Annotated in this window: 53 protein-coding genes, 4 tRNA genes and 1 rRNA gene (1 of these 58 cut by a window edge); 19 read left to right on the top strand and 39 right to left on the bottom strand. The window is 63.4% G+C overall.

Annotated features, from left to right (window positions below; genetic code table 11):
• A protein-coding gene (locus tag ABEA23_RS05960) for a 1,4-dihydroxy-2-naphthoate polyprenyltransferase (RefSeq protein ID WP_345477156.1) crosses the window boundary here: on the top strand, nt 1-401 show its 3' portion. Its footprint begins 598 nt before the window's first position; only the last 401 of its 999 coding nucleotides appear in the window; the start codon falls outside the window, past its left edge; the stop codon is at nt 399-401.
• A 48-nt stretch (nt 402-449) separates the two neighbouring features.
• On the opposite strand, the gene ABEA23_RS05955 is transcribed toward ABEA23_RS05960, so the two are convergent.
• The 7 genes from ABEA23_RS05955 to ABEA23_RS05925 all read right to left on the bottom strand — a co-directional run bounded on the left by ABEA23_RS05955 (nt 450) and on the right by ABEA23_RS05925 (nt 6,693).
• The gene (locus ABEA23_RS05955) at nt 450-869 is read right to left on the bottom strand and encodes a PLDc N-terminal domain-containing protein (RefSeq protein ID WP_345477154.1); all 420 of its coding nucleotides are present in this window, start codon (nt 867-869) and stop codon (nt 450-452) included.
• 157 nt (nt 870-1,026) lie between these two features.
• A complete protein-coding gene (locus ABEA23_RS05950) occupies nt 1,027-1,362 on the bottom strand; it encodes a DUF4229 domain-containing protein (protein ID WP_345477153.1) in 336 nt (111 codons plus the stop codon).
• Between the two features lie 6 nt (nt 1,363-1,368).
• On the bottom strand, nt 1,369-2,538 hold the full coding sequence (gene ccsB, locus ABEA23_RS05945) for a c-type cytochrome biogenesis protein CcsB (protein ID WP_345477152.1): 1,170 nt from the start codon (nt 2,536-2,538) through the stop codon (nt 1,369-1,371).
• 42 nt (nt 2,539-2,580) lie between these two features.
• Nucleotides 2,581-4,266 carry a cytochrome c biogenesis protein ResB gene (gene resB, locus ABEA23_RS05940; protein WP_345477151.1) on the bottom strand — a complete coding sequence of 562 codons (1,686 nt, stop codon included), beginning with the start codon at nt 4,264-4,266 and terminating at the stop codon, nt 2,581-2,583.
• A complete protein-coding gene (locus ABEA23_RS05935) occupies nt 4,266-5,024 on the bottom strand; it encodes a cytochrome c biogenesis CcdA family protein (protein ID WP_345477150.1) in 759 nt (252 codons plus the stop codon). Before ABEA23_RS05935 ends, resB begins: the two co-directional genes overlap by 1 nt.
• Entirely contained in the window at nt 5,021-5,632 is a 612-nt protein-coding gene (locus tag ABEA23_RS05930) for a TlpA family protein disulfide reductase (protein ID WP_345477149.1), read from the bottom strand. Before ABEA23_RS05930 ends, ABEA23_RS05935 begins: the two co-directional genes overlap by 4 nt.
• Before the next feature lie 86 nt (nt 5,633-5,718).
• The gene (locus ABEA23_RS05925; RefSeq protein ID WP_345477148.1) at nt 5,719-6,693 is read right to left on the bottom strand and encodes a chromosomal replication initiator protein DnaA; all 975 of its coding nucleotides are present in this window, start codon (nt 6,691-6,693) and stop codon (nt 5,719-5,721) included.
• Between the two features lie 19 nt (nt 6,694-6,712).
• On the opposite strand from ABEA23_RS05925, the gene ABEA23_RS05920 reads away from it, so the two are divergent.
• Nucleotides 6,713-7,378, top strand: a complete 666-nt coding sequence (locus tag ABEA23_RS05920; protein WP_345477147.1) for a histidine phosphatase family protein — start codon at nt 6,713-6,715, stop codon at nt 7,376-7,378.
• Between the two features lie 31 nt (nt 7,379-7,409).
• On the opposite strand, the gene purN is transcribed toward ABEA23_RS05920, so the two are convergent.
• Nucleotides 7,410-7,997, bottom strand: coding sequence for a phosphoribosylglycinamide formyltransferase (gene purN, locus ABEA23_RS05915; RefSeq protein WP_345477146.1), 588 nt, complete (start codon nt 7,995-7,997; stop codon nt 7,410-7,412).
• 26 nt (nt 7,998-8,023) lie between these two features.
• Between purN and ABEA23_RS05910 the strand changes: the two genes are divergently transcribed.
• The gene (locus tag ABEA23_RS05910; RefSeq protein ID WP_345477145.1) at nt 8,024-8,470 is read left to right on the top strand and encodes a hypothetical protein; all 447 of its coding nucleotides are present in this window, start codon (nt 8,024-8,026) and stop codon (nt 8,468-8,470) included.
• Nucleotides 8,471-8,503: 33 nt separating this feature from the next.
• On the opposite strand, the gene ABEA23_RS05905 is transcribed toward ABEA23_RS05910, so the two are convergent.
• Nucleotides 8,504-9,901, bottom strand: a complete 1,398-nt coding sequence (locus ABEA23_RS05905; protein ID WP_345477144.1) for a cell division protein PerM — start codon at nt 9,899-9,901, stop codon at nt 8,504-8,506.
• Nucleotides 9,902-10,083: 182 nt separating this feature from the next.
• Between ABEA23_RS05905 and ABEA23_RS05900 the strand changes: the two genes are divergently transcribed.
• A complete protein-coding gene (locus ABEA23_RS05900) occupies nt 10,084-11,307 on the top strand; it encodes a glycosyltransferase family 4 protein (RefSeq protein ID WP_345477143.1) in 1,224 nt (407 codons plus the stop codon).
• Between the two features lie 540 nt (nt 11,308-11,847).
• Here the strand turns inward: ABEA23_RS05900 and ABEA23_RS05895 are convergent.
• Together ABEA23_RS05895 and ABEA23_RS05890 are read right to left on the bottom strand one after the other, a co-directional pair.
• Nucleotides 11,848-13,053 carry an App1 family protein phosphatidate phosphatase gene (locus ABEA23_RS05895; protein WP_345477142.1) on the bottom strand — a complete coding sequence of 402 codons (1,206 nt, stop codon included), beginning with the start codon at nt 13,051-13,053 and terminating at the stop codon, nt 11,848-11,850.
• A 55-nt stretch (nt 13,054-13,108) separates the two neighbouring features.
• Complete coding sequence (locus ABEA23_RS05890) at nt 13,109-14,524, bottom strand: MFS transporter (protein WP_345477141.1); 1,416 nt, start codon at nt 14,522-14,524, stop codon at nt 13,109-13,111.
• Between the two features lie 211 nt (nt 14,525-14,735).
• On the opposite strand from ABEA23_RS05890, the gene ABEA23_RS05885 reads away from it, so the two are divergent.
• Both ABEA23_RS05885 and ABEA23_RS05880 read left to right on the top strand, forming a co-directional pair.
• Nucleotides 14,736-15,698 (top strand): inositol monophosphatase family protein, encoded by a 963-nt coding sequence (locus tag ABEA23_RS05885; protein WP_345477139.1) that lies wholly within the window; start codon nt 14,736-14,738, stop codon nt 15,696-15,698.
• Between the two features lie 101 nt (nt 15,699-15,799).
• Nucleotides 15,800-16,900, top strand: a complete 1,101-nt coding sequence (locus ABEA23_RS05880; protein WP_345477138.1) for a VIT1/CCC1 transporter family protein — start codon at nt 15,800-15,802, stop codon at nt 16,898-16,900.
• 275 nt (nt 16,901-17,175) lie between these two features.
• Here the strand turns inward: ABEA23_RS05880 and sucD are convergent, their stop codons facing one another.
• From sucD to pcrA, 3 genes are all read right to left on the bottom strand, one after another.
• Entirely contained in the window at nt 17,176-18,090 is a 915-nt protein-coding gene (sucD, locus tag ABEA23_RS05875; protein ID WP_345477137.1) for a succinate--CoA ligase subunit alpha, read from the bottom strand.
• A 17-nt stretch (nt 18,091-18,107) separates the two neighbouring features.
• The gene (gene sucC / locus ABEA23_RS05870; RefSeq protein WP_345477136.1) at nt 18,108-19,271 is read right to left on the bottom strand and encodes an ADP-forming succinate--CoA ligase subunit beta; all 1,164 of its coding nucleotides are present in this window, start codon (nt 19,269-19,271) and stop codon (nt 18,108-18,110) included.
• 64 nt (nt 19,272-19,335) lie between these two features.
• Entirely contained in the window at nt 19,336-21,798 is a 2,463-nt protein-coding gene (gene pcrA / locus ABEA23_RS05865; protein WP_345477135.1) for a DNA helicase PcrA, read from the bottom strand.
• 140 nt (nt 21,799-21,938) lie between these two features.
• Between pcrA and ABEA23_RS05860 the strand changes: the two genes are divergently transcribed.
• Both ABEA23_RS05860 and ABEA23_RS05855 read left to right on the top strand, forming a co-directional pair.
• The gene (locus ABEA23_RS05860; protein WP_345477134.1) at nt 21,939-22,679 is read left to right on the top strand and encodes a hypothetical protein; all 741 of its coding nucleotides are present in this window, start codon (nt 21,939-21,941) and stop codon (nt 22,677-22,679) included.
• Nucleotides 22,680-22,726: 47 nt separating this feature from the next.
• Nucleotides 22,727-22,802: transfer RNA gene (locus ABEA23_RS05855), tRNA-Arg, on the top strand.
• Between the two features lie 177 nt (nt 22,803-22,979).
• Here the strand turns inward: ABEA23_RS05855 and ABEA23_RS05850 are convergent.
• From ABEA23_RS05850 to ABEA23_RS05825, 6 genes are all read right to left on the bottom strand, one after another.
• Complete coding sequence (locus ABEA23_RS05850) at nt 22,980-23,633, bottom strand: M23 family metallopeptidase (RefSeq protein ID WP_345477133.1); 654 nt, start codon at nt 23,631-23,633, stop codon at nt 22,980-22,982.
• Nucleotides 23,634-23,660: 27 nt separating this feature from the next.
• On the bottom strand, nt 23,661-24,113 hold the full coding sequence (locus ABEA23_RS05845; RefSeq protein WP_345477132.1) for a pyridoxamine 5'-phosphate oxidase family protein: 453 nt from the start codon (nt 24,111-24,113) through the stop codon (nt 23,661-23,663).
• Between the two features lie 101 nt (nt 24,114-24,214).
• Nucleotides 24,215-25,417 (bottom strand): ABC transporter permease, encoded by a 1,203-nt coding sequence (locus ABEA23_RS05840; RefSeq protein ID WP_345477130.1) that lies wholly within the window; start codon nt 25,415-25,417, stop codon nt 24,215-24,217.
• Nucleotides 25,418-25,467: 50 nt separating this feature from the next.
• Nucleotides 25,468-26,133 carry an ABC transporter ATP-binding protein gene (locus tag ABEA23_RS05835; protein WP_345478629.1) on the bottom strand — a complete coding sequence of 222 codons (666 nt, stop codon included), beginning with the start codon at nt 26,131-26,133 and terminating at the stop codon, nt 25,468-25,470.
• A 119-nt stretch (nt 26,134-26,252) separates the two neighbouring features.
• Complete coding sequence (locus ABEA23_RS05830) at nt 26,253-27,797, bottom strand: efflux RND transporter periplasmic adaptor subunit (protein ID WP_345477129.1); 1,545 nt, start codon at nt 27,795-27,797, stop codon at nt 26,253-26,255.
• Nucleotides 27,794-28,852 carry a hypothetical protein gene (locus ABEA23_RS05825; RefSeq protein WP_345477128.1) on the bottom strand — a complete coding sequence of 353 codons (1,059 nt, stop codon included), beginning with the start codon at nt 28,850-28,852 and terminating at the stop codon, nt 27,794-27,796. The genes ABEA23_RS05830 and ABEA23_RS05825 overlap by 4 nt, the downstream gene beginning before the upstream one ends.
• Before the next feature lie 253 nt (nt 28,853-29,105).
• Between ABEA23_RS05825 and ABEA23_RS05820 the strand changes: the two genes are divergently transcribed.
• Complete coding sequence (locus tag ABEA23_RS05820; protein WP_345477127.1) at nt 29,106-30,209, top strand: alkene reductase; 1,104 nt, start codon at nt 29,106-29,108, stop codon at nt 30,207-30,209.
• 81 nt (nt 30,210-30,290) lie between these two features.
• Here ABEA23_RS05820 and ABEA23_RS05815 read toward each other — a convergent pair whose 3' ends face one another.
• The 6 genes from ABEA23_RS05815 to ABEA23_RS05790 form a co-directional block, all read right to left on the bottom strand.
• A complete protein-coding gene (locus ABEA23_RS05815) occupies nt 30,291-30,869 on the bottom strand; it encodes a hypothetical protein (protein ID WP_345477126.1) in 579 nt (192 codons plus the stop codon).
• A 170-nt stretch (nt 30,870-31,039) separates the two neighbouring features.
• Nucleotides 31,040-31,243: a cold-shock protein gene (locus ABEA23_RS05810; RefSeq protein ID WP_044495052.1), complete on the bottom strand. Its 204-nt coding sequence runs from the start codon at nt 31,241-31,243 to the stop codon at nt 31,040-31,042.
• Nucleotides 31,244-31,416: 173 nt separating this feature from the next.
• Entirely contained in the window at nt 31,417-31,734 is a 318-nt protein-coding gene (locus tag ABEA23_RS05805; protein WP_260073525.1) for a DUF6457 domain-containing protein, read from the bottom strand.
• 30 nt (nt 31,735-31,764) lie between these two features.
• Nucleotides 31,765-32,262 (bottom strand): HNH endonuclease, encoded by a 498-nt coding sequence (locus tag ABEA23_RS05800; RefSeq protein ID WP_345477124.1) that lies wholly within the window; start codon nt 32,260-32,262, stop codon nt 31,765-31,767.
• 163 nt (nt 32,263-32,425) lie between these two features.
• Complete coding sequence (locus ABEA23_RS05795) at nt 32,426-33,343, bottom strand: C40 family peptidase (RefSeq protein ID WP_345477122.1); 918 nt, start codon at nt 33,341-33,343, stop codon at nt 32,426-32,428.
• Nucleotides 33,344-33,792: 449 nt separating this feature from the next.
• Nucleotides 33,793-34,518 carry an iron-dependent transcriptional repressor DtxR gene (locus ABEA23_RS05790; RefSeq protein WP_345477121.1) on the bottom strand — a complete coding sequence of 242 codons (726 nt, stop codon included), beginning with the start codon at nt 34,516-34,518 and terminating at the stop codon, nt 33,793-33,795.
• A gap of 73 nt (nt 34,519-34,591) precedes the next feature.
• Here ABEA23_RS05790 and serC point away from each other — a divergent pair, with 73 nt between their 5' ends.
• Nucleotides 34,592-35,710, top strand: coding sequence for a phosphoserine transaminase (serC, locus tag ABEA23_RS05785; protein ID WP_345477120.1), 1,119 nt, complete (start codon nt 34,592-34,594; stop codon nt 35,708-35,710).
• 94 nt (nt 35,711-35,804) lie between these two features.
• On the opposite strand, the gene ABEA23_RS05780 is transcribed toward serC, so the two are convergent.
• The gene (locus ABEA23_RS05780; RefSeq protein WP_345477119.1) at nt 35,805-36,146 is read right to left on the bottom strand and encodes a DUF3027 domain-containing protein; all 342 of its coding nucleotides are present in this window, start codon (nt 36,144-36,146) and stop codon (nt 35,805-35,807) included.
• Between the two features lie 8 nt (nt 36,147-36,154).
• Nucleotides 36,155-36,538 carry a cold-shock protein gene (locus ABEA23_RS05775; RefSeq protein ID WP_345477118.1) on the bottom strand — a complete coding sequence of 128 codons (384 nt, stop codon included), beginning with the start codon at nt 36,536-36,538 and terminating at the stop codon, nt 36,155-36,157.
• Nucleotides 36,539-36,698: 160 nt separating this feature from the next.
• Here ABEA23_RS05775 and ABEA23_RS05770 point away from each other — a divergent pair, with 160 nt between their 5' ends.
• From ABEA23_RS05770 to ABEA23_RS05755, 4 genes are all read left to right on the top strand, one after another.
• Nucleotides 36,699-36,938, top strand: coding sequence for a hypothetical protein (locus ABEA23_RS05770; RefSeq protein WP_345477117.1), 240 nt, complete (start codon nt 36,699-36,701; stop codon nt 36,936-36,938).
• 92 nt (nt 36,939-37,030) lie between these two features.
• On the top strand, nt 37,031-37,759 hold the full coding sequence (locus ABEA23_RS05765; protein ID WP_044495043.1) for a response regulator transcription factor: 729 nt from the start codon (nt 37,031-37,033) through the stop codon (nt 37,757-37,759).
• 43 nt (nt 37,760-37,802) lie between these two features.
• On the top strand, nt 37,803-39,359 hold the full coding sequence (locus ABEA23_RS05760; protein ID WP_345477116.1) for a sensor histidine kinase: 1,557 nt from the start codon (nt 37,803-37,805) through the stop codon (nt 39,357-39,359).
• Between the two features lie 193 nt (nt 39,360-39,552).
• The gene (locus ABEA23_RS05755) at nt 39,553-39,843 is read left to right on the top strand and encodes a WXG100 family type VII secretion target (RefSeq protein ID WP_044495041.1); all 291 of its coding nucleotides are present in this window, start codon (nt 39,553-39,555) and stop codon (nt 39,841-39,843) included.
• Nucleotides 39,844-39,921: 78 nt separating this feature from the next.
• Here the strand turns inward: ABEA23_RS05755 and groL are convergent, their stop codons facing one another.
• Nucleotides 39,922-41,556, bottom strand: coding sequence for a chaperonin GroEL (groL, locus tag ABEA23_RS05750; RefSeq protein ID WP_044495040.1), 1,635 nt, complete (start codon nt 41,554-41,556; stop codon nt 39,922-39,924).
• A gap of 302 nt (nt 41,557-41,858) precedes the next feature.
• Nucleotides 41,859-42,476, bottom strand: coding sequence for a LytR C-terminal domain-containing protein (locus ABEA23_RS05745; protein ID WP_345477114.1), 618 nt, complete (start codon nt 42,474-42,476; stop codon nt 41,859-41,861).
• Nucleotides 42,477-42,560: 84 nt separating this feature from the next.
• On the opposite strand from ABEA23_RS05745, the gene ABEA23_RS05740 reads away from it, so the two are divergent.
• The gene (locus tag ABEA23_RS05740) at nt 42,561-43,262 is read left to right on the top strand and encodes a uracil-DNA glycosylase (protein WP_345477113.1); all 702 of its coding nucleotides are present in this window, start codon (nt 42,561-42,563) and stop codon (nt 43,260-43,262) included.
• On the opposite strand, the gene ABEA23_RS05735 is transcribed toward ABEA23_RS05740, so the two are convergent.
• The 6 genes from ABEA23_RS05735 to ABEA23_RS05710 all read right to left on the bottom strand — a co-directional run bounded on the left by ABEA23_RS05735 (nt 43,242) and on the right by ABEA23_RS05710 (nt 49,588).
• Nucleotides 43,242-45,242 (bottom strand): threonine/serine exporter family protein, encoded by a 2,001-nt coding sequence (locus tag ABEA23_RS05735; RefSeq protein ID WP_345477112.1) that lies wholly within the window; start codon nt 45,240-45,242, stop codon nt 43,242-43,244. The two genes, ABEA23_RS05740 and ABEA23_RS05735, sit on opposite strands and share 21 nt — an antisense overlap.
• A gap of 117 nt (nt 45,243-45,359) precedes the next feature.
• Nucleotides 45,360-45,433 (bottom strand) — tRNA-Val (locus tag ABEA23_RS05730).
• Between the two features lie 419 nt (nt 45,434-45,852).
• Complete coding sequence (locus tag ABEA23_RS05725) at nt 45,853-46,551, bottom strand: SDR family oxidoreductase (protein WP_044495346.1); 699 nt, start codon at nt 46,549-46,551, stop codon at nt 45,853-45,855.
• A 317-nt stretch (nt 46,552-46,868) separates the two neighbouring features.
• On the bottom strand, nt 46,869-48,299 hold the full coding sequence (locus tag ABEA23_RS05720; protein ID WP_345477111.1) for an MDR family MFS transporter: 1,431 nt from the start codon (nt 48,297-48,299) through the stop codon (nt 46,869-46,871).
• A 163-nt stretch (nt 48,300-48,462) separates the two neighbouring features.
• Nucleotides 48,463-48,535: transfer RNA gene (locus ABEA23_RS05715), tRNA-Thr, on the bottom strand.
• A 102-nt stretch (nt 48,536-48,637) separates the two neighbouring features.
• Entirely contained in the window at nt 48,638-49,588 is a 951-nt protein-coding gene (locus ABEA23_RS05710) for a DsbA family protein (RefSeq protein WP_345477110.1), read from the bottom strand.
• Nucleotides 49,589-49,788: 200 nt separating this feature from the next.
• Between ABEA23_RS05710 and ABEA23_RS05705 the strand changes: the two genes are divergently transcribed.
• The 4 genes from ABEA23_RS05705 to aceB all read left to right on the top strand — a co-directional run bounded on the left by ABEA23_RS05705 (nt 49,789) and on the right by aceB (nt 55,239).
• A complete protein-coding gene (locus tag ABEA23_RS05705) occupies nt 49,789-51,333 on the top strand; it encodes an alpha,alpha-trehalose-phosphate synthase (UDP-forming) (RefSeq protein WP_345477109.1) in 1,545 nt (514 codons plus the stop codon).
• 43 nt (nt 51,334-51,376) lie between these two features.
• Nucleotides 51,377-52,189 (top strand): trehalose-phosphatase, encoded by an 813-nt coding sequence (gene otsB / locus ABEA23_RS05700; RefSeq protein WP_345477108.1) that lies wholly within the window; start codon nt 51,377-51,379, stop codon nt 52,187-52,189.
• 9 nt (nt 52,190-52,198) lie between these two features.
• Complete coding sequence (locus ABEA23_RS05695; RefSeq protein ID WP_345477107.1) at nt 52,199-53,527, top strand: DUF4032 domain-containing protein; 1,329 nt, start codon at nt 52,199-52,201, stop codon at nt 53,525-53,527.
• Between the two features lie 110 nt (nt 53,528-53,637).
• Nucleotides 53,638-55,239, top strand: a complete 1,602-nt coding sequence (gene aceB / locus ABEA23_RS05690; protein ID WP_345477106.1) for a malate synthase A — start codon at nt 53,638-53,640, stop codon at nt 55,237-55,239.
• 9 nt (nt 55,240-55,248) lie between these two features.
• Here aceB and ABEA23_RS05685 read toward each other — a convergent pair whose 3' ends face one another.
• The 3 genes from ABEA23_RS05685 to rrf form a co-directional block, all read right to left on the bottom strand.
• A complete protein-coding gene (locus tag ABEA23_RS05685) occupies nt 55,249-55,896 on the bottom strand; it encodes a hypothetical protein (RefSeq protein ID WP_345477105.1) in 648 nt (215 codons plus the stop codon).
• A gap of 227 nt (nt 55,897-56,123) precedes the next feature.
• Nucleotides 56,124-56,200, bottom strand: a tRNA-Pro gene (locus ABEA23_RS05680).
• Between the two features lie 186 nt (nt 56,201-56,386).
• Nucleotides 56,387-56,482 (bottom strand): 5S ribosomal RNA (gene rrf / locus ABEA23_RS05675); the annotation flags it as partial.

Below are 56,482 nucleotides of genomic sequence, written 5' to 3'. Positions count from 1 at the left end.
CACTGACTACTGCACTGGTGGGGGCGGTCAGTCATGGGCTTATTGCCAGCGCACTGCTGATGGCCAATAACGTCCGGGACATCCCCACTGATCGTGAGGCCGGGAAGCTGACGCTGGCGGCCCGGGTTGGGCAGCGTCCGGCTCGCTGGGGGTATTGCCTGATGCTGGTGATCGCCGTGGTGATCCCGCTGGCCTTCCCGCTGACCGGTGACAGCCTGTGGTTCCTGGTGGTGATGCTGTCCTGGCTGGTGGTGCTTCGTCCGGTGCGCATCATGTGGCCCTACCGCAAGACTCTGCCCAAGGGGCCGGCACTCATTCCGGTGCTGCAGCAGACCTCGGTGGTGGGACTGGTATTCGCAGCCACCTACACCGCCGCGCTCCTGCTTCAGGCCAACGTCTAGCAGTTCAGGGCTGGGCGGTTCAGGACTGGGCAGTCACGGTCTAGCAGTTCAGGGCTGGGGCCTGCCGCCCTCGTCTGTCTCACCGGGGCCCTCAGCACCGGGGGCGCCGTCGTCGGAGTTCTTCTGCTGATTCTGCTGACGCTTCTTGCGCTCAGCTTCGGCGCGCTTGCGGGCCTCCTCCTCGCGGCGGGCGGCCTGGCGGCGCTGGAACTCGATGTTGCGCAGGAACTCGGGATCGTCATCAGGAGCTGTGGGGCCCTTCCGGGGGGCGTTGCCGCCGGTGCTCTTACGCCGGCCGAAGGCCATCCACAGGCCCGGGCCCAGCAGCGGAACCAGCAGGATGATGGCCAGCCACGCTGCCTTGGGCATCACCCGCACCCGATGGCGCGGGGTCTGGATGCACTCAATGAGGCAGTAGATGAGCAGGCCAAGTGCCACAATCCCGAGCCCGATGAAGAGTCTTACCATGTCAATAAGCCTAATTCACGCAGCTGAACACCGCGGCTGAGCGGGCTGAAACCTGCTGAATGGAGCCGATTCGGGCTCATTACGCAGGGAAGAGCCCTGTCAGACGCGGAGGCAGCAGCCGCTGCGGCGAAGGCAGCGCCGTTGTCGCCAGTTCGGCTCAACGCTGGGAGCCCCCGGTCGCGCCGTCGTCGGAAGCAGGGTTCTGACCGGTTTCCTGAGTGCGGTGGAACTCTTCAGCCAGCTCATCTTCGGCAGCATTGTCATCGGCCTCGTGATGGCCCTGTTTTCGGTCCCCGCCGAACCGGCGCGCCAGCTGCTCACCGGCTTCAAGGCGCAGCCTGTTGAAGAACAGGTACCCCACGGCCCAGGAGATCAGCAGCCCGCAGATCAGCGCGAAGACCATGGTGAACTGCCCCAGATCCAGGAAGAGGCAGGCGTAGAAGACGACGACGAAGACGCCCAGTCGCAGCAGCGAGTACTTCAGAATAGCCATGCCGGACTACTCCGGGAGTCCTGCGTAGGAGTGCAGGCCAGGGAAGTACACGTTGACCACCGCGTAGTTGAAGATGATGCAGGCGAAGCCGATGATGGACAGCCAGGCTGCACGGTTGCCTGTCCAGCCGCGGGTGGCGCGAGCGTGCAGGTAGCCGGCGTAGACGACCCAGATCACGAAGGTCCAGACTTCCTTGGTATCCCAGCCCCAGTAGCGGCCCCAGGATTCGCGGGCCCAGATAGCTCCGGTGACCATTGGGCCGAGGGTCCAGAACACGAAGGCCACGGCGTTGATCCGGTAGGACCAGTTCTCCAAAGCGAATGCACTCGGCACCAGGCGCAGGAACGAGGCACGGGCCAGCACCCGCTGAGCCCTCGTCTCGGCCCCGGCAAGCAGCGCTGCTTCACGCCGAGCCTGGACCAGCTGCAGCAGGCTCATCGCGAAGGTCAGCACGAACAGACCGATAGACGTTGCGGCAAGGGTCACGTGGATGGCGATCCAGGGGCTCTGCAGAGCCGGCTGCACATGCCCCACCGGAGTCGGGAAGCCGATGGTGGCAGCCACCATCATGGTCACCACAAGGCCCAGCACGAACACGCCGAGGAAGCGGACATCGCGGCGGATCAGCACCACCAGGTACACCAGCGTCACCACCAGGGCGGCACCTGTGAGGAACTCAAACATATTGCCCAGCGGCCAGCGCGAGGCTGCCAGGCCACGGGCGATCACGGCGAACGCATGGGCCAGGGCAGCGACGGCGGTGAAAGCGATGGCCACATTGGCGATCGGGCGCCGGGTGCCCACATAGGCCATGTCCTCATCCACCAGCTCCGCGCCGCTGTCGGAGTCGCTGCCCCCGGCGGAGTCACTGTCCCCGGTGGAGTCACCGGCACCGACAACGCCACCTGTCGAGGCAGTAGCTGCGGAGGCGGCGTCGGACCCGGCGGGCTCACCAGCAGTGGAATCAGCGGACCCCGCGGCCACCAACTTCTTCTCCCGCAGCGCCGCGCGCTCAGCCTCGGTCTCCTGCGCAAGCTCTGCCTCTACCCGGCGGATAGTCGCCGAGCTGCGGGCGATATCGATGGAGAACAGGATGAACGCCAGGGTGTAGATGAATGCAGCGATCAGCATGAACAGTTCGCTGTACTCAGCCAGCTGCACATTGATAGTGGGCATGACTACCTCTCAACCTCTCGGGCAGGGTCAGCGGGATTGGTCTTAAGCATCGGTGGCGGTCTCCTCATCAGGCTGCGGGGGACGCACCGTCCACGTCTTCTCAAACTGTTCGCGCAAGGCGATGTTCTCTTCGCGCAGGCGGAAATCCTCGCCGCGGGAGAGCAGGCCGTAACGAACCAGTGTACGCCCGGCGTCGTTGGTCTCCACCGTGACCCAGGCACGACGGCGACGCAGGAACAGGCTGATGATCAGCCCGCCGGTTGCGGTCAGCGCAAAGATCAGCACACCGGTCTCGCCGGGGTTGTAGTGGATATCGATGGCGATGTAATCCTGGACCTCTTCAAAGGTCAGGGTGCCCATGCCATCGGGCAGCTCGTGGGTCTCCCCCGGTGAGAGCACGATCCCGCCTGCCTCCACCTCGCGGGAGTTCAGCACCTGAAGTTCCTCAGTATCGAGGACGTAGACGTTCTGCGGCACCCCCTCATCGAGTCCGAGGTCACCGGCATAGGCGTTGAGGTGCAGCTGCGGGTTGTAGAGCTCGGGGTCCACTGAGACGGCCAGCCCGTCACCGGTGTCGTGCGCACTCGGTAGGAACAGTCCCACAAATCCCAGCTGTTCGGGCTGGGCATCGGGGGCCTTGATCACCATCATGGAGGTGTAGACCGGGTCATCTGGGCGGGTGATGACCGGTCCGGAGAAGGCGATTTCTCCTTCGCCGTCGCGCACGGTGACCACCGGTGCGTAGCCGTTGCCCACCAGGTAGAGCTGGGCACCGCCTAAGGTCAGTGGGTGATTGACCCGCAGCGTGGTGTCTTCAGGCTCAGCGTCCACGCCGTCCTGGATGGTGACGTCCGCGGTGAAGCCCAGGGCTTGGCCGTAATTGGGGTTGGGCTCATCGCCGAACATCTGCCGGTCGAACTCTCGCTGGAACCCGTTGAGCCTGATGCTGAAGGGATCCAGATCCTCTTCCTCGAACCAGGTGCCGGGGTAGAAATTGTCATAGGCCACCAGGGCGTTGACGAAGCCTTCGTCCTCGATCAGCACCTTCTGTCCGCGGTAGCTGAACATGGAACCGGCGGCCACAAAAACCAGCACGCCCACCAGGGAGACGTGGAAGAGGATATTGCCGATCTCCTTCAGGTACCCCTTTTCGGCACCTACCGAGGTTTCGCGGAGATCAACCCGGTAGCGACGGCGCTTGAGCACCGCGGCAGCATCCTTCAGCGCCTGCTCAGGCGTAGGGCCGCCATCCTCCAGTTCCAGGGCGCCATATTCGGGCAGCCGCTGCAGCCGCCGGGGAGTGCGCGGAGGTGGCGTGGTCATCTGCTGCCAGTGCTTCCGCGCTCGCGGGATGATGCAGCCGATCAGTGAGATGAACAGCAGCAGGTAGATCGCAGAGAACCAGACCGACGAGTAGACGTCGAAGAACTGGAAGAAGTCCAGCACCGGGCCGATTTCGGGATTGTCATCAATCCAGCTCTGCACGGCGAAGGCGTCCTGGACGCGCTGCGGGAAGATCGAGCCGGGCACAGCGGCGACGGCCAGAAGCAGAAGCAGCATCAGGGCCGTGCGCATGGAGGTCAGCTGAGTCCAGGCCCAACGCAGCATGCCGGTGATGCCCAGCGCCGGTGCCGCCACGTCTTTCTTCGACTCATTGCCCTGGGCGGCGTTGACCGCGTCTTCCCGGGCGTTGTCCCGGTGGGCCGAGGGTTGGATGTCTTTGGCCATCAGATCGGCATCCTCACCTCGTTGGCGAACCAGTCCTGCAACGCCCAGACCCAGGTGTTCCAGATTCCGGAGAGCATCAGGAGGCCCACCAGGATCAGCAGCCCGCCGCCTACCCGCATCACCGCGAGCTTATGGCGCTTGAAGAAGTCCAGGGTGCGCATGCCACGACCCAGCCCCAGGCTGATCAGGATGAACGGGATGCCTAGGCCCAGGCAGTAAATGAAGACCAGCAGGGCTCCACGTGCCGGGTCGCCGCCGGCGGGGGTAGCCAGCAGCAGGACTGCCGCCAGGGTCGGGCCGATGCAGGGCGCCCAACCGAGCCCGAAGGTTGCCCCCAGCAGGGGTGCGCCCAGCAGACCGTCCGGCGGACGGCGGTGAATTTTGGCTTCGCGCTGGAAGAAGCTGAAGGCTCCCATGAAGATCAGCCCCATGAGGACGACGACGCCGCCCAGCGCCTGGGTGAGCCAACCACCTTCGACGCGCAACCAGGTGGTGGCCCAGCTGAACACCACGCCCACGAGGACGAAGACCACGGAAAAACCCAGCACGAAGAGGCTGGCGCCGAGGACCATGCGGGACTTGGAGCGTTCGTGAAGCTCGACGCCGGAGAGTCCGGTGACGTAGCCGAGATATCCCGGAACCAAGGGCAGCACGCAGGGTGAGAGGAAGGACACCAGGCCGGCCAGCAGAGCCACCGGCGCGGAGATCAGCAGCGAACCGTCAAGAACCAGTTCGGCGAAGAGGTTGTTACCGGTCACCCCTCCTCCAGGGCGGTGGTGATCAGCGCCCGGAGGGTGCCGGGTTCGGCGATGCCGAGGATGCGGGCTGAGACGCGCCCTTCGCGGTCAAGGACCAGCGTGGTGGGCACCGCTGAGGGTGGGACGTAACTGGTCATGGCCATCATGACCTGTCCGCTGCGGTCCTCCATTGAGGGGTAGGTGATGCCGAAGTTGCGCTCGAAGGCTTCAGCTGTGGCTTGCGTGTCTCGGGTGTTGACGCCGTAGAACTGCACGCCTTCGTCGTCGAACTCTTCGTGGATGGCCTGCAGGTCTGGGGCTTCAACTCGGCAGGGGGCACAGGCGGCGTACCAGAAGTTGATGACGGTGACTTCACCGGCCCAGCGCTCGGGGCTGACTTCGGAGCCGTCGAAGAGCGTGGATTCGAACTCGACGGGCTCCCCGCGGTTCTCGGGAGCGTACTCCTGCACGGAGCCGTCTCCGGCCACGTAGTTGGTGCCGTCATTGGAGGCGCGCTGGGCGAGATCGTCGTTCTCGGATCCGCAGGCCGTAAGCGCCAGGGCAGAGATCATCACGGCCGCAGCCAGGGCACGGAACGGCGAGCGTGGACGTGAGGATTCAGTCGGCATCAGTCATCTATTCTACGTTCTTCTACGCCGCGTAGAAAATAGTGACTTTGGCCTCGGTATCACGACCCCTCTGGGGCGGCCGACCCTCAGCCCTGATAAGTCCCCGGCTGCTGCGGTGGGGAGTAGGATCCGTACCCCGGTGCCGAGTAGCCGCCAGAACGCTGGAACTCCTTATAGGTCCTGCGGTCCCGGATGTACTTATTCGACGCTGGGAGCCACAGCATCACCAGGGCGGCGAAGCTCAGCACAACAGTCGTCAGGATCAGGCCGTATGAGCCGCCGTTGTACCCGAAGAAGAACAGGAACAGACTGCCGGCGATCCAGATGGTGGCCAGAATGCGGCCTACGTTTCCGGTCATTGTGCCCACGAAGGCCATCGCCACGTAGATCACCGCCACAACGACAGCCCAGACCAGTGCCATCAGACCCAGGCTCAGCAGCATCAGCTCCAGAACCTCAGCCTCGCTTACACCCTGGAACTGTGGGTCAGCCTGCATCTGCTCGATGAACATCTGCTGGTAGCTGGGAGAGAGGATCTGGTCCGGATTCTGCATCGGCAGATCCGCGAAAGTGTAGATGCCCCACGCCAGTGCGCTCACTGCAGCGCCGATCAGCAGGAACAGCGCAGCCATCAGCGTTCCGGCGCGCTTGGGTTTGCCGGAACTGCCGAAGGGCTGGGCACCCGCGGACGGATAGCCAGCGGGCGCATAGCCTCCGGGCGCATAACCACCGGGCGCCTGCGCGAAGTCCGGCTGCGGCTGGTAGGAGCCGGCCGGTGGATTCTGCCAGCCCTGGCTCTGCTGCGGCTGACCCCAGGTGGGCTGCCCGTAGGGGTTGTACTGGCCCCCGCTGTAGCCGCTGTCGCCGCCGGGATTTGCGGGCTGTCCGTAAGGCGAGCCCTGGTCAGCGGAGTCGGACCCATCCGGCTCACCCGTTGAGCCCGAAGTGCTGGAAGCATCCTCGCTGCGCGGAGCATACTGTCCGTAGCGGGGTTCGGGACGGGGGTCCTGTTCAGGTGCGGAGGCGTCGTCGTCGGGATTCTGACCATACGGGGTGCTCATGGACGTTAGCCTAGTCCCTATGGGACATACCGCTACAGTCCATTTGGTGCGCCACGGCGAAGTGCATAACCCGGACAGGGTGCTTTATGGCCGGCTTGATGGTTTCGGCCTCTCCGAGCTGGGTAAAGAGATGGCGCTGGGCATCGCCGAGCACTTCGTGCAGCGTGCTGAGCAGGGCCGACCCGTTCATATGCTGGCGGCTTCTCCACTGCAGCGAGCACAGGAGACCATCGCCCCGCTGTCAGCCCGCCTGGGTCTGCCGGTGACCATCGAGGAACGTGTCCTGGAAGCGGAGAACGCTTTCGAGGGTCTTTCCTCGGTGAAGCGGCAGCTGCGCCGGCCCAAGTATTGGCCGCTGTTGGTCAATCCCTTCCGACCGTCCTGGGGCGAACCCTACAAGCAACAGGTTGCCCGCGTGCTGGCTGCGGTGAAAGACCTCTCGGATCAGGCCATTGCTGACCATGGCGAGGGCGCGGAGGTGGTGGTGGTCTCCCATCAGCTGCCTATTTGGGTGACCCGGTTGTGGGCCGAGAACCGGCCGCTGTGGCACGATCCGCGCAGCCGCGAATGCACGCTGACCTCCATTACCAGCCTGCATATTGGCCCTGGTGGCGTGGAATCGGTCAGCTACGAGGAGCCGAATAAGGAACTCTCCAAGCAGGCGCTGGCGCTTCCCGGTGCCTGACTACTAGTGCCTGACTCAGCCGGTGCCTGACTCAGCTGAGCTGAATTCTGCGGTCGGCGATGTCGGCTAGCACCTGCACCAGCAGACGGCGTTCTTCGGCTTTGATGCGCTCATGCAGGGAGTCTTCGTCGTCGTTCTCCAGCACGTTGACTGCCGCCTGCGCCAGGATCGGGCCGGTGTCCACACCTGAGTCGACCTGGTGCACGGTGCAGCCGGTGATCTTGACTCCGTGGGTGAGTGCATCGCGGACCCCGTGGGCGCCGGGGAAGCTGGGCAGCAGGGCGGGGTGGGTGTTGATCACCGGGACCCCGATGGTCTCGAGGAACTCAGCGGAGAGAATCCGCATGAACCCGCTGGAGACCACCAGATGCGGCTCATAGGCGCTGATCGTTTTGCACAGCTCCCTGTTCCAGGCGGCGCGACGGTTCGGGGTGGCGCCTTTCTCCAGTGGCACGGCGAATGTAGTGATACCGGCGGCTTCGGCGCGCTTCAGCCCCCCGCAGCCTGGCACATCGGAGCCGACAGAGGCGATATCCACGGCCAACTCACCGCTGGCCGCGGCGTCGATGACTGCCTGCAGATTTGTGCCAGAACCGGAGACCAGAACCACGATGCGCATAGTCTCCAGCCTATAGGCTGGGTGTGATGAGCGCGCCTTCTCCAGAGCCCACTACCCCGCAGCTGAAACCCGGTAAGCCCGATCCTGCTGAGCAGCCTGAGGGGCTGCGCCGCCATGCCCGGCTCATGGGATGGCTGGTCCTAGCCATCATTGTGGCCTACGGGGCCTTCCAGTTGCCGCTGCCGTGGAAGCTGCTCTCCCTTGCCGCCGGTGTGGCCGGGGTCGCCGGTGGGATCGCGCTGATCGTGCGGTGCGTGAAGGACAAGACTCCGGCGCTGTTCTGGATCTCCGCGGTGCTGGTCATCATCTGCTGCGGCATGTTTGCGCTGCTGGGCGCTATGCAAGCGATGTTCTGGGATGCCAGCGTCACCTTCGACCAGTGCCGGGTGACCGCAGTGACCGAACGCGGAATGGCTCGCTGTTTCTCCGAGTACCAGGAGAACATGCTCTCCAGTGTGCCCGGCAGCAACTGAGGCCTGCCGCGGTGAGCAAGCAACTGGCTAGCGCTACTTCGAAGCCGTGAAGCTCTCTGACTCGTCATCGGTGCGTGCGTGATCCGGGCCCGCGCCGTCGTTTTTGAGTTTCTTGAACCGGCGGGGAGGTCCCTGCTCATCCTCGCTGGTCTCCGCCTCATCAGGTACCAGGCGACGACGACGCTTCAGGCTGGTGGCCGGGGCGATGAGATAGCCCAGCACCGTTCCTGCAGCGACCCACCCGCCCAGCATCACCGCAGCGAGCAGGGCGTGCGGGCCGATGTCACTCATCCGCCCAAGCCCTAGTGAAATATGCGAGAGCCAGAGCGGCAGCACCGCAAGCAAAGCGGTGACCAGACCGGTCAGCAGTCCAAGCGTCAGCGTGGACAGCGTCAGGGATACCGGACGGAACCGGATGCGCAGCACGAACCAGTCATCCAGATGATTCTCGCCTTCGCGCATCAGCCACCAGCCGGCCAGCACTCCGGCCAGCAGCGGCACGCCCAACACCGTCCAGGAATATGCATAGACCTCAGCGGGCAGCACAGCGAGCACCGGCACATCCGGCACGGCCCCGAGTTCAGCGGCGAACGGCGACAGATGCGTCCCCGAGCCCACCGAGAATCCGGCGCCGGTGGAGTAGGAAAGGGCCCACAGAACCATATTCGGCGCTGCTCCCAGCTGCAGCAAGGTCAGTCCAGCCGCCCCCCAGATCCCCGGGCCGATGGCCTGGTAGGCATTGGCGACATCCATCCAGCGGAAACCGATCCAGCCCCCCAGCAGCAGGGCGGAGAGTCCGACGGCGGCAACCGCGGCAACCGCACCGGCCCGCAGCACCGCCCACAGATACGCTCCGGCCCATTTCAGGTGCTGGGAAAGTTCCTCCACTTTGGCCTCGAGATCAACCCCGATCATCCGCGTTGCACTGCGGGCCTCGGCGTAGCAGCCAGACAGTGAGCCCAAGGCCGCCACTGCGGCGGCCGCTGCCACACTGGCAGGCGGAGCGGCTGTGATGGTGCTCCCTTGAGCCAGCTGGGCAATACCGCCGGCCGCGGCGGCATAGACCAGGATGAAGCCGGTCAGCCCTTGCCAGAGCTGGTCTGGATAGGAGCCCTGCGCCAGCCGCCGGCCAGCCCGCCACGCCAGATAGAACGGGATCAGGGTGAGCCCGAGAGGCACCAGGCGGAACCAGCCGCCCTCCTCGGTGAGCAGCAGGGGCGAGGCGTTGAGCACCAGCCACACCTGGGCGGACAAGGAGGTGACCGCCCCGCCGTCGAACCCTCCACCGGCACTGCCCAATGCCATAGCAAGCACCGGCACGGTCACCAGAAGCGCAAGGGCCAGCACCGCCTGAACCGCCTCGAAGACGCCGAAGAGCCACAGCGGCAGGGCGGGCAGCCGGAAGCGAGAAGGGGACTCAGCAGTGCTCATTGGTTCCATGGTGCCAGCTGGTGGACCCCGCCCCCCGGATTGACTCCCCCAGCGGGCGAAAACCCATCCAGTCTGATGGTGCAGGTACGGCAGCGGGAGCCCGAGGAAGGATTCACAATGTGTTCACCTGAAATCAACCTCAGACACGACTGTTCATCAGCGGAAGCTCTTATTCTTAAACCGTGAAAGTCGTGGTGGTTGCTGAGTCTTTCTTGCCCCATATGAACGGAGTGACCAACTCCGTTCTGCATGTTCTTGCGCATCTGCGCCGACGCGGGGATCAGGTCACTGTCATTGCGCCCAGTGATTCCCTATTCGACTCCAATCCCCTGGCAGAAGAAATCCCTGATCAGCCAGAGCTTTGCCATGGTTTCCCGGTGATCCGCGTGCCATCGCTGCCACTGCCGGATTATCCCAAGGTCCGGGTCGCGGCCGGGTTCGTGATGCGCATCCGCCATATTCTGGAGGACATCCGGCCCGACGTCGTGCACGTGGCTTCCCCCTTTGTGCTGGGCTGGCGAGCCATCCAGGCCGCAGACGCGCTGGGACTGCCCACGGTCTCCATCTACCAGACCGAAGTGCCGACCTATGCCGCCCGCTACCGGTTGCCCTGGGCCGAGGAACTGCTCTGGCAGCATGTTCAGCGCATGCACCAGGCCTCCACGCTGACTCTGGTGCCGAGCTCCTTCTGCAAGAACCAGCTGCGCGAGCGCGGCATCAAGCGCCTGAAGACGTGGCGGCGCGGCGTGGACCTGCAGCGCTTCAACCCCGGTCGCCGGGATGAGTCGCTGCGGGCTCAGATTGCTCCGCATGGTGAGAAGCTCATCGGCTTCGTGGGCCGACTGGCGGCGGAGAAGCAGATCGAGGACCTCGCTGTGCTGGACTCACTGCCCGGGACTCGACTGGTGATCATCGGCAACGGCCCAATGGAATCCTCCCTGCGGCGGCGGCTGCCCAATGCCTATTTCGCCGGTTTCCAGTCCGGGGATGACCTGGGCGCCCATGTGGCCAGTTTGGATGTCTTCGTGCATCCGGGAGAGGCCGAAACGTTCTGCCAGACCATTCAGGAGGCGATGGCCGCCGCCGTCCCGGTGGTGGCGGTGGGGCGCGGTGGACCTTTGGATCTGGTGGACCGGGGGCGCACCGGCTGGCTCTATGAGCCCGGTGATCTGCCCGGGCTGCGCTCGGCGGTGGAACATCTGGTGGGCGACGACGACGCCCGCGCATCCTTCTCCGCTGCGGCCCACGCGGAAGTGCAGGGCCGCACCTGGGAGGCCATCTGCAATCAGCTCATCGGGCATTACTCCCGTGCCGTGGAGGTCAATTCACGGCTGCAGGCCGCTCGCGCTAAGCGCTATATCGAGGAGCAGAACCGCCTGACCGGCGGCTTCCTCTCGGGATTCTAAATCGGGCGGGCCTGGAACGGTCAAGGCCGGACCCCCATGCAGGTCACCGGAGTGCGCTACCCCTGCGCCGTCCGCTGTTCCGGGTTGCGCCAGCGACGCTCACGCCTTGCTGCCCGCGCCCGCGCGCTGAAGCGGGCGAGCCGAAACGTGCGGGCCGAGTCGTGCGTGCCGAGACTGCCACTCCCCGCCGCCCCGAGGCGACCGCGCCCCGCACCGCTTTACCATCCCGTATTCGCTTTACCACCCCGTATACGGGCCGGTAATGCGAATACGGGATGGTAAAACGACACTCCAGGCTAGAACGGGCCGGCCGAACGAACCCCCGCCCGCGCCAGTCCAGCCGGGCGAACGAGCCGCCACCCGCACCAGTCCAGCCGGCCAGTGCCGTGCCGGTGGTGACTCCGCTCGCAGCGTTTTACCCGGGCTTATGCGGTTTACCTACCCGTATACGGCCGGGTAAAACCCCGAAGCCCGGGTAAAACCGCAAACCCTGCATCAGCGACGTCGCTCCGCGGGCCTATCGATGCTGGCACTCCCAGTTCAGTGCCGCGAGGGCCCGAGCAGACCCTGCTCGGAGAGCTGTTCGGAGATCGCCTTGCCGTCAGGCCCATAGATCCACGGGATCTGATACTGCCCCACGGTTTGGACGCGCTGGGGGTTCTCGCCGCCGTTGGTGGCTTTCAGAAGGTCCTCACCATCAGGTGCCTCAGCACGGCCACCAGCCAGCACCGCCTCGGAATAGGTCAGTTCCCGGATGATGACAGCTTGTACCGCCTGGGGGTGCCGTCTGGCGAAATCAGCGTAGATCACCGGGTCATGCTGGCCGTCGTCGCCGATCAGCACCCATTTGATCTGCGGATAGTCCCGGTGCAAACGCTCCAGCTGTTCGTCCTTATGCTGCTGTCCGGAGCGGAACCAGCGGTCCTCAGTCGGACCCCAGTCGGTCAGCAGCAGCGGTCCAAAGGGGTAGAGGTTACGGGTTAAGAAACGGGTCAGGGTCTGGGCCACATTCCAGGCGCCGGTAGACACATAAATGACCGGGGCACCAGGTGAAGCCCCCAGCAGCCGCTCCATCATTACCGCCATACCGGGGGTGGGCGTACGGGCGTGCTCATCGAGGACAAAGGAGTTCCAGGCCGCCAGGAAAGGCCGTGGAAGCTTGGTCACCACCACGGTGTCATCAATATCGCAGATCACACCGCTGGTGACATCGTCTCCGATGATCTGCACTTCAGCGGTGGTGGCCTCAGCCCCGGCGGCTTCGAGCCGGACTTCCTGCCACCCCGGTTCCAGAAGGTCTTCGCCCAGGTCAACCTGTACATCCACGATTCCGCCGCGGTCGGCCGAGACCTCGTAGCTTCGCCCGGCGATAGTCACGGTGACCTCGGCGAAGGGCACCGGGGCCGAGACGAAGTTCCTCCAGCCGCGTACGCCATCGGCAATGACCTTGGCCACGCGGCGGCCGTTCTCAAAATCTGTATCCGGTGCCATCACCACGCGGGAGAAAACTCGAACCCAGCGCGGTGATCCGTAGCCGGTCAGCGACAGCATGGTCACGTGCTGCTGCTTCCGGCACGCCAGGTTCAGCCGCAGCTGGTGCCAGCGGTCTTCGATCTTCATCGCCCGATTGCGCCGGGGGTTCGTGTAGTGCTCCCGCAGTGCGGTCAGATCCTGATGTACTTCAGTAGGCCCTTGGTCTTCGGGGCTCTCTGATTCAGCGGGCACAGCCCTCTCCGGCGTCGTCATCGTGGTCCATAGTAGCGGTGCTGCATGTCCCGGAAGTGTCCAGCGGATCCCGGGCTCAGATGGTGGTGCGCAGCGGGACTTCTTTGATCATCAGATTCAGCACGACGGCGGGCAGGGTCAGACAAGCTGCCACTAGGAACATGGTGCCACTAGCGTCCGCATAGGTGGCCGAGGGAGCCGTTCCGTTGACCTCCGCCACGGAGACTCCCACCACCTGCATCGCCATCACCGAACCCAGGATGGCGGTTCCCGATGCCCCACCGAAGACCCGGAAGAAAGCGATCAGCGCACTAGCCTGACCCACCCGGGTGACCTGCACAGTGTTCTGCACCGCCAGCATGAGGTTCTGCATCTGCGCCCCAAAGCCCAGTCCCACAACCACCAGCACGGTCAGGACAAACCAGAACGGCGTGCCGGAGTCCACTGTGGCCAGGCCGAACATGCCGGAGGTGAGGATGAGCGAACCGGCCACAATATAGGGCTTCCAGCGCCCATATCGGGTGATCAGCCTGCCGGTGGTCATGGTGCCGATCAGATTGCCCAGCACCAGTGGCAGGATCATCATGCCGGATTCAGTAGGGCTTAGGCCTCGGCCAATCTGGAAGTACTGACCCAGGAATGCGGGCATCCCGAAGAGGCATACGGCAATGGAGGCCGAGGACAGCGCCGCGAGCAAGGTGGTGCGGGAGACCAGCATGCGCAGTTGAATGATGGGGTTTGATACTCGGCGCTCGATCATGACGAAGGACGCCAGGAGCACCATGGCCAGGGCCAGCAGCAACGCTGATTCCCAGGAGATCCAGTCAAAGAACTCAGGTGTACCGGCGAAGGAGAGCCAGATCAGCAGTGCACCTGAGGTCAGCACCAGCACCACGGCGCCTAAGTAATCAATGCGGCCGCGGACTCCCAGGACCGGCACGCGCAGGGTGAAGCCCACCAGCACCAGCGCCATCAGGGAGAGCGGCACCCCGACAAAGAAGCACCAGCGCCATCCCAGGGTGTCTACGGTGATACCGCCCACCAGCGGGCCAAGCGCGGTCGCGGTGGCCAGGCAGGCTCCGAAGTATCCGGCGTAGCGGCCGCGTTCGCGCGGGGAGACGATGCTGGCCAGGATGGCCATGGCCAGTGCCGTCAGTCCGCCCAGCCCAATGCCCTGGACGAACCGGGCGCCGATGAGGGTCTCCATATTCGGGGCGAAACCGGCGGTGAGCGAGGAGAGGAAGAAGATGACATTGGCCACTTGGAAGAGCGTCTTCTTGCTCATCATGTCCGCCAGCTTGCCCCAGACCGGGGTGGATGAGGCGTTGGCCAGCAAGGTCGCGGTGACCACCCAGGAGTACTGGATCTGCGTGCCGTGAAGTTCTGACACGATCACCGGCAGCGCAGTGACCACCACGTTCATGGAGATCATCGCGGCGAAGAAGACTCCTAGGATGCCGCTGATCGCCCAGCCGAGGTCTCGGCGGGTCATACCGTCAGGCAGCGCTGATGGGGTCCTATCCGACCGCGATTTTAGTTGCATATGCGAACTATGCTAGGCCCGCCCTTGCTCTTTGGCAATGCCGGAAGCCACTGGTTGCGGGGCCGTCGTCGTCACCTCAGCACTAGTCTTTAGGAGCAGGCGGCGAGCAGTTCTGTCACGCGCCGATTACTCAACAGTTCCAGCACTAGGCTGGGTGACTGTGAGCGAATCAAACACCTCGGCCGCCCAGCCCATTGCCCCCTCCCCCAGCTCCGACGACGTTGCTAGCGCCGCAGAACTGCCCAGTGCTGGAGAATTACCCAGTGCTCAGCAGCTGCGCGGCATCGCCAAAGAGGCAGCATGGGCCGTAGGCCCTGCGCTGAGACTGGCATTCCGGGCGCAGATGGATATTGATATCAAGACCAGCGCCCATGACCTGGTCACCATCTATGACAAGCAGACCGAACAGCAGCTGGTGCAGCTGTTGAGCCAGGCGATACCGGATTCCCGCTTCACCGGCGAGGAAGGTGGCGCACAGGGTTCCGGACGGGTGGAGTGGATCATCGACCCCATCGATGGGACCAGCAATTTCGCCCACGGTTTCGCCATGTTCAGCGTCTCCATTGCCGCAGCCTTAGATGACCAGGTGATCGCCGGTGTGGTGTATGACCCGGTCAATGAGCTGACCTTCTCCGCCGACGACGACGCCGCCTATCTTCAGACCAGGGAACAGCCCGAGCAGGCGCTTAAGCCGACCCCGAAGCTGGCCGCCGACGGCGATCCTCGCCGTGAGAACCAGCTGAACCTGGTGACCAGCTTCCCGGGCGCGGAGATGCTGGCCCGCCGCGGGACCGAGGCGTTGGAAGGATTCGCGGAATTGGTGACCACCTATTCCAGCGTTCGCCGGGTGATCTCCGGTGCCCTGGAGCTCTGCCATGCCGCTGCCGGGTGGGCCGATGTTGCCGCCGGAGGCAAGACCAACCCCTGGGATGTGGCGGCCGGTCAGCTGGTGCTGCGCCGGGCCGGCGGACGATACCTGCCCTTCGGCGCTCGCGGGGGCCGCAGCTGGGAGGGCGCAGAATCCCCGGATGCCCACTTGGCCCCTGGCTATGTGGGCCTGGCCCCCGGTGTTGAGGCGCCGACGGCGGCACGAGTCTTCGCGGACTTCGCCTACCGCGGCTGAACCTGCCAGGGGGGCGCCTCGTTTAGGTCTGCCAAAGGCTTAGGGGTGCTGAAGAATCGTCACACCCGACGGAGCGGCAGTCATGCCGCAAGAATGGAGCAGTGACCGAAGAATCCTCCGGGCCTGCTGCGCCCTCGCCCACACAGATCCGTCGCTGGCGCAAGTATCTGGCCGATGAGATCGCTGAAGCCAAGCTCTATGAGGACCTGGCACGTCGCAAAGACGGCGAGGAACGCCAGATCCTACTGGGCTTAGCTGCGGCGGAGCAGCGCCATCAGCAGCACTGGCGTGACCTGCTGGGACCTCATGCCGAGCGCCTTCCTGCCCCGTCCCTGCACCGTGTGCTACTGGGACAGCTGGCGCGCATATTCGGTTCGGTGTTTATTCTGGCGCTGGCTCAGCGCGCAGAGGGAGACTCCCCCTACAGCCGGGATGAGGATGCCACCCGCGGGATGGCCGCTGATGAGGAGATCCATGAGGAGGTTATCCGCGCCCTGGCCGCCCGCGGTCGGGAGAAGCTCTCCGGCGGATTCCGCGCGGCTGTCTTTGGTGCCAATGACGGCCTGGTCTCCAATTTCGCGCTGATCATGGGCATGGGCGGCACCGGCGTTTCCGCCACAGTAGTGCTGCTCTCTGGGGTGGCAGGATTGCTGGCCGGTGCGCTGTCAATGGCGGCTGGTGAGTTCATCTCAGTGCGCAGCCAGCGAGAGCTGCTGGATGCCACACGACCGACTCAGGCCACCCTGCGTGCCGCTCCGGATCTGGACCTAGACCATAACGAGCTGGTGCTGGTCTACCGAGCCAGGGGGCTCAGCCCCGAGGATGCCGAGCATCGCGCTCTTGAACGCCTAGGCATCTTCGAGTGCAACTGCCGGCCGGAGATGTCACATAACCCGGAGGAAGCCGCCGACGAATATGAGGCCGTGGGCTCAGCCTGGACGGCTGCCGGTTCCAGTTTCTGCTTCTTCGCGGTAGGTGCGATCATCCCGGTGCTGCCCTACCTCTTAGGTGCCGAAGGGCTTAGCGCGGTAGTGATCTCCACGGTACTGGTTGGACTGGCACTGATGGCCACTGGCGCCGTCGTCGGCCTGCTCTCGGGTGCCTCCCCACTCAAGCGCGGCCTTCGCCAGCTGGCCATTGGCCTAGGCGCGGCAGCCATCACCTACGCCCTGGGCTCCGTGCTGGGCGTCACCGTGGCCTAGATGTTGCCACCGGTGCATAGCGCGCAGCCTTCCGCTGACCGCGCACCCAAGGCTCACCGAACATAGGGCTGCTACGCCCAGGACAGCTGCACCCGAAGCTGCAGTGGTCAATGCGCTGCCATTGCGCGGCTCGCAAGCGCAGCAAATCGACCACTCTGGCGGCCAGGCTCCAGCGAGCAAGACCACAGCAGCGGTGTGCCGCAAGCCTCGCCCACGAGTAAGGCCCGCCTCCCTATGCAGGAGACGGGCCTTACTCAGTTAGATCTTCAGGCGGTTCAGCCCTGGAAGACCTCGCGCAGCAGGGCGGCGGTCTCAGATGGGGTCTTGCCCACCTTCACGCCGGCTGCCTCGAGGGCTTCCTTCTTGGCCTCAGCGGTGCCGGAGGATCCGGAGACGATGGCGCCTGCGTGGCCCATGGTCTTGCCCTCAGGAGCGGTGAAACCTGCCACGTAGCCGACAACCGGCTTGGTGACGTTGTTCTTGATGTACTCAGCTGCGCGCTCCTCAGCGTCGCCGCCGATCTCACCGATCATCACGATGGCCTTGGTCTCGGGGTCACCCTCGAAAGCCTCAAGCGCATCGATGTGGGTGGTGCCGATGACCGGGTCGCCACCGATACCGATGGAGGTGGAGAACCCAATGTCACGCAGTTCATACATCATCTGGTAGGTCAGGGTGCCGGACTTGGAGACCAGGCCGATGGGACCCTTGTTGGTGATGTTGGCCGGGGTGATGCCTGCCAGCGCCTCACCGGGGGTGATGATGCCGGGGCAGTTGGGGCCGATGATCCGAGTGACGGGCTTGCCGTCGGGGCCGGTCTTGGTCAGCGAGAGGTTGTAGAACTCAGCGGAGTCCTGCACCGGGATGCCCTCGGTGATGACCACCAGCAGGCCGATGCCGGCCTCGATAGCCTCAACGGCTGCGTCCTTGGCGAACTTCGGGGGGACGAAGGCCACGGAGACATCCGCGCCGGTCTTCTCCATGGCCTCGGTGACGGAACCGAAGACCGGGAGCTCGACGTCGTTGCCGTCCTTGTCCTTGTGAGCCACAGTGGTACCGGCCTTGCGGGCGTTGACGCCACCCACAATGTTGGTGCCAGCCTTCAGCATCAGTGCGGTGTGCTTGGTGCCCTCGCCGCCGGTGATGCCCTGGACGATGACCTTGGAGTCCTTGTTCAGGTAGATCGACATGTCTGTTCTCTAAATCCTTACTTGTTGGCCAGCTCGGCAGCCTTATCGGCACCGGCGTCCATGGTGTCGGCGGTGGTGACCAGCGGGTGGTTGGCCTCTGCCAGGATGCGGCGGCCTTCCTCCACATTGTTGCCGTCGAGGCGGACCACGAGCGGCTTAGTTGCAGCGTCGCCCAGGATCTCCAGGGCCTTCACGATGCCGTTGGCCACGGCGTCGCAGGAGGTGATGCCGCCGAAGACGTTGACGAACACGGACTTGACCTGGTCATCGCCGAGGATGACGTCCAGGCCGTTGGCCATGACCTCAGCGGAGGCGCCGCCTCCGATGTCCAGGAAGTTGGCTGGCTTCACACCGCCGTGGGCCTCACCGGCGTAGGCGACGACGTCCAGGGTGGACATGACCAGGCCTGCGCCGTTACCGATGATGCCGACCTGACCGTCGAGCTTGACGTAGTTGAGGTCGTTGGCCTTGGCCTTGGCCTCCAGCGGGTCCTCAGCGGACTGGTCCACCAGCTCGGCGTGGCCGGTCTGACGGAAGTCAGCGTTCTCGTCCACGGTGACCTTGCCGTCGAGGGCGATGATCTTGCCCTCGCCGGTCTTCACCAGCGGGTTGACCTCCACCAGGGTGGCGTCCTCTTCCTTGAAGACGGTCCACAGCTGCTGGAAGACATCAGCCACAGCCGGGGCCTCCTCAGCGGAGAAGCCTGCCTGCTCAGCAATCTGAGCAGCAGCAGCGGCGTCGATGCCGGTGTTGGGATCGAAGTTGTAGCGCACGAGCTTCTCGGGTGCTTCCACCGCGAGCTGCTCGATCTCCACGCCGCCCTCCTTGGAGGCCATGGCGAGGTAGTTGCGGTTGGCGCGATCCAGCAGGATGGAGAAGTAGTACTCCTCTGCAATATCGGCGCCCTGGGCGATCATCACGCGGTGCACGGTGTGACCCTTGATGTCCATGCCGAGGATGGCCTGGGCGTGCTCGTAGGCCTCGTCGGGGGTCTTGGCGAGCTTCACACCGCCAGCCTTACCGCGTCCGCCCACCTTCACCTGAGCCTTAACGACGACGACGCCGCCGATCTGCTCAGCTGCCGCTTTGGCTTCTTCCGGGGTCTGCGCCACGATGCCGGCGAGCACGGGAACTCCGTGCGCCTCAAACAGATCGCGCGCCTGGTACTCATACAGGTCCACGGGTGGTGTCCTTCTGCGTCGAAGTCATCTTTAACTTACGAGTGCTGGGGGCACAGTGATGCCCTTACCCAACCTTCTCAACTGGAGCATATCGCAGGAGCAGGCGCTTCTCAGTTCCGCTGAAACTGACCTTCGCCACAGTTTTATCCCCGGTGCCTTCCAGTGCGATGACCTCTCCGACCCCGAATGAGGCGTGACGTACCTGGTCACCGGGGTTCAGCGCGGGTATCTCACGACCAGGGTTGACCTGGGTCCGCTGCTGGCTGCGCGGCGGCGGGGTAAAGGACACATCTGACATCAGAGATGGCTCTGAGCTCCAACCGCTACCGGTGCCGGTGCTGCGCGAGGACCCGAATCCACGGTCTGGATACCGGGGGCCGCGGCTGAATGTGCTGGCAGAATCCGGGGTCTGCTCCAGCAGCTGGGCCGGGATCTCCTCCAGGAACTGGCTGGGCGGGTTGTACTGCTGCTGACCCCAGAGGCTCCGGGATTCAGCGCGGGTGAGGAACAGCTGCTTCTCCGCGCGGGTGAGTCCCACGTAGGCCAGCCGGCGCTCTTCGGCCAGCTGCTCGGTGTCCCCCATCGAACGGGAGTGCGGGAAGACCCCGTGCTCCATTCCTGTGAGGAAGACCACAGGAAATTCCAGTCCTTTAGCTGTGTGCAGCGTCATCAAAGTGACCTGCCCCTGCTCGGCTGCGATGCGCTGGGATTCGGCGTCCCCGGCGGAGGGGATGGCATCAGCATCAGCAATGAGCGAGACCTGCTCCAAGAACTCCGCCAGGCTGGGGGCTTCGGTGCCGGACTCGTATTCCTTCATCACCGCCACAAGCTCGCCGAGGTTATCTGCTCGGGACTCATCCTGCAGGTCTTTGGATTCACGCAGTGCCTGCATCATGCCTGATTGCTCCAGCACCGCTTCCAGCACCACTGAGGGCTTCTGATCGGCAGCCAGTGCGGCGACGTCGTCCATCATCCGCACAAAGGACTCAATGGCTTTTACCGAACGGGTGGCGATGGCCGGCGCCTCATCGGCTCGGCGCAGCGCCTCAAAGAAGGTGGTGCGTTCCCGGGCGGCCAGTGCTGCCACTGCACCCTCGGCGCGCTCACCAATGCCGCGTTTGGGCTCGTTGAGGATGCGGCGCAGGTTGACGTCGTCGTCGGGGTTATTGATGACGTGCAGGTAGCCCAGGGCGTCCTTGATTTCCTTGCGGTCGTAGAACCTGGTGCCGCCGATAACGCGGTAGGGGATGCCGCGGGTGATCAGCCGCTCTTCCAAGGAACGGGACTGGGCGTTAGTGCGGTAGAAGACGGCCACGTCAGCGGGACGGATGCCTTGTTCATCACCGAGCCGGTCGATGGTGCGGGCGATCCACTCGGCTTCATCGTGCTCGCTGGCGGCCACGTGCAGCGTGACCGGTGCGCCCTCTCCGGATTCGGTCCACAGCTTCTTCTCCGTGCGTGAGGGGTTCTTGGAGATCACCGCGTTGGCAGCGTCGAGGATGTTCTGGGTGGAACGGTAGTTCTGCTCCAGTTTGATCGTGGTGGCCTCAGGGTAGTCGCGCTCAAACTCCACAATGTTGCGGATATCTGCGCCGCGGAAGGCGTAGATGGACTGATCCGAGTCACCCACTACGGTCAGTTCCGCCGGTGGGGTCTGCACCTCATCGTTGGGGGCGGTGAGCTGGCGGACCAGCCGGTACTGGGCGTGGTTGGTGTCCTGGTACTCATCCACCAGCACGTGGCGGAAGCGGCGCCGGTAGTTGTCCAGGATCGCGGGGAAGGCATCGAACATGTAGACGGTCTCTGCCAGCAGATCGTCAAAGTCATAGGCGTTGGCTGCGCGCAGCCGCTGGGTGTACTCCCGGAATACGGTCGCCACGGCCTCGCTAAAGGGCTCGTTGGGCGCCTTGGCCTGAAACTCTTCGGCGTCCACGAGCTCGTTCTTCAGTGCGGAGATCTTGTTCTTGATGGAGCGCGGGTTGAAGCGCTTGGGGTCCAGATCATGAGCTTTGGCAATGCTGGTGATCAGCCGCAGAGAATCCGCTGCGTCATAGATGGTGAAGGTGGTCTTGCGACCCAGATTGCCGGCCTCGGCGCGCAGGATGCGCACGCAGGAGGAGTGGAAAGTGGAGATCCACATGCGCTGGGCGGCAGGACCTACCAGATCTGCGATGCGGTCCTTCATTTCCCGGGCGGCCTTATTGGTAAAGGTGATCGCGAGAATCTCATGCGGGCGGGCCGCGCCGGTTGCAAGCAGGTGAGCGATGCGTCGGGTCAGCACCCGAGTCTTCCCCGAGCCCGCCCCAGCCACAATCAGCAGCGGGGTGCCGTGGTGGAGGACAGCCTGCTGCTGCTGTGGGTTCAACCCCTCGGTGGCATCCAGCTGGGGACGCGCCGGTGCGCTCTGCAGGACCGCAGCGCCGTCGTCGTCCCATCCGGTTGACGAAGACGTGCCGGCGCTGCGCTGTGCGGTTTTGTGCGGCGTGGTGCCGGCTCGTTCAGAGGGAGGGGTGAACAGAAAATCCATGGTGCATCCAGTCTACGGGCCGCCCCTGACAGTGCTGCGGTGCCCAGCACGTCATCGGTACCCGCTCTCGCGTCAGGCGCATAAGGTGCAGCTGGGAGGTGAGGCCGACGACGGCGGGCGCGGTCTGGGAAGATGGGGCTATGTCCCAGCGCAGAAAGAGCACCCGCGGCAATCCCTCCGGCCAGGAATCGTCCTCGGGGATGAATCCGCAGCCAGATCAGCGCGCGGCCCGAGGCCTGAAGGCCTTTCGTGAGGCTGAACGCAAGGGTCAGAGCGCAGCCCAGACCCCGCAGCGCCGGCCGCAGGATATGAAGGATGGTTTCCTCACCGAAGCCAACCACCGTGCCGCTGAAGGCGAGTACTCCTCGCCGCGGATTCTTGTGTACGCGCTGCTGGTGATTGCCGCGTTCATGTTCAGCTACCTGCACCTCTACGCGATGCCTCAGCTGCGTCATTTCGCCGCTGGCCTGTCCATGCCTGATGCGCGGCTGACCGGCTATGACACCGAGGATCTGCAGCAGCTGCGCAGTGTCATGGAGGACAGCGCGGCCGGGCAGCTGAGCTTCCTGCACATCACCGCCGGAGTGATCTTCCCGGTGGCTTTCTTCTTGGCGACCTGGGCGGTCATGGGTCTGCTGCTGGGTCCAGGGCGCGTCCGCTGGGTAGCCGTGGCGGCAGCTGCGGTCTTCGCCGTGGTGGATATCACTGAGAACATTCTGATCGACCAGGCTTTGGCGCAGAGTGAGCCGTCCGAGGGCTTGGTGGGCACCGCGTCGCTGCTGACCCAGATCAGCTGGGCCATGCTGATCGTCCTGGGGGCGGCGGTGGTGCTGGTGGTGCTGGCCGATGCGGTGCGGATGCGGCGCGAGAAGTCCCGCTAGGCGGGCCTAACCGTTACCATGGAACCCGCGACGGCGACGTCGCCCCCGCCTCCGTAGCTCAGGGGATAGAGCAACCCTCTCCTAAAGGGTAGGTCGTTGGTTCGAATCCAATCGGGGGCACCAAGATTCTGAGCTGAAATCCCATCCCGTGTTGCAAAAATCGGTCTTCTCCGGCCCTTCAGCGCAACAACGGATGGGATCACCGGAGTTGAGTCTCGGCGGACCCCATCCGTTGTTGCGCTGGGGCACCGCCCTGCCGACTCTCGCCCGCGACGAATACCCGATCATGGCGGTCATTGCTCAGATGGCCCGCGCCTGCTCACCGATCTCCACGATCTGACCGTTGCGAGGCAACGACCCCTTGAACCTCATCTGCACCGCGGAGGCACGTTCGATATCAGGGGTGTTGATCGCTTGAATATGCAGATGCGGCTCTGTGCTGTTGCCTGAGTTTCCGCAGCGACCAAGCAGCTCACCCGCCCGGACCCTCTGCCCTGCACTCGGCATCACCGATCCCTGCTGAAGATGGCAGAGAACAATGAACGCACCACCGCTCTCCAGCACCACATAATTGCCGGCCAGGGCCGTCCAACCTGCGGCCGCTCGGCGCGACTGGGTCAAGGCGTAGCGAAGTGAAGGCAGGCCCCGGTAGGCAGCATGGTCGGGTTCACTGTCATGAACGGCGACAACGGCCCCGTCGGCAGGAGCGAGGACCGGGCGACCGAATCCTGGGAACTTCTCCGGCGGTTCCGGACGCAGAAGTGTCCCGAAGGTCACCGGGGCTGTGCGGTGGGTATCACCAACCGGTACGAAGTCGATCGCGTAGGAGGTGGCGAATACCGTTGTCCCGTGGCTGGGCACTCGGTTGGCGGGACTGTTCTGGACCAGCCAGCGCCCCGTAAATGGGTACCGCAGATCGACGACGCCCCCGCACCCCGCGGCTTTCATGTCCATCTCCGCCTCGAAGCAGCGAAGCCTGCTTCACCCGCCCTCAGAGCCCTCACCGAGTTCGCGCTCAGGATGCGGACCGAAACGGAAATGCCGGCCGCTGAGTTCGGTGGGCGTGATGCGGACATAGTGGTCCTTATACGTGGGCACCCAGGAGACCAATCCAAGAGATTCAGCAGAGGCCAGTTCCGCTGATGTCTCCAAGCGGTGAGCTTCGCCTCGCACGATGACCGACCACGCCTGGTCAGAGAGAATCCCGTCGGCCTCGATCAGCACCTGTTCGGCAACTGCCACTTCAGCCAGCTTGGTTCCAGGGGCTGTCCTGAACACCAGGGTACGGTCCTGTACTGCGAAGTTGATGGGGAAGATATCCGCCCTGCCGTTGACCACTGTCACCAGCCGTCCGTGCTGGGTACCCTCTAGCAAGCTCCAGATCTGGTCCTCATCCAGCACCAGAATCGGCTCATCCTCTTGATGTTCGAACATCTCGGGTCGTTCCTCTCGTCACGGTGATCGACGTCCCCCGGATGCGGCCAGTCTACGGAGCCTGCTCCGGGTTTTCGAGGACGGGATGCGGACGATGGCGCCTAGATTCCACCACGCAGAGCCGTCACCGGCTCCAGCGAGGCCGCTTTCAAGGCGGGGTAGGCTCCGGCCACCAGCCCGATCAGTCCCCCCAATGCTGCGGAGCCGGCAACCAGGCCCAGATCCAAGATGGGAGTCCACTGCTGAGCTGCACTGATGCCGACCACGGCGAAGGACCCTAAAGCCGCACCGATGAGCCCGCCGAGCAGACCAATGGTGACTGACTCCACGATGAACTGTGCGGCGATCTGCCTGCGTGTGGCACCCAGGGCTCTGCGAAGACCAATCTCACCGACCCGCTCCATCACTCCCAGCAGTGTCACATTGGCGATCCCGAGCCCACCCACCAGCAGCGACACCGCACCTAGGGCTAGGAACACCGCATTGATGTCGCCCTGGACGTTCTCCCGCAGGGAGGACCCCAGCACCGGAGCCTGGACGCTGATATTCTCCGGTGAGTTCGGGGAGAGCGCCAAGGGTGCTTGTTCCACCAGCAGCGGCCCAGCGCCCACGGCGATGCGTACCTGGGCCTGATTGGCGGTAGCCAGCCCAAATTCGGTACGCGCGGTCCCCAGCGGCAGCAATACCGCATCGAGGACATCACGACGACGAGCCACGTCATCCACGATGCCGATCACCGTGTAGGCGTCTTCTCCGATAAAGATGGCCGGCTGGGTGTCCACCCGGTTGATGCCTAGCCGCTCTGCGGCCAACGAGCCCAGGACCGCGACCCGATCAGCACGCGAATCATGGCCGTCGTCGTACATCCGGCCGGTGTGCAGCTGACCGCGGAGGGTCTCCAGCAGCTGCGGAGAACTGGCCAGTACCGGCGGCTGGACCTGCGCGGGAGCACTGGGGTCGATCAGCGGGACAGAGGTGATCATCGCGTCATCAATATCCACCTCGGCCATCAGTACCGCTGACTCCACGCCGTTGAGCCGCTGCAGCCGCTCCGGGGTATCCCAGGGCAGAGCAGAGCGCAGTCGGGTCTGGCCGCCCTGGCTGTTGGCCGTACCGGGCTCCACCACCGCTTGAGTAGCCGCCACCGCGTCGAACTGGCGGGCAATCTGGCCGCCGCCGGTCTGGGCCATGCCGATGGTGACCACCAACGCTGCAATACCGAGCACGGTGCCCAGAATGGTCAGCGCCAGTTTCCCTGGCCGGGCACCAATGCCGTGAGCGGATTCGCGTAGCAGATCCCCCATGCTGAATCCTGCGCCGGGAGTCATCCCAGCAGTTCTGCGGGAACGCCGGCTCACCGCTCCAGCTCCGTGAGCCGACCGTCGGTGATCCGCACCCTGCGCTGCGCGCGCCGGGCGACTTCGTCGTCGTGGGTGATCACCAGCAGGGTCAGCCCGTCTGCGTGCAGCTCATCAAAGAGGCTCAGCACCTCTTCGGAGGTGGCAGAGTCCAGGTTTCCGGTGGGCTCATCGGCAAGCAGCAACTGCGGTGAGGTCACCACCGCCCTGGCCACAGCCACACGCTGGCGCTCACCGCCGGAGAGCGTGGTGGGCTTGAAGTCCAGTCGGTGCTCCAAGCCCACTCGGCACAGCGCGTCATAGGTCCGACGCAGTCGTTCCCGCCGCGGCACGGGTGCATACATTGTGGAGAGCAGGACGTTCTCCAAGACCGTACGGTGCGGCAGCAGGTGGAAAGACTGAAACACGAAGCCAATGAGTCCCCCGCGCAGCATGGTCCGATCGCGCTCGGTGGTCCGGTGCACCGGCTGCCCGTCCAGCCAGTACTCCCCGGTGCTGGGGCGGTCCAGGAGACCCAGCAGGTTCAGCAGAGTGGATTTTCCCGAGCCCGAGGGGCCCACAATGGAGAGGTACTCTCCGCGGTGGACCCGCAGCGAAGTGGGGTGTAATGCGGTGACCGGCGGGGGTCCGGGGAACGACCGGGTGACCTCCACCAGATCCACTACAGGCGGGTCTACTACAGGCGGGTTCGATTCAGCACCTTCCCATGCGGCCTGCTCATCGCCATCAGGCTCGACGAAGGTCGGGGCAGCCCCGTCGAGGTCAATCGGGTGGGTGGCGTTCACCGTCCCACCACCACAAGATCACCGGGGGCCAGGTCCTGTGCGGTGATCTCTACGTATCCTTCAGCGGTGAGCCCGGTGGTGACCCGGACAACGTCAGTCTCGTCGCCTTCGCCCAGCACCTCTACTCGGCTTTCGCCGCCCGGTCCGGCGGTCACCGCAGCGACCGGCACCACCATGACCTCCCCGCCGGTGGATTCCATGGGGATAGTGACCCGGACATTGGTTCCCACCAGCTGGGCGCGCTGTTCTTCACTGAGCTCTTCGGGGACCAGCACCACTTCCATGCGATCGCCTCCGGAGGACCCGGTGCCGGCGCCTTCACCGTCATCAGAGCCTGACGTACGACGACGCACCTCGGCTACCGAGGCGGAGATCTCCTGATCCCCCACGGACAGAAGGGCCTGCATGTCCTCGGAAATCAGCGCAGCATCCGCAGCGGCGACGCTGGCCAGGATCTGCAGTTCCGCTCCGGAGATAGTGATGGCATCGCCGGAGACCGTGTCACCGCGAGAAACTGAGACCGAATCTACTCGGCGAGGCAGGGAATCCACATAGACCAGCTCATCCAGCGGAAGCGGGGTGAGGGTCTCCAGCCAGGCCCGGTCCACGGCCGCGTTGGCATCCTGCGCGGCTGCCGCGGCGGCGTCGCGGGCGGCTAGTTCAATGGTTCGGTCATCGCTGTCTGCCCGCTCGTAGTCGGTCTGGGCGATGGTCAGCGTCTGCTGGGCGGATCGCAGCTCTTCACGAGCGGCGTTCAGCATCTCCCGGGCGCCTTCCTCAGGCTCCGGTGGGGCGTAGCCGGCGTTGGAGTAGAGGGCCTCGACGGCCAGGGAGAGGTCGTAGTCATACACATCTGAGGCGGTGTGCCCGGCGGCATAGCCCAGTTCCAGTAGGGCACTGCGCAGTTGGACCACATCGGGGCCAGCGCTGCCGATCCGCAGCGAACGATACGCCGGCAGCTCGCCAGGAAGCACGATGACGGGGCGGCCGGTGATCTCGATCAGCACGTCCCCCGGGCTCAGCTCCTGGCCGACTTCCGGGACATGGCCAGTCACCACTGCGGGGCCTCCCCCGTCTCCGCCGTCGAGGCTGACGGATACCGGGTCATCGTACTGGGCGTCACCGCGCAGGGTGAGATCTGTGGCCAGCTGGCGCTCTTCCACGGGAACGGTGATGGGGCCGGCCTGCGGAGGTGCAGCCTCAGCTGCGCGCTGGGCGGGAGAGACCACCATCAGACTCAGCAGGAAACCAGCCACCAGGGAGATAACTGACGCCACTGCTACCAAAAGGATCGTCCGATTGGCCCGCGGGGGCTTCACATGCTCGGGGACACTGACATCAGCCATACCTTCTGGGGCGTCGTCGTGCAGTTCCTCGTCGGGATACTGCTGCGGTCCTTCGGTGACGGCTTGGATGGCTGTCGGGTCGTACTCCTGCGTAGTGTCTTCATCAGTGTGCTGACCCCTACGCTCACGGCGGCTGCGATTTATCAGCTCGCTGAAACCCACGCGCTGTGTCTCGGGCTTTTCGCCGCCGCTCATGCGTCCTGCCCGAACGTGGCCACCAGCTGCTCGATCTCAGACTGGTGATCTTCGACGAAAGTCTCTTCGTACTCAAAGATGACCTTCAGCCGCTCGGATTCCAGGTTCAGCTCCTGCTGGCAGCTGTAGTCGGCAACAGCGACCTTGATCTCACGCTCACGCAGCTCCGCGAGCCCCAGGTCCTCCATGGTCTCCTGATAGGGGTCAGTCCCATCAGGCAGGTTTTCCCAGTCGATGGATTCCCAGTCGATGAGCTCCTCAGCCTCGGTGTAGATCCGGTCGGACTCGTCCTGGATGAGATCCCAGGCGGAGCTGGTGTCCGTCAGTCCGGAGAAGCCCTCGTCTTCCATGCACTGGGACCACTCGCCATTGAGTTCCACAATGCGTGGATCCCGTTCCGCCTCCTGATACGCCCGGTCGTAGGCTTCGAAGAACTCCTCAAGGGCCGGGTCCTCCCACATGGCCTGATCTTCTTCGAAACCGGACTCGTAGACCTCATGCTGGGCGGCACCGTAGCAGCCGGCGCTCTCCCAGTCGTAGTCGAAGGACATATCGCCCTCTTCATCCCAGTCGGCTTCATCGATCTCCATGGGAGGGCCCCACATCGCCTCCTCATACGCTATCCGCTCAGAGTCGGACATCGCTTCTAGATAGGCCTCGTTGGGATCAGACCACTGCTCGGCTTCCTCTTCGGGGATCTCCATGCCGTACTGGGTGGTGATGCCGTATCCGTACTGCTGGGTCCATTCCTCGCTGCCCCAGTCATCATCGACGACGGCGAAAGACCCGTTGTCCACCGGGCGCGGGGTGTAGTCGAAGCCTTCATCTGCCATGCATGAGGCGACGAGCTCCTCCAGGCGGCGCTCTTGGTCGACGCTTTCGCGCTCGTAGTCCTCCTGGGTCCTGTCGTCATCGCCGAAGAGCGAGGCGTAGACCTCCGACATGGGGCTGTCCTCCCATGTGAGCTCACTCTCAGAGGATGCGGCCCCACCGCAGGCGGTGGCGATCAGCAGCAGAGCGGGGGCGCCCGCGGCCAAAAAACGGCGGTGTTTCATGACGTCTTCTCCAAGTCACGGCCGCACCTCTCTGGCAGCCCTGAGTTCAACCTAGCGGGGGCTGAAGGCGAAGAACATACGACTAGAGGATGATTTTTCAGGTTTTGCCAAGTTTTAGGACAGCTTTTACCCAGATTTTAGATTTCTGGAGGAGCGCGGCCCACACGTCGGATTGATCAGCAGGAATGCGCGAAGCCTGCCCGGGGTTGGCCACCGGTGGACTAGCTGGCGAATATGCGCGAAAGGACGATTGATGCCCCACCCCACCTCCGAGAGGTTCTTCAGTCCGGTCAGCTTGGGATCCATCGAGCTTCGCAATCGATTGGTGATGGCCCCACTGACCCGTATTCGGGCTGATGAGCAAGGTGTGCCCACTGATCTGATGGTGGAGCATTATGCGCAGCGGGCTGGTGTAGGGCTCATCGTGACCGAGGGCACCTGGCCGGTGGGAGAAGGCCGCACCTGGATCGGCCAGCCCGGGATTGAAACCGCTGAGCATGTCGCCGGCTGGCGCCGGGTCACCGAGGCGGTTCATGCGCGCGGCGGGAGGATCGTCATGCAGATCATGCACGGCGGCCGGATCGGGCACGAGGCCATCTCCTTCACTGGCCGAGTAGTAGCACCCAGCGCGATTGCCGCTCCCGGCCAGATCCGCACGCCCGAGGGCAAGCAGCCGCTTCCGGTGCCGCATCCGCTGAGCACCGAGGAGGTCAGCGAGGTGATCAACCAGTTTGTCCAGGCCGCGCAGAACGCCATAGCCGCAGGAATGGACGGGGTGCAGATTCACGGGGCCAACGGCTATCTCATTCAGCAATTCACTGCTGCGGCCAGCAACACCCGCACTGACCGCTATGGCGGATCCGCAGAGAACCGGGCCCGATTGGCCGTGGAAATCGCTGCGGCGGTCGCCGAAGCCATCGGTTCAGAACGCACCGGGATCCGGCTCTCCCCGCAGCACAATGTCCAAGGCGCCTTGGAAGAGGATCACGACGACGCCCTGGCCACCTACCAGGCGCTGGCAGAAGGATTGGCTCCACTACGTCTGGCGCATGTAGATGTCCTTCATCCAGAGCCGTCCGCCCCATTGGTGCAGACTATCCGGCAGGCCTCAGGCGCACCTCTTATCGCTAATACCGGTTTCGCCGCGCCTACCGGTCGGGAAGAAGCTTTCAGCATGGTTGAGCAGAACCTTGCCGAGGCTGTCGGGGTGGGGCGGGCGGTCATCGCCAACCCTGACCTCGTGCGCCGCTGGCAGCAGGGGCTTCCGGAGAATGCGCCGGATCCAGCGACGTTCTACATCGGCGGCGAGCGCGGGTACACCGACTACCCCACCTACAGCACCGGAGAACATCACTAAGCAGCGGGAACGTGCCCACCACCGGCCACGCCGATGCCAGGCCCGTGACCGCGTGACAGGTCCAGACTGGGGTCCACCGCATCAGCTGTACGGCGAATCTTTGGGCGCACCGTAGCCAGACCGCTGCAGCGGAACGCGCAGGAAGCCCGCAATATGTTCGGCTTCCGCCAGCAACGGCTGCCGTCCGCCGAAGCCCGAACGGCTCTCCTTTGCCAGTACAACCTCTTCACCGGCGCGGGTATTCAACAGGATCGTGGAAATCCGCTCCCGGGTGGTGCCTTTGTCGTGGTTACGAATCCGAAGATCGGTATGAAGCAGCACATGATGGCTGCCGGCGGCATCAAAGGTTCCCTCATGGCGCCGCAGCCCGAAGAACTGAGAAGTCCGCCATTCGCTGTGACCGTAGCGGCGCAAGGTCACATAGATGCGCTTCGATGAGGCACCGAAGAACACGCCTACGGTCAGAAACACCAGGGGCAGTAGCACAGCCCACCACGCGCCGGACTCTCCCGGCCTTGAGGACTGCGCTGAGACGAGGACGAATGCCACGAACCCGCAAAACAGGGCACCGCCGAGACCGATGACCATTCCCACAATAGGGATCAGCAGGTTACCGCTGCGCAGCTCGATAGCCTCAGCTCCCGCCTCATCGATTCTCATATGTGGCCCCTTCTCGCTGTCGGCTATTGCTGTTCCGCCCCCAGCATATGCACACCACTGCTGAACCTGCTGAGCAGGCCCAGAGGGCATGAAAAAACCGGCCCCTCCCCCAGAGATCTGGAGGGAAGGACCGGTTTTTAGGGGTTCAGATCATCGAACCCTCAAGCTGTTTACAGCGGGGTGACGTTCTCAGCCTGCAGACCCTTGGGGCCGCGGGCGGTCTCGAACTCAACCTGCTGGTTCTCCTCGAGGGAACGGAAGCCGGAAGAAGTGATCGCGCTGAAGTGCACGAAAACGTCGTCTGAGCCGTCTGCGGGTGCAATGAACCCGTAGCCCTTCTCAGCGTTGAACCATTTGACGGTGCCAGTGGCCATGATATTTCCTTACTGTGTTTCTTTGAGCGCATCGATAAATCACGATGCTCACCCGTTTCCCCCTGGCCAGGCGGAAACGGAGATCTTTATATAGCCACTGACTGATGAAGCAATGACGTGTCATTCCTCAGACTACGCTACTAAGGCCCATACGCCAATAGTGTTGAGGATTCTTATCCGACTGCGTTGCTTCGGCGCTGCAGTAACCGTTCCGCCACGCGAGTAGCGGCGCGGGAAGCAGTCTCAAAATCTGCCTGCCCAGAGGCTTCTGCAAGTCCGGAGACATAACCCACCAGGAAAGTGGTCACGGCCCCGGCATCACCGTTGACGGCATCGCGGGCCTGTTCCGCCAGCGTTGTCACAGCGGCCGCATCAATACTGATGTCTTCGATCTCCAGGTGATGGGCCAGCTCTTGGATCCACAGCTGGAGAGATTCATCAACTGTCTCCGGGGCGCTCTGCGGTTCTTCGTTCTGCTGCGGTTCACTCATTAGTTCACTTTCTCTTCTCATGTGAGGACGCTATGCCGTCGCATGGTCAAGGAACGGCATCCATGCCTCGTGCGGGGCATCAAGCTCCTGCGGCAACCACATGTGGTGCGGGGGCGCCTGCGGCGTGATGTTCAGCCGCCAGCCCAGCTGCTCCAGGGTCTTATCCCCTTTCCGCACGTTACACGGACCGCAACAGGCCACCAGGTTCTCCCAGCCGGAATCCCCGCCGCGGGATTTGGGAATGACATGGTCCACAGTAGCGGCGGCCTTGCCGCAATATGCGCACTGGCGCCCATCACGGCGAAGAATTCCTCGCCTGGAGGGGGCGCTGGGTCGACGTCGGGCAACACGCACGTACTGGTGGAGCAGGATCACTGCTGGCCGTGGCATCAACGTGGAAGGAGAGAGGATGGGCTGACCATCCTCGGCGAGCATGCTGGCCTTACCTCGCATCACCAGCACCGCGGCACGCCGCGATGTCACTACGCTCAGCGGCTCATAGCCTGCATTGAGCACCAGCGTCCGCATATCAGTCCTCCCGGACGGTATCGGGGAAGAAGGTCATACTGCGTTTCTCTACCAGAGATCACTATATCCCCACGGTAGCGCGGGGAGTTGTGCAGATATAGCAGTGGGGCGTGACCCAGATGGATCACGCCCCACTGCTATGGACATCTTGTTGGCTTAAGGATCAGCCGCCGGGCCGCAGGTAAGCGGTCACCTGGTGCCAGCCCTCATGAGCGCCGTGCAGACGCACGCCACCGGAAACAGTGGCGGAGATGACCTGACCGTTGCCGACGTAGATGCCGGCGTGTGCCTGGCCATTGGCGATGACGATGTCGCCGGGCTGCGGGGTGGAGACGCGGGGCAGGCTGGCCATCATGCCGTGGGTAGTGCGGGGGATGCCGCCCTGACCTGCACGGGCGTAAGCCCAGTTGACGAAGCCGGAGCAGTCGAAGCCTGCGGTGGTGGTACCGCCGTAGGCGTAGGGAGTGCCAACACCTGCGTAGGCAGCGCTGGCCACAGAGCTGCTGCCACCGGAGGGAGCCTCTGCCGGTGCGGAGGTGGCTTCGCTGCTGGAAGCCGCGGTTGCGCCGGTGGACTGGGACTGCTGAGCAGGTGCCTGCTGGCTCTGCTGGGCCGGTGCCTGCGACTGCTGCTGGGCGGGAGCCTGCTCTGCGGTCTGGCTGTAAGTCTGGGTGCTCTGCTGAGCGGGTGCCTGCTGAGCTGCCGGGGTCACGGCTGCCTCAGTGGCTACAGGAGCCTGAGCCTGTACCGGCTCAGATGCGGGGCTGGTGGAGACCACCGGGCGGTCGAATGCCAGGTCCACTTCGTGGGAGGCAGTGACGGCCACCGGTGCAGAGTTGCTGGTGCGCTCCACAGCCAGCTCGGAAGCGTTGACCTGGAGGGTGGTGACCTCGCGGCCTTCCTGGCTGGAGCCCTCAGCGGATGCATTTGCCGCCACGCCGGAGGTGATCACCAGGCCGGAAGCAGCAAGGGCAACAGCCGCGGTGCGACCTGCGGTACCTGCGTTAGAGGCCACGGCGCGGGCAAGGGTGTTGCGAGCGCGGCGCTCACGGCGCGAGGCGATCGTGTTGTTCTCTGTCACTTCTTCTGAAACCTCTCCCTGGTTCGGCGGGTCCGCCGGTGTGGAACGGGCAGCCGGGATGCTGCTGGTTCCAGGTCGTTAACCGACCGCGGTTCCCGCCCCCTGCCATGCGGTAGTTTGCGAACTCTCTCTGATCGGCTGCAGGGATTTCGCCGATCCGAGGCGCCTGGGGCATTTCGGACATCTGCCCCGGGCACGTCGATGACTTTATAACAGATTGATATAAATGTCACGCTCAGGTCACGGTAAGCGTGACCTTGGCTGGTGCAACCCTTGGGTTATCCCGGAAATCCTCGCCTTCTGGCCTGGAATTCCGCGGATTATCACAAGATGGCCGCGAGACCGAGCAAGTTTGTCACAGATGTGTCACATTCACAAAAGGGCCTCATCAGCCCATTTCCCGCCGCGACACGCCCCGATACGCGCCACCAGCGTCTGAGACGGGAGGGTCAGGACGCGGTGATTTCCTGCACGAAGATGTGCTGAGCGACTTCCAGGGGCAGTTCCACTTCGAAGGTTCCCTCGGTGTCATCGAGCACAGTCAGCAGCGCATATGCAGCACTCAGCCCACCGACCTCGACCCTGGCACCGGGGCGCAGACCGACCTCCAGGAGCTGCTCCAGGACCTCTGGTTCGACTTGAATGGACTCCGCCAGACGCTGCACCTTCCAGGAGGAGACCCCTGCCCCGGCGTCGTACTGTTCTGCCGCCTGACGCAGGGTAGTACGCGCCAACGCAGCAGCCGAGGAGTAATCCATTCCCAGCTTCTCCAGACCGGGAATGGGATTGCCGTACGGGGAGACCACCGGATCCTCGAGGATCTCCAGCAGCCGACGCTCCACCCGCTCGCTCATCACGTGCTCCCAGCGGCAGGCTTCCTCGTGGATATAGGGCCACTCCAGGCCGATCACATCAGAGAGCAATCGCTCTGCCAGGCGGTGCTTGCGCATGACCTGCACCGCCAGATTGCGCCCCTTCTCGGTGAGTTCGAGCTGACGTGAGGCATTGAGCACCAGCAGGCCATCTCGCTCCATCCGCGCCACAGTCTGGGAGACAGTGGGCCCTGAATGCTCCAGGCGCTCGGCGATACGGGCCCGCAGAGGAACAATGCCCTCCTCCTCAAGATCGAGGATTGTCCGCAGATACATCTCCGTAGTGTCGATGAGGTCGGTCAACGTCAGCACTCCGAATCAAACTAGTATGAGGGCGGCAATCGATTCATTACATCATCTCACTCCAGGAGACCCTGTGGCCGCTGAGCACGTGACCATCCCCGACGAACTGATTCCTTCTGACGGGCGGTTCGGTGCCGGTCCTTCCAAGGTCCGACCCGAGCAGATCCGCGCCCTGCATGATGCCGGAAGGCGCCTGCTGGGCACCTCCCACCGCCAAGCACCTGTGAAGAACCTGGTGGGCAGCATCCGCGAGGGTCTGGGTGAGCTCTTCACCCTGCCGGAGGGCTATGAGGTAGTGCTCGGAGTGGGCGGCTCCACAGCCTTCTGGGATATCGCCGCTTTCGGATTAGTGGAGAACAAGGCTCAGCACCTGTCCTTCGGCGAGTTCGGTTCCAAGTTCGCCAAGGCCACCCACCAGGCGCCCTTCCTGCAGGACTCCAGCATCCTCACCGCCGAGCCCGGCACCCGCCCCTCCCCTGTTACTGAAAGCGGAGTTGACGTCTACGCCTGGCCGCAGAATGAGACCTCCACTGGTGTGGCCGCCCCGGTGAAGCGGGTGGAAGGAGCCGACGACGGCGCCCTGGTCGTTATCGACGCCACTTCGGCAGCCGGTGGCCTGGCGGTGGATATCAGCGAAACAGACGTGTACTACTTTGCCCCGCAGAAGAACTTCGCTTCCGATGGCGGGCTGTGGCTGGCGATCATGTCCCCGGCAGCCCTGGAGCGTGCCGAGCGGATTGCCGCCCAGCGCTGGGTCCCGGACTTCCTGAATCTGACCACCGCGATCGAGAACTCCCGCAAGAACCAGACCTACAACACTCCTGCACTTGCCACGCTGGTGACCCTGGAGGATCAGATTCGCTGGATCAACGAGTCCGGAGGCCTGGACTTCGCCGCAGCCCGCACCGCTGACTCAGCATCCCGCGTCTACAGCTGGGCGCAGGCACATCAGCTGGCCCAGCCTTTCGTCGCCTCCGCCGAGGACCGCTCCAATGTGATTGTCACAGTGGATTTCGACGATTCTGTGGACGCTGCATCACTGGCTTCCACGCTGCGGGCCAACGGCATTGTGGACGTGGAGCCCTACCGCAAGCTCGGGCGCAATCAGCTGCGCATTGCCACCTTCGTCTCCATTGAGCCCGAGGACATCAGCACTCTGCTGCGTGCCATCGACTTTGTTCTGGAACGCTGAGCTAGAGGTCGGCCCCGCCTAAAAACCAGCTCAGCCTAGAAACTGGCCCACTCTCTGAACTGGGCCAGTGCAGGACACAGCGGAGGCTCTCGCCCTAGGCGGGGGTCTCCGCTGTGTCCTGCACTTTCTCCGAATCACTGACCCTCGCGCTCCAGGGCACCCATTCCGGGGCTAGCAGCGCCCCGGTCCCGGGCAGGAGACCAAGTTCACAGATGGTGACCTTCTTACTGCGTGGTGCGCGCGCAAGGGTCACAAACCACTCCCAGCCGGTATAACCAGGCTTCAGAGCTGTGAATCGATGGGTGATCAGCCGCTCGCCGTCTGCCACAGCGCTCAGATGCTCGCCGATCTGTTCAACCGGGGTGATCTCGGCAAGTGCCTCACGGGCGGTATCAACCGCCTCTGTGAGCAATGCATCCTTCTTATAGCTGGGCATGGTTTTCCTTAGGCGTCGAAGTCGTCAGCTACGCGGCGCAGCAACGCAGCAATCTTCTTGGACTGCTCAGACTTAGGGTAGTGCCCCTTACGGAGCCCTCCGGTGGTGTGATCCAGCAGGTTCACCAGATCCTGGATGACTTCTGCCATTTCATCAGCAGGCTTGCGGGTTGCGCGCACCACTGAGGGGGCCTCGCTGAGGATCCGCACGCTCAGCGCCTGCTTACCGCGCCGCCCGTCGGCAATACCGTATTCCAGACGGGTTCCGGACTTCACTGCCGCTGCCGAGGACGGCAGAGCCGAGGAGTGCAGGTACACCTCCTGGCCGTCGTCGCCGGTGATGAATCCGAAGCCCTTCTCAGCGTCGAACCATTTCACTTTTCCGGTTGGCACGTGCTCCACCTTCTGTGTCTCATAAGGATGAGGTCCCCTCCCCGAGGCTCCCTTCAATGGGGACTGCGGGACGGAACCTCATCTGTGTCAGTGTTCTTGTAGAACATCTAGGGTACCGCTGAAGCTTCCCGATCGTGCCACCTGACTTAGAATCAGGTCTATGTCCACGCTTTCTGCCGCCCCCAGCCCCCTGGCACGTGCTGTTCTCATACTGGGTGTGGTGATCACTGCAGCATCCTTTATTGCCCTGCTGCTGATCCTCGGCCTCTACTTCGCGCAGATCACACCCCACGCAAGTCTGTACTGGACCGCCCTGTGGGGTTTCCCGGCGGGATTCGCGCTGATGTGCACCTATATGCTCATCACCGTGGCGCGACGGCGTCGTCGTCAGCTGGCCTGAGTACCGGTTGCCGGTTGCGGCTAACCCAGCACTAACCACTCAGTCAGGATCCTCACAGCAAATCACCAGGATCCGAGGGAAAACTGACGCCTGTGACTGACAAGACTCCGGAAGCCAAGCTGCTCGTCGTCGACGATGAGCCCAATATCCGTGAACTGCTAGCAACGTCCCTGCGTTTTGCAGGTTTCGAGGTAGCAGCGGCCGCCAATGGCCGCGAGGCACTGGACACCGCTGAGGAGTTCCAGCCTGACCTCGCCGTGCTGGACGTGATGCTGCCCGATATGGACGGCTTCACCGTCACCCGCCGACTGCGCGCGGCCGGCAAGCACTTCCCGGTGCTGTTCCTCACCGCCCGTGATGACACCGAGGACAAAATCACCGGCCTGACAGTGGGCGGCGACGACTACGTCACCAAGCCGTTCTCGCTGGACGAAGTGGTCGCTCGAATCAAGGCCGTGCTGCGCCGTACCGCACCTTTTGAGGATGAGGACGCCGTGATCACCATCGACAACCTTGAACTCGACGACGACGCTCATGAAGTACGCCGCGACGGTGAAGTCGTAGAGCTCTCCCCCACCGAATTCAAACTGCTGCGCTACCTGATGATGAACCCCAACCGGGTACTGTCCAAGCAGCAGATCCTGGATCATGTCTGGGAGTACAACTTCAATGGGGATGCCTCCATCGTGGAGTCCTACATCTCCTATCTGCGCCGCAAGATCGACTCCGGCGCCGAAGGTGCCCCGGCCATCCAGACCAAGCGTGGCGTGGGATATGTGCTGCAGACCTGGGAGCGCCGCCAGCGCAGCCAGGGCCTGTAGATCACTGCCGACTCCCCGCAGGTTCTGCACCTAGACTCTCGCTATGCGCTTCATCTCCTCGCTCAGCCGCGCCTGGCGCAGCGCTTCCCTGCGAACACAGCTGGTGGCAATCACCTCAGGGTTGCTGCTGCTGACGCTGTTCGTGACCACTTTCGTCTCGGCGTCGCTGTTCCGGCAGGAGATGGTGCGGAACCTGGACGAGGAGCTTCGGGACAACGCTCAGAATGTTGCCCAGTACCTGGGCTTCCAGGTGGATCAGGGCGGATTCCAGCCCTCCATTATTCGCTTCCACGGACGCATTCTGGATGCCGAGGGAACACCGATCGAAGGGCGTTCCACGCATCCAGTGGTGGAGGGTTTCGACTCCCCGCAGCTGCCGGAACTTGATGCGGATCAGGCCAGGGAGCTGGCCGGGCAGTCCTTTGATGTTCCGGGGACCACGGAGAATTCCCGCGGCTGGCGCATGCAGGTCCACCCCTTCACGAATGAAGACCGCGAGATCCTGGTGATCGCTCTGCCGCTGAACTCGGTGGAGACCTCGGTGGAGCGCGCCACGTTCCTGATGGCCACGATCGGGCTGCTGGCCACCCTGGGCGCCTCCATCATCGCTTACTCCTTGGTGACCCGGGCGTTCCGCCCGCTGCTGCGCGTGGAGAAGACGGCGGCAGCCATCGCAGGCGGTGACTTCTCCCAGCGCGTGCAGACCACAGCACCGGCAGAGACTGAGATCGGCCGCCTGGCGAACTCACTGAACATCATGCTGGCCCATATTGAAGCTGCTTTTGACTCCAGGGTGGCGTCAGAGCAGAAGATGCGCCGCTTCATCCAGGACGCTTCCCATGAGCTGCGCACCCCACTGGTCACGATCCGCGGCTTCTCCGAGCTCTACCGGCAGGGCGGCATCAGCGATAACCCAGAGGCGGTGGGCATGGCCATGGGGCGCATTGAATCCGAAGCCACCCGGATGGGCCAGCTGGTCGAGGACATGCTGACCCTGGCCCGGCTGGATGAGCAGCGTCCTCCGCAGATGCGGCCACTGGACCTCAATATCATCGCCCATGAGGCAGTCATGGATCTGGTGGTCAATGCCCCAGACCGCGAGGTCAAAGTCATCGGACTTCACGACGGCGCCCCTAAACCGGCACCCGCCCTCGGCGATGAGGGCAGGATCCGGCAGATTGTGACCAACCTGGTGACCAATTCACTGCGCTACACCCCCGATGGCACGCCCATCGAACTTGCAGTAGGCACCCAGGAGGGCGAGGACGGCAGCGAAGAGTCTGTTCTGGAAGTTCGCGACCACGGCGATGGCATCTCAGCTGAGGACGCGGAGAAGATCTTCCAACGCTTCTACCGCGCAGATAATTCTCGTCAGCGTGAAACCGGTGGAACCGGACTTGGGCTGGCCATCTGTGCAGCGATTGCAGCTCAGCACGGAGGGAGTGTTCGGCACTCGGATACCCCCGGCGGCGGTGCCACGATGACTCTTCGTTTGCCCAAGGGTGAGGATCTTGACACCGATCACGAACATGACGCTGAGCTGGACGAAGAGGAGATCGAGCACCTGCGGCTGGCGGCCTTGGAGAGCCGGGAGCAGTGAGTGTGCTGCGCGGCTCTTAGACGGGAGGCGCGTCGAGAGTTTTCCCCAGGCTACTGCGCTGCGCTCGCAGGTGCTGTGTCTTCACAGTTGAGGTTCGTCCCCGGCCTTAGGTCTGAGCGCTCTTCCTAAGCTCCTGAAGCAGGAGGTCGATAGTGCCTCCGCCCCTTCACCCCAGATCCTAGGAGCCGCAGTCATGGCCGTATTCCAGATTGATACCGCCGACCTTCTGGCCAAGAGCCAGTCCGTAGAAAGCACCCTGAGCCGTATCCAGTCCGATGTCAACATGATGGAAGGTCAGCTTCGTCAACTGCAGGACACGTGGCGGGGCTCAGCCTCGGTGGCCTTCCAGGATGTCCTGACCCAGTGGCGCAGCACCCAGCTGCAGGTGGAACAGTCACTGGCCAGTGTCCGTCAAGCCATGGCAGCCGCCTCGCAGCAGTACGAACAGACCGAGACCGCCAATACTCGCATATTCGGACGCTGAGCCGAGGCCCTCCGCAAGAAACAACAATGGCCCCGCAGGAAAGTACCTGCGGGGCCATTGTCAGCGTTGAAGCGGTGATTACATCATGCCGCCCATGCCGCCCATTCCATCCATGTCAGCACCAGCGCCGGCCGGGGTCTTCTCCGGCTTATCGGCAACTACTGCCTCAGTGGTCAGGAAGAGGGAGGCGATGGATGCAGCATTCTGGAGTGCAGAACGGGTCACCTTCACCGGGTCGTTGACGCCGGCCTCCAGCAGGTCCTCGTACTCGCCGGTGGCAGCGTTGAGGCCGGTGCCGTCGGGCAGTCCCTTGACCTTCTCAGCGACCACGCCAGCCTCCAGGCCAGCGTTGATGGCGATCTGCTTCAGCGGAGCCTCGATGGCGACCTTGACGATATTGGCGCCGGTGGCCTCATCGCCTTCCAGGGAGAGGTTTTCGAAGGCACGCTTGCCAGCCTGAATCAGGGCCACGCCACCGCCGGCGACGATACCCTCATCCACGGCAGCCTTGGCGTTGCGCACAGCGTCCTCGATGCGGTGCTTGCGCTCCTTCAGCTCCACCTCGGTCGCGGCCCCGGCCTTGATGACTGCCACGCCGCCGGCCAGCTTGGCCAGGCGCTCCTGCAGCTTCTCACGGTCGTAGTCGGAGTCGGTGTGCTCGATCTCAGCCTTGATCTGGTTCACGCGACCGGCGATCTCGTCGGCGTCGCCGGCGCCCTCCACGATGGTGGTCTCATCCTTGGTGACAACCACCTTGCGGGCGGTGCCCAGCAGATCGAGGGTGGCGTTCTCCAGCTTCAGGCCGACCTCTTCGGCGATGACCTGACCACCGGTGAGGATAGCGATATCAGCCAGCATGGCCTTGCGGCGGTCGCCGAAGCCCGGTGCCTTCACGGCCACGGACTTGAAGGTGCCCTTGAGCTTGTTGACCACCAGTGCGGCCAGGGCCTCACCCTCAACGTCTTCGGCGATGACCAGCAGGGGCTTACCGGACTGCATGACCTGCTCCAGAACGCCGATGACGTCCTTGACGGAGGAGATCTTGGAGTTAGCGATCAGGATGTAGGGGTCTTCCAGGACTGCTTCCTGACGCTCTGCGTCAGTGACGAAGTAGCCGGAGAGGTAACCCTTATCGAAGCGCATGCCCTCGGTGAGCTCCAGCTCCAGGCCGAAGGTGTTGGACTCCTCGACGGTGATGACGCCTTCCTTGCCCACCTTGTCGAGGGCCTGGGCGATCAGTTCACCGATCTGGGTGTCTGCAGCGGAGATGGAGGCAGTGGCAGCGATCTGCTCGGTGGTCTCGATTTCCTTAGCGGACTTGAACAGCTCGGCGGTGACGGCCTCCACGGCCTTGTCGATGCCGCGCTTCAGGCTCACCGGGTCGGCACCGGCGGCCACGTTGCGCAGGCCTTCCTTGACCAGTGCCTGGGCGAGGACGGTGGCGGTGGTGGTGCCGTCGCCAGCGACGTCGTCGGTCTTCTTGGCGACCTCTTTGACCAGCTCAGCGCCGATCTTCTCGTAGGGGTCCTCCAGCTCAATTTCCTTGGCGATGGAGACACCATCGTTGGTGATGGTGGGGGCGCCCCAAGACTTCTCGAGAACGACATTGCGGCCGCGGGGGCCCAAGGTGACCTTGACGGCGTCGGCGAGGGTGTTCAGACCCCGCTCAAGGCCGCGACGGGCCTCTTCGTCGAATGCAATAGTCTTTGCCATAGTGGCACGTGTCCTTCCTGGACTCGGCTTTGTCTAAAAACCAGTGGGTGACAATTCAGACGTTTTCGCGTCAGCTGGGTCGAACCTTGTCAGATGCCCGCGACGGACGGCCTAGCCCCGGCGTCACCCAGGGCTTCTACGGCCTCACCTGTCAGGTTCTACTTAGCAGTCTCGACACGAGAGTGCTAAGTCAATTTTTAGCACTCTCACCCGCCGAGTGCAAGGCACTTTGAGTCTTGCGCCCAGGGCGAAGGAGAAGGCTCGGACCGGGCGCTTAGCTCGCTGAAGAACCGGCTGGCTCGCTACTGCGCGCTCTCCACGCCGACAGCCACGGCAATCACCCCGGCATCGGTCCAACCGTCACTGGCGCAGGTAGCTGCACCCAGCTCCTCGGCGATCCTTGCGGCCACGGCCTCCTGCGCCGGTGGATGCACTACGACAGGCGCAGTCTCCCCACAGGTGTTCCAGCCAGCGCTCCAGTTGTCCTGGCCGGTGACGTTGAAGCCAGCACCTTCCAGCTGGGTGCGCACGCTGCCAGCCACACCGGGTGTGCCGTCGTAGTTGTACACATAGATGGGGAAGTCCAGATCGGTCTCGGCACCCTCTTCAGGCTGCTCATCCTCAGGAGATTCGCCCTCTTCACCTTCGGGGGCGGGCTCAGCCTCATCCTCATCAGCCGGCTGCTCGTCCTGAGTCTGCTCTTCCTCGGCCACCGGCTCGTCCTCTCCGCGCAGCCACGAGCCGCCGAAATAGGCCACAAGTCCCACGATCAGCGCAAAAGCGGCAAGCAGACCGATCCATTTCAGGCCGCCGCCGGAAGCTCCCGATGCCACGGCGGAACCCGGAGCACGGTGCTTGCCGACTTCGTCCGACTGGTACGGGGGGACGTCGTCGAACTCATCGTGGGAGTACTGGCTCATGGGCCACATTCTACGGGCGAGGCAGTTGTCTCAAGTGCATTGGGCATTTCCAGTGCCCTTCGGCGTGTGCTTTACAGTGGGGGCGTGACGGAGAAAGCTGAATTCATCGCCCCTCTGGAATCGGGCTGGGAGCAGGCCCTGGCCGGGTGCGAAAGCCACTTCGCCGCCCTGCGCCAGCAGCTGGATGCACGCCGCAGCAGCGGGGAGCAGATCCTTCCGGAACCCGCCCATGTGCTGCGTGCATTCCGTCAGCCCTTTGATGAGGTCCGGGTCTTGATTCTGGGTCAGGACCCCTATCCGACGCCGGGGCACCCGATCGGCATGTCCTTTGCGGTGGCTGCAGATGTCCGGCCGCTGCCGCGCAGTCTGCAGAACATTTTCAAAGAGCGCGAAACGGATCTCGGCATCCCGCCCAGCCCCCACGGAGACCTCACGGCCTGGACTCAGCAAGGAGTCCTGATGCTCAACCGCGTGCTGACGGTAGCCGCTGGAGAGCCAGGCTCCCACCGCGGCCTGGGCTGGGAAGCAATCACCGAAGCTGCCGTGAAGGCACTGGTCGCACGCGGCACCCCGCTGGTCTCGATCCTCTGGGGCGCCCAGGCCAGGCAGCTTGAACCGCTGCTGAGCAGCGGGGAACACACTGAGGTGATTGTCTCCGCCCACCCCTCGCCGCTGTCGGCACGGCGCGGGTTCTTCGGCTCCCGACCCTTCTCCCGGGCCAATCAGGCCCTGCAGCAGCTGGGCGCCGAGCCGGTGGACTGGCAGTTACCGACGCCGGCCGCGTAGCCGTTCGTTGGATTGCAGACCTGAGGTGAAGGGCCGCATCGTGACGTCGCCGAGCACGATGCCGGCGGCGATCGCCATGATGATGATCAGCGCATTGAACAGCTGGAAGAGACCGGCCATCATGAACGTCGTCGAATTCTCGATGGCGATCTGGTACATACCGCGGAAGATCATCAAACCCGGCAGCATGAACATCATGGCCGGAACGGCAACCACCAGCTGCGGTGCCCCTAAACGCAAGGCCACTATCCGTCCCAGCGCACCCACGACGACGGCACCGATCACCGGAGTCACTCGCTCCCCGAGCCCGATGATTTCACCGATGTAGAAAGCCGTGAAACCCAGAGCGGAGACAACGCCGGTGGGCAGCAGCATCCGCCAGCTGGCCTGCTCCACCACAGCAGCAGCGATGGCCGCCAGGAATACCAGCGCCACCAGCACCGTGGGATGGTAGATCCGGCTCAACCCCTCGGCCACCTCAATGGGCGGTGCCCCCAGCAGGTCAGCAATGACCACAGCGGTCATGATGCCGCTGGTCATCCCGGCGAAGGCGATCATGGTGGACACTAATCGCCCGGCTGAGGTGATAGGGAATCCGTTGATCGCATCCTGGATCGCCGAGACGATCCGAATACTGGGCAGCAGGATCATCAGCCCACCGGCCACCACCATCGACGGCGTGACTTCGGCGTCGAGCATAAAGGCGGTCATGGCGATGCCGGTGACCACAAAACCGCCTGCAGCCAGGGTGAAGAACTCCGGAACCCGCCAGGTAGTCAGCTGCCGCGTGATCCACAGGACCACGATGGTGGCCGCGAACCCCACAGCAGAGTCCAAGAGGGGCGCCCCCAAGAAGGAAGCGAAGGCACTGGCAAAGATCGCACCAGCGAGGGTGACCAGCCAGCGCGGATAGGGCTTGGGCTCGCGAGTGATCTCCTCAAGCTGCTGTTCGGCTTCACTGCGCGTGGTTCGGCCGGCGATGATGTCCGTGACCAGCTCATGCACGGATGCAAGGGCCTGAAAGTTATTGGACCAGGAGCGGACCACCCGCACCCGGGTATAAGGAATCTTGCCCTCAGGTGCCCAGTTCAGCACGATCGACTGGTTGGTGATATCCACATCGGTGTTCTTCATACCGAACGCGGCGGTCACAGCAATGATCGAAGACTCCACCTCAAGGGCGCCGGCACCGTACCGGAACAGCGCCTCGCCCAGGTCCAGCACATAGGCGATAGTGGCCAGTTCATCGGCCTCCACATGCTGCTCTGCCTGGTAGGGATTCTCGTACGGGGTGCCGGCCAGCCGGTCGATGATCGACTGTTGGCCGGTCTCCGGACGATCGGTCTGCATGATGCGCCGAAAAACATGCTGCGGATTAACCCGCCGATCGAACACCGCGCGGTCAAGGATCTGCCCGGACTTGAACTGACTGCCGAAGTTGGGCTTGAGCCAAGACGGGCGCAGAACCGAACGACGACGCAGCGGGATTGCCTCAGTCACCGGACCCAATCCCGGTAGGGCGGCGGTGCCGGTCTGGTTCAGCGGGTCATGCGGACCGCCATGGGACGGCATCGCTCCGGTCAGTGGTTCGGCGGAATCAGCGAGGCTGAAGTCCTCGGTGTACTCGTGCCTGGCCGCCTCCGCCTCTGCAGCTTCGGCCTCCTCCGCAGCGCGCGCTGCAGCTTCGGCGTCGTACTCCTGCCACTCAAGGGCGGCTTCCTCTGCGGCGGACTGCCAGGAGGAGGCAATGGAGCCGGTGAGACTCTTGACGAAGCCCTCGTCCTCATCATCTTCGGTGGATGACGGGCGCACCAGCGGAATCAGGCTGGTATCCGTAGAAGGCTCCGAGATGACCGGATCGATCGGAGTGGTCTCATAGGTGCCCGAGTCGGGGTGGGCAGCAGTGTTCGTGGCAGCCTCGTTGGAATGGGCCTGCTGCTGGCCACTTTCACGGTGGCCGGCTGGGTTCTGCTGTGCCATAACCCCTCCTCTCAAGCAAAGTCCATCACAAATAGGCCCACCATGTGGCAGGCCTAGTGCGAAATCTTAAGGAAAAATGCCTGTGAGTCAGGCGAAGAGAGATGAGAAACTCATCAGTGGATCTGATTGGACTCGAACCAACGACCTCTCGCGTGTGAAGCGAACGCTCTAACCAACTGAGCTACAGATCCATCTAGCACCATCTGCGCAGCGCGCGGATCAGTGCCGTAAAAGATTAGCACCCCCACCGCGCTATCCCCAACTCAGTGCTAGTTCCGCGGGCGGGGGGGGGACCCCGCCACGCACTCGGCCGCGTGCAGTGGCCGCGGCCTTCACACCTAAAGAGCTCCGCGGGGGGCGGGATCGCCGCACGAGGAGTTGAGTGGTCAGTTTGTCCGCTAAGGGGGCGCTAAAACCCGCTCGATAACGGACGAAATGACCACTCACTTCTGGCCACCGTTGCGTAAAGGTCAGTTATCGGCGCCGTCTAGGCGGCGAGTCACCTGCATTCTTCAGCCGAACTTGACCCGATTTCCGCAGGCAACTCACCGCCCAGCACACCGCGCGCCGGGCAGAACAGCTTCCCGAGGAGAGACCGGCACCTACGCGCCTAACTGATGGCCTCAGCGATCGGGGTGGTTCCGTCGAAGAAGTTCACCGTCTCGCGGTGACCCGCGCCGGTGTTAAGCACATGCGCGATCACCTCTGCCACATTCTCCCGCGACGTCTCAGTCGCCTCATTGCCACCCTGAGAGGTGGTTGCCGCCGCTGCCTCAGCATCGGTGACCAGGATTTTGCCGCTGGCTGGCTCCAGGGTGAGCTTCCCCGGACCCAGGATCGTGTAATCCAGGCTGGTGCCGCGCAGGTGCTGATCCGCGCGGTGCTTAGCCTCTGCATAGGGGTAGAACGAGCTGGACTGATCCAGAGTGTGGACATCCACCTGGCTGCGCACATAGGACACCATGACGTACCGCTTCACGCCTGCCGACTCGGCCGCGTCCATGGTGCGCACTGCTGCCTCATAGTCAACAGCTTTGGTCCTGGCGGGGTTGCCACCGCCAGCACCTGCCGAGAACACAACCGCCTCAGCGCCAGCAAAGATCTGAGCGATCTCCTCGGTGCTTGCCTTTTCCACATCAAGGAGCTCTGCCGTTGCCCCCGTCTGCTCCACCTCGGATATGTGTCCGGGGTTCCGCACGACCGAGGTGACCTGCCAGCCGGCAGCCACCAGCTTCGGCGCCGCCAGCAACGCGATTTTTCCGTGACCGCCGATGATGACGACCCGCTTCTGAGTTGTGTCTTCAGCCATGATTTCGCTCCGTTCGGTTCGCTTCACGTCCTACAGCCCTCAACAGCTCAGTCGAGGCTATATTCCCCGCCTGATCGGGCACCCAGACATTTCACAACATGAGTGTTGCGTAATCCCGACGGCGTGCCGTAAGGTGTTGCTCACTTGGGTGCGACAGGGGCCCGCTCGGTGCGGGCGGGCCCCGCTTCCCAAGAACCACCACCTTCTGAAGCCCACTGCGACGGTGGCAAGCTTTCCGGCCCGGAAAGCCCCCTCAGATACAGCAAGGCCCGCCGGATGATCATCATCCGACGGGCCTTTTTGCCTAGCTGTGACGGTCAGGCGCCTTCTGCCTTGGTGGGCTTCAGGGTCGAACCGATGATCAGAACCACCACGCTCAAGCCAGCAGCCATCCGGAAGGCCGCGCGGAACCCTTCCACCGCAGACTCTTCGGCGCCGAGTCCGTTGGCGGCAGCCGCTGCGGCACCAATACCCATCACGGCCACCAGAGCCGCAGTGCCAATAGCTCCAGCGAGCTGCTGCAGGGTGTTCAGCACCGCAGAACCATGCGAGTACAGTTCGCGCGGAAGCGGGTTCAGCGCAGTGGTGAAGGCCGGGGTGAACAGCAATGCCAAACCGCCGGAGAGCACCAGGTGGATGGTGAGGATGAGCGGAACAGGCGTCGTCGCGTTCAGCAGTCCAAAGCAGAAGAGCGCGCCGATCAGGATGATCGCACCCGGAATGACCAATGGCCGGGGACCGATCTTGTCATAGAAACGCCCCACGAACGGCGCCATCAGTGCCATCAACAGTCCACCGGGCAGCATCAGCAGACCGGTCTGCAGGGTGTCGAGTCCGCGGACAGTCTGCAGGAACATCGGCAGCATGATCAGCGCACCGAAGAGGGCGATCATCATCAGCAGCATCATGATCAGCGCCCGGGTGTACATGGAGTACTTGAAGGGCTTGAGGTTCAGCAGAGCAGAGTCCGTGCGCTGCAGACGGATCTGCAGCAGTGCGAATGCCGCCAGGCACACCACGCCGACGATCAGCACAGCAATGGCCACCGGATCCACGCCGGCTCCGTCGGCAGCTTCCACTTCAGCGGCACCGTGGCCACCGCCGATCTGGCTGATGCCATAGACCAGGCCGCCGAATCCGGGAACGGCCAGCAGTACTGACGGGATAGAGAGTCGCTGACCCTTCACGCCCGGATCATTGTTCAGTCGCGGGCGGCCCAGGAACAGTGCGATGATCGCGATCGGCAGGATCACCAAGAACAGCCAGCGCCAGTCTGCGATGTGCAGCAAGAAGCCTGAGAGCGTGGGGCCTACGGCCGGGGCCACGGAGATCACGATGGAGATATTGCCCATCACCACACCGCGGCGGCGCACCGGCACCAGGGTCAGCACGGTGGTCATCAGCAGCGGAAGCATCACCGCAGTACCCCCGGCCTGCACGACGCGCCCCACGAGCAGGAAACTGAACGTCGGCGCGAACGCGGCCAGCGCTGTACCGGTGATGAACAGCGCCATGGCCAAGCTAAAAACTGTCCGCAGGCTCAGACGCTGCATCAGGTAACCGGTGGTAGGGATGACCACGGCAAGGGTGAGCATGAAGGCAGTGGTCATCCACTGCACAGTGGGTTCACTGACATCGAAGACGTCCATGAGCCTGGGCAGCGCCACGTTCATGATGGTCTCGTTGAGAATCATGACGAAGGTGGAGACCAGCAGCGCGCCAATAGTCAGCTTCTCTGCACTGGTCATGGTGTCATCGGTCGGTGCCGCAGGGCCTGTCGCCTGCGCCTTGCTAGATGAGGATTTTTTGGGCACGACTGGGCCCGAGGCAGTTGTGGGTTCCACGCCAGGATTCTCCTAAGCAGAGTGCCGCGACGGCGGCCAAAAATAAGGCTCAGCTCTTAAGCCTTCGAGCCCCCTCCCGGGTTCGAACCGAGGACCTACTGTTTACAAGACAGTTGCTCTACCAGCTGAGCTAAGGAGGCGTGGTGAGGGATGATCCGTCACCAGCTAGACATAGTATGCCCAGCCGGCGGCTCAGATCAACCCGTCACCGTATTGGCTGTGTTCAACAGCCTGAGGAAGGGCTACTCGTCTTCGCCGTCGTCGGTAGAACCGGCATCCTCAGGGGCCTCCGGCTCACTCTGCCCGATGTCTTCGCCCTCGGCGTCGAGCTGCTCCTCGGCCTGCTGGACAAAGTCGGACTCAATACCGGCCTCCTCGGCGTACTCGCTCACCTCGGTCATGAGCGGTTCGAAGAAGGTGTTCGGCTCGTACTGGGAGTCATCCACGTAAATAGTGGGGGTGCCGCTGACTCCCTGCTCCCAGGCGGTATTGCTCACATAGGCGGCAAAGGCGCGGTAGGTGGCGTCATTGATGCAGGATTCGATATCCACGCCGTAGCTGTCCCGGGCAATCGCGGCCAGGGACTCGTTGTTGATCTCCTGGCCCTGGTAGTTCGCAGTCACATTGGAGAGGTAGCCCTTGTAGTTCTCCGGGGAAGCATCCGCCATGCAGGCGAAGGCGTTGGCCGCACGTGCAGAGTAATTGCTGCGCGACTGCAGATAGGAGACCGAGCGGTACTCCAGGGTGATCAGTTCCTCATCCAGAAGCCCGCGCAGAATCTCCTCGTAGGCGCCTTCGAAGTTCGCACAGTGGACGCAGTGAGCATCAGTGAAGATGGTCAGATGCGGCCGCTGGCCCTCTTCACGCGGCTGGGCGCTTGCCGGGCCGTCGCCTGAGGGGGTGTCCTCGGCGTCGATAGTCCCCAGATCCGCTCCCTCGGCAAGCTCCGTGCCGGAGGTCAGCACAAAACCGCCTTCATCGGTGGCGGCAGCCGGGGCAGGGCCCTCGGTGTAGTTGCCACCGTTGCCGTCGCGGGTCAGGACCACAAGAGCAATTGCGACGACGGCGATGACCGCGATACCGACCACGCCGATGCGTAGCAGCAGCGACTGGCGCTTCTGCTTGCGCTCTTGCTCCTGCTGAAGCTTGCGGGCCTGCTCGCGCGCGCCGGCGCTGGTGGTATTACGTGCCATGTGCTCTCCACAATGCGGTAGAAGAAGGTGTACGGATGAGAGCCCAAGGGACTCCAGACAACTCCATCCAGAGTACCTGTTAGGCACGACGACGAGGCGAACCTTCATCCAGCAAACGTCCAGCCTTCTCGCGCAGAGTGACAAGAGCCCGCGTCAGGGGGCACGTAGGGTGGAAACACGAGAGATCAAGGGGTGCTTCCATGGGCCAGAGCGAGCAAGCAGTGAGCAACGACACACAGCAGCAGGAGCAGCAAGCTCCCCCGGGATACGACTTTGTGGTGGTGGCCAACAGGCTGGCTGTCAATCGCGTCACACTCAGTGACGGCAGCACTGGATGGCAGCGCTCCCCGGGCGGTTTGGTCACCGCATTGGCTCCCATCATGGCCGCCTCAGAGGGCGCCTGGGTGGGATGGCACGGGGCTCCGGATGAAACATTGACACCCTTTGACCATGAAGGCATGCACCTGCATCCTGTGCCGCTGTCATCCGAAGAGGTTGAGGATTATTACGAGGGCTTCTCCAACGGGACGCTCTGGCCGCTCTATCACGATGTCATCGCCCGTCCAGACTTTCACCGCCACTGGTTCGAAGCCTATCGGCGCGTCAACCAGCGCTTCGCTGAAGCCGCAGCCAAAGTGGCAGGTCAGGGCGCCACGGTCTGGGTACAGGATTACCAACTGCAGCTGGTCCCTCAGATGCTCAGAGATCTGCGCCCGGACGTCAAGATCGGATTCTTCAATCACATCCCGTTCCCGCCCCCGGGTCTTTTTGCACAGCTGCCCTGGAGGCACTCGGTGCTTCGCGGACTGCTGGGTGCGGATCTGATCGGCTTCCAGCGTGAGTCCGATGCCCGGAACTTCCAGCGTGCAGTCCGGCACAGGCTGGGGCACTACATACGCTCGGACAAAATCTATGTGCCGCTGGAGGAGCCTAGCGAGGCCAGCTCGCAGATGAAGGGCTTCAATGTGGATCCCAGCCGCGGCACGGCTCCCCGGCAGCTTTCTGCACCGGGTGAGGGTACCTACCGGATTGCAGAGGCCAAAGCCTTCCCTATCTCCATCGATACGGACAAGATCGTAGAACTGGCTGCCCGCGAGGACATCATCGAACGTGCCCGGCAGATTCGTGAGGATCTCGGCAACCCTGAGACAGTGTTCCTCGGCGTCGACCGGCTGGACTACACCAAGGGAATCAGGCACCGAATGAAGGCCTACGAGGAGCTCCTCCAGGACGGCGAGCTCACGGTGGGTCAGGCGTGTTTGGTGCAGATCGCCTCACCCTCGCGAGAGGGTGTGGAGTCCTACCAGCAACTGCGTGACGAGATCGAACTGGCCGTGGGACGGATTAACGGTGAGTTCGACAGCATGGCTCATACCGCCATCCGGTATCTCCACCATTCCTATCCGGTGGAAGAGATGGTGGCCCTCTATCTAGCCGCAGACGTCATGCTGGTCACAGCCCTGCGTGACGGCATGAACTTGGTGGCTAAGGAGTATGTAGCGGCCCGTGCCGATGGCACCGGGGTGCTGGTGCTCAGTGAGTTCACCGGGGCGGCCGATCAGCTCCGGCAAGCGCTGCTGATTAATCCCCATGACATCGATGAGCTCAAAGCCGCCATGGTCAAGGCTGCCCATATCGATCCGCAGGACGCGACCCGCCGGATGCGGAGTCTGCGCCGCCAGGTAGTCTCACATAACGTCAACCGCTGGGCACGTGACTTCCTGGACCGCCTGGCCACGCTCTGACCCGTTTCCCACGACGACGCCATTCCACGCCGAGGAGATCTTTGTGACTGCTGACGCCCTATCCCCTGAGCTGCGTGCTGCCGCCGAACGTTTCGCTGCGGCAGATTCGCTGCTGATCTGCCTCGATTTCGACGGCTGTGTCGCCGAGCTGGTGGCGGACGCTTATTCAGCCCGGCCGGTACCTGTCAATGCTGAGGCTATCCGCCGCCTTGCGCCCCTGAAGGATGTCACCCTGGCCTACGTCTCAGGCCGTCCGCTGGTGGATCTGCAGAATCAGGCTGATCCGCCGGCGGGCACTGTGCTTGTGGGCTCCCATGGGGCCGAGAAATATCTGGGGCCGGACTCGCCGGGTCTAGAGCTCACCGCCGCACAGGAGGCTGCCCGCACAGAGGTGGTTGATGTCCTGGAGCAGATTGCCGGGCAGTACGACGGCGCCTGGGTCGAGCACAAGCCCGCCGGTGCTGCTATTCATGTGCGCCATATAGATGATGACCAGGCCGCGGAGCAGGTGCTCAACGAGGCCCGCGCGGCGCTGTCAGTAATTGATGGCGCCCATGCGAAAGAGGGCAAGAAGATTCTGGAGGCCGTCGTCGTCCTTGCTACTAAGGGCGAAGCCATCCAGGAGCTGCGCGAGCTGCTGAAACCCGCAGCGGTGTTTTTTGCCGGAGATGACGTCACAGATGAGCATGGCTTCGCGGTGCTGGGTGATGGTGATCTGGGTGTGAAGGTCGGAGAAGGTGACACTGCCGCTGAGTTCCGAATTCCCGAGCCCGCCGCATTGGCCCAAGTTCTCAATGTTGTGGCTGAGGCCAGGGAATCAGCCCAACCTAGGGAATCAACGCAGCCCAGACACTAGACTGCTCCCATGAGCCCCCGTCCCGCACCAGGCCTGAGCCTGACCGCGTCCGGAACCATTCCGCAGGAATTGCTGGATCTGCCCTGGCACCTCCCGCTGCAGGAATGGCCCCAGGACATCTTGGCCGCACTGCCCCGCGGCATCTCCCGGCACGTGGTCCGGTTCGCCTATCTGGGTGGATCCGTGATTGCCATCAAGGAGACGTCAGAGCGCGCAGCTCGGCATGAGTACCAGATGCTGCGTCGGCTGGGCAGACTCGGTGCTCCCTGTGTGAAGCCGGTGGCGGAGGTGACCGGACGGTCCACCGAGGACGGTCAGCCGCTCTCTCCGGCGCTGGTGACCCGGCATCTGCGGTTCTCCCTGCCTTACCGGGCGGTGTTTAACCAGATGATGCGCAAGGAGACTTTGCAGCGCATGATCGACGCCCAGGCGCTGCTGATGGTGGAACTGCACCTCCTGGGCTTCTACTGGGGCGATGTGTCCCTGTCCAATACGCTTTTCCGTCGGGACGCCGGAAAGTTCGCCGCCTACCTGGTGGACGCTGAGACCGGTGAGCTGCACGCGAATCTCTCTGCAGGTCAGCGCGAATACGACCTCGACGTCGCCCAGGTCAATATTGCTGGTGAGCTGATGGACCTGATGGAGGGCGGATTCGTCGACGAGGACGTCGATCCGGTAGCCACCAGCCATCAGTTCATCGACGCTTACCGTGGCCTGTGGCACGAGCTGACCGGGGACACCGCCTTCAACCCGGATCAGCAATGGCTGGTTGAGGAGCGGATCCGGCGCCTGAACGAGCTCGGCTTCGACGTCGAAGAGTATGACATCCGCTCTGCTCGAGAAGACAGCAAGCTGCTGCTGCGCCCGAAAGTGGTGGACCCCGGTCACCACCAGCGGCGACTGATGAACCTCACTGGCCTGGATGTGCAGGAGAACCAGGCGCGCCGACTGCTGGGAGCCATCGATGCGTATCGGGCCCAGACCGACCCGCACGGGGACGAGGCTGTGGCGGCGCATATGTGGACCCAGACAGTCTTCCAGCCCACCCTGGCCAAGATCCCCCGGGAACTGCGCAATAAGCTTGAGCCGGCCGAGATTATGCACCAGCTTCTGGAGCACCGATGGAAGCTCTCCGAACGCGAAGGCCGCGATGTCTCGTTGGAGGATGCACTGCCTTCATTCATTGAGGAGGAGCTGAGCACCCTTCGGGACGAGGCCACCTTGATGATTAACCCGCCCACGGATGTGGTCCGGCAGATGGAACTGAGCAACAGCCTCAGCCCAGAAGACCTCGAGTATGACGAGGACGCCTCGGTATGGGCGGCTGATCCAGACTGATCCTGGCTTCTGAAGCAGCGGCTCTCATACACACATCAGGTCCACCCGGCTAAAGTGGGGACTGACCTCGAGGTGACCTAGAACACGAGTCGACTGCAAGGGAGCAGGATATGACGATCATGGTGAAAGAGCCGCACGAGGTGCCCGGCGCTGAGTCCATCCTCACTGAGGAGGCGCTGGCCTTTGTGGAGGAGCTGCACAGCCGGTTCGCCGGGAGACGGAACGAGCTGTTGGCTCAGCGCAAACAGGCGCAAGCGGCGGCCGCTGACACTGGAAAACTGGATTTTCCTGAGGAAACCCGTCAAGTACGGGAGTCTCAGTGGACTGTGGCTGAGCAGCCGGCGGCTCTGCAGGACCGCCGGGTAGAGATCACCGGCCCGGCAGCACCGGCCAAGATGGCCATCAATGCGCTGAACTCTGGTGCCAAAGTGTGGCTGGCCTGCCTGGAGGATGCGCTGTCGCCTAGCTGGCGCAACCTGATAGAAGCACAGGACAACCTGTACCAGGCAGCCCGGCGCACGCTGAGCTTCACCTCTGCGGAGGGCAAGGAGTACGCGCTGAGGACCGATGGCGCCCTGCCCACGATTGTGGTGCGTCCGCGTGGCTGGCACCTGCCGGAGAAACATGTGGAGATTGACGGCGTCCCGGCAGTGGGCGCTCTGGTGGACTTCGGTCTGCATTTCTTCCACAACGCCAAGCTCCTCCATGACAACGGCGAAGGCCCGTTCTACTACCTGCCCAAGCTGGAGCACTATCTGGAGGCCCGGCTGTGGAATGAGGTGTTCAGCTTCGCTGAAGAGCGTCTGGGATTGCCCCACGGAATCGTCCGTGCCACTGTGCTGATCGAGACCATTCCAGCGGCCTTCCAAATGGACGAAATCCTCTATGAGCTGCGCGAGCATGCCTCAGGCCTCAATGCCGGCCGCTGGGATTACCTGTTCTCCATGATCAAGTACTTCCGAGCCTCCGGCAGCAGCTTTGTGCTGCCCGACCGGGCACAGGTGGGCATGACTCAGCCCTTTATGCGCGCCTATACCGAGCTGCTGGTGAAGACCTGCCATCAGCGCAACGCCTTCGCCATGGGCGGGATGGCCGCGTTCATTCCGAACCGGCGTGAACCAGATGTCACAGCTCAAGCCATAGACAAGGTTCGAGACGATAAGTCCCGCGAGGCCAACGACGGCTTTGACGGATCCTGGGTGGCCCACCCTGATCTGGTGGAGATCTGTGCTGAGGAGTTCACCGGCGTGCTGGGCGATCGACCCCACCAGATCGACCGCAAGCGCGAGGACGTGAGCGTCTCCGCCACGGACCTGCTCAACGTTGCAGATGCAGAAGGCGATGTGACCGAGGCGGGAGTACGGGCCAATATCTATGTGGCGACCTACTACACAGCGGTCTGGCTCTCGGGCAATGGTGCCGTGGCGATCCACAACCTTATGGAGGATGCTGCCACTGCGGAGATCTCACGATCCCAACTCTGGCAGCAGATCCATAACGGGACGATCACTGCGGACACCGGTACCAAGGTCACCAAAGAACTGGTCGATGCGTTCTTCGCGGAGGAGCTGGAGAAGCTGCGAGCTGATATCAGCGACGAGCAGACGTTCACGAAGTACTTTGAGCCGGCCGCGGAGATTGTGCGGAAACTAGTCCTTGATGACGAGTATCAGGACTTCCTCACGCTTCCTGCCTATGACCTGCTCGCCTAGAGGGCAGGCCTAGAGATTGTTCTCTCGGAAGAGTCGCTCATCGGGATCGGTGAGCGACTCTTCTAGTAACCAGCGGTTATTCTTCAGCGCCTGAAGGTCCTTGGAGACTACGGTGTCGCGCGTCCGGGCCACAGCTTCTGCCAGCACACTGATCTGGTCACGGAACTCCTGGGCGTGCTGAGGCTTGGCGGTATCTGGAAGCTCGAGGAACAGTTCCAGGGTTCGCGGCAGATGTCGGTGAATAGTCGCCGCTACTGCGTCTTGCTGGTCTGGGGTCCGGCGCAGGGTTTCCCAGCGCTCAACGATCTCACCAAGCCCGACCAGAATCATCCGCAGCTGGCCGTGCGTCGAAGGGGGCAGCTGGGCAGAACGCATGCGCACCATGGACTCGATCTCAGAGAGCGACTCCCGCAGTGAGGTCTGCTCTGTGGTGAGTTCAGCCCTGCGTCGATGAAGGGAGATCTCCCGGCCGGTCACCATACCGTAGGTACCGGCGGCTGCGGCACCGCCTACCACTGTGCCTGCCGCGAGCGCCCAGGGGTTGGGCAGCATCATCAGCAGCAACAGTAGGAAACCGGCGATAAATGCTGCCGCAGCAGCGGTGATCTTCACTTGCTGCTGCCGGCGGCTCTGCGGCGACGGTCCGTCAACGCTCACTGTGGTCCTCTCCTTTGGTGCGGCCAACACATTACAGGGCCAACGTGAGTGCTGCCTTGAAGAAGCCCGCTTAGCACGCGGGGACACTCCATTGCCGCGACCACGACTACTGCCTCACGCTGTGATAGTGGACAAAAAGAGAGGGAGCCACCCACACAGGTGACTCCCTCAATTCATGCACTCTCCGGATCCGCATGCTGGATGCGAACTCGACGGTGCCATAAATGTGGTCGGGGTGACAGGATTTGAACCTGCGACCTCGTCGTCCCGAACGACGCGCGCTACCAAGCTGCGCCACACCCCGTGGCTGCGCACGATGCACCCGAAGGTCTCCGCACGCGAGGAACAATACTACCCCGGTTGTCTCCCCACTGCCAGTTGAAACCCCGGCGCTGACGATATCCAGCCCAGTGAACTCCTGGTAGATACAGCAAAAGCCGAGAGCGTTCATCGTCTTTGATGAATGCTCTCGGCTTTCACTTTAATGAGTGTCCGGCGGCGACCTACTCTCCCACACACTCCCGTGTGCAGTACCATCGGCGCTGTGGGCCTTAGCTTCCGGGTTCGGGATGGGACCGGGCGTTTC

Source organism: Nesterenkonia rhizosphaerae (genome assembly GCF_039544555.1).
GTDB classification, from domain to species: domain Bacteria; phylum Actinomycetota; class Actinomycetes; order Actinomycetales; family Micrococcaceae; genus Nesterenkonia; species Nesterenkonia rhizosphaerae.
The sequence above is the reverse complement of the archived record's forward strand: the minus strand, read 5'-3'. Positions and strand labels throughout refer to the sequence as shown.

Excerpts from the sequence above, each read along its gene's own strand:
- ABEA23_RS05710 (WP_345477110.1), bottom strand. The coding sequence starts at position 49,588 with ATGGCACGTAATACCACCAGCGCCGGCGCGCGCGAGCAGGCCCGCAAG.
- purN (WP_345477146.1), bottom strand. The coding sequence starts at position 7,997 with ATGCGCATCGTGGTTCTGGTCTCCGGTTCTGGCACAAATCTGCAGGCA.
- sucD (WP_345477137.1), bottom strand. The coding sequence starts at position 18,090 with ATGTCGATCTACCTGAACAAGGACTCCAAGGTCATCGTCCAGGGCATC.
- ABEA23_RS05695 (WP_345477107.1), top strand. The coding sequence starts at position 52,199 with ATGAGCCCCCGTCCCGCACCAGGCCTGAGCCTGACCGCGTCCGGAACC.
- ABEA23_RS05820 (WP_345477127.1), top strand. The coding sequence starts at position 29,106 with ATGCCCCACCCCACCTCCGAGAGGTTCTTCAGTCCGGTCAGCTTGGGA.
- ABEA23_RS05950 (WP_345477153.1), bottom strand. The coding sequence starts at position 1,362 with ATGGCTATTCTGAAGTACTCGCTGCTGCGACTGGGCGTCTTCGTCGTC.
- aceB (WP_345477106.1), top strand. The coding sequence starts at position 53,638 with ATGACGATCATGGTGAAAGAGCCGCACGAGGTGCCCGGCGCTGAGTCC.
- ABEA23_RS05920 (WP_345477147.1), top strand. The coding sequence starts at position 6,713 with ATGGGACATACCGCTACAGTCCATTTGGTGCGCCACGGCGAAGTGCAT.
- ABEA23_RS05720 (WP_345477111.1), bottom strand. The coding sequence starts at position 48,299 with ATGACCAGTGCAGAGAAGCTGACTATTGGCGCGCTGCTGGTCTCCACC.
- ABEA23_RS05840 (WP_345477130.1), bottom strand. The coding sequence starts at position 25,417 with ATGGGGGATCTGCTACGCGAATCCGCTCACGGCATTGGTGCCCGGCCA.
- ABEA23_RS05815 (WP_345477126.1), bottom strand. The coding sequence starts at position 30,869 with ATGAGAATCGATGAGGCGGGAGCTGAGGCTATCGAGCTGCGCAGCGGT.
- ABEA23_RS05805 (WP_260073525.1), bottom strand. The coding sequence starts at position 31,734 with ATGAGTGAACCGCAGCAGAACGAAGAACCGCAGAGCGCCCCGGAGACA.
- ABEA23_RS05725 (WP_044495346.1), bottom strand. The coding sequence starts at position 46,551 with ATGGCTGAAGACACAACTCAGAAGCGGGTCGTCATCATCGGCGGTCAC.
- resB (WP_345477151.1), bottom strand. The coding sequence starts at position 4,266 with ATGGCCAAAGACATCCAACCCTCGGCCCACCGGGACAACGCCCGGGAA.
- ABEA23_RS05890 (WP_345477141.1), bottom strand. The coding sequence starts at position 14,524 with ATGACCCGCCGAGACCTCGGCTGGGCGATCAGCGGCATCCTAGGAGTC.
- ABEA23_RS05825 (WP_345477128.1), bottom strand. The coding sequence starts at position 28,852 with ATGAAACACCGCCGTTTTTTGGCCGCGGGCGCCCCCGCTCTGCTGCTG.
- ABEA23_RS05955 (WP_345477154.1), bottom strand. The coding sequence starts at position 869 with ATGGTAAGACTCTTCATCGGGCTCGGGATTGTGGCACTTGGCCTGCTC.
- ccsB (WP_345477152.1), bottom strand. The coding sequence starts at position 2,538 with ATGCCCACTATCAATGTGCAGCTGGCTGAGTACAGCGAACTGTTCATG.
- ABEA23_RS05850 (WP_345477133.1), bottom strand. The coding sequence starts at position 23,633 with ATGGACATGAAAGCCGCGGGGTGCGGGGGCGTCGTCGATCTGCGGTAC.
- ABEA23_RS05705 (WP_345477109.1), top strand. The coding sequence starts at position 49,789 with ATGGGCCAGAGCGAGCAAGCAGTGAGCAACGACACACAGCAGCAGGAG.
- ABEA23_RS05760 (WP_345477116.1), top strand. The coding sequence starts at position 37,803 with ATGCGCTTCATCTCCTCGCTCAGCCGCGCCTGGCGCAGCGCTTCCCTG.
- ABEA23_RS05810 (WP_044495052.1), bottom strand. The coding sequence starts at position 31,243 with ATGGCCACTGGCACCGTCAAATGGTTCAACGCTGAGAAGGGCTACGGG.
- ABEA23_RS05910 (WP_345477145.1), top strand. The coding sequence starts at position 8,024 with ATGAGCGCGCCTTCTCCAGAGCCCACTACCCCGCAGCTGAAACCCGGT.
- ABEA23_RS05845 (WP_345477132.1), bottom strand. The coding sequence starts at position 24,113 with ATGTTCGAACATCAAGAGGATGAGCCGATTCTGGTGCTGGATGAGGAC.
- ABEA23_RS05895 (WP_345477142.1), bottom strand. The coding sequence starts at position 13,053 with ATGACGACGCCGGAGAGGGCTGTGCCCGCTGAATCAGAGAGCCCCGAA.
- ABEA23_RS05930 (WP_345477149.1), bottom strand. The coding sequence starts at position 5,632 with ATGCCGACTGAATCCTCACGTCCACGCTCGCCGTTCCGTGCCCTGGCT.
- ABEA23_RS05860 (WP_345477134.1), top strand. The coding sequence starts at position 21,939 with ATGTCCCAGCGCAGAAAGAGCACCCGCGGCAATCCCTCCGGCCAGGAA.
- ABEA23_RS05925 (WP_345477148.1), bottom strand. The coding sequence starts at position 6,693 with ATGAGCACCCCGTATGGTCAGAATCCCGACGACGACGCCTCCGCACCT.
- ABEA23_RS05745 (WP_345477114.1), bottom strand. The coding sequence starts at position 42,476 with ATGAGCCAGTACTCCCACGATGAGTTCGACGACGTCCCCCCGTACCAG.
- ABEA23_RS05830 (WP_345477129.1), bottom strand. The coding sequence starts at position 27,797 with ATGAGCGGCGGCGAAAAGCCCGAGACACAGCGCGTGGGTTTCAGCGAG.
- ABEA23_RS05735 (WP_345477112.1), bottom strand. The coding sequence starts at position 45,242 with ATGGCACAGCAGAACCCAGCCGGCCACCGTGAAAGTGGCCAGCAGCAG.
- ABEA23_RS05770 (WP_345477117.1), top strand. The coding sequence starts at position 36,699 with ATGTCCACGCTTTCTGCCGCCCCCAGCCCCCTGGCACGTGCTGTTCTC.
- ABEA23_RS05905 (WP_345477144.1), bottom strand. The coding sequence starts at position 9,901 with ATGAGCACTGCTGAGTCCCCTTCTCGCTTCCGGCTGCCCGCCCTGCCG.
- groL (WP_044495040.1), bottom strand. The coding sequence starts at position 41,556 with ATGGCAAAGACTATTGCATTCGACGAAGAGGCCCGTCGCGGCCTTGAG.
- ABEA23_RS05755 (WP_044495041.1), top strand. The coding sequence starts at position 39,553 with ATGGCCGTATTCCAGATTGATACCGCCGACCTTCTGGCCAAGAGCCAG.
- pcrA (WP_345477135.1), bottom strand. The coding sequence starts at position 21,798 with ATGGATTTTCTGTTCACCCCTCCCTCTGAACGAGCCGGCACCACGCCG.
- ABEA23_RS05800 (WP_345477124.1), bottom strand. The coding sequence starts at position 32,262 with ATGCGGACGCTGGTGCTCAATGCAGGCTATGAGCCGCTGAGCGTAGTG.
- ABEA23_RS05780 (WP_345477119.1), bottom strand. The coding sequence starts at position 36,146 with ATGCCCAGCTATAAGAAGGATGCATTGCTCACAGAGGCGGTTGATACC.